The following is a 56,573-nucleotide window of genomic DNA, read 5'->3' on the forward strand; positions in this document are numbered from 1 at the left end:
CCGGCGTGTGTCGCCGCACGTCCGCGACGCCGCTGGTCAGCACCGCTCGGCCGGACCGGGTGCGCAGCGCGACCAGCGCGCCGGGGCCGCCGTCGGTGGCGGTCAGCCGTTGCAGGAGTGCGCGCAGGTGAGGGTATTCGGCAGAGGGCGCGGCGGTGTTCGGCCGCGCGTGAGCGTCGTCCGGCTGCGTGCCCAGGGCGACACCGGCGGTCGTGGCCAGTACGAGCAGGCCGTTCAGCGCTCGCGCGTAGGCGGTTCGCTTGGAGGTGGTCGGCTTGAGCGTGATCATGTATGCGTCCTCGCGGGTGGGAGGCGTGGTGGTCGGGTGAGCGGCGTATCTCCGGCCAAGGCTGCCGTGCGTACCGGTCCCCTTGTCCGCCCCCATGGTGGGCGCGGTGTGCGAGGCGGCGTAATGGGGCGGCCGTCCGGATCGACGGTGGGGACTGCCCCAGGGACGCGCCGGCGGCGCCCGGCGCGCCACGTGCTGGGCTCGGGCGACGGCCGTCCTCGCCCGAGCCGAGATCCCGTGCCGGGCCGACAAGACTGACCGAGGCGCTGGTGGCATCGTCCGGGTCCTGTGACCGAGGCCGATGGTCGAATCTGTCGGCCGACAGGCCGTCAACCGGCCCCTCGCCAAAGTCCGAGCGCTCGGCGAACAGGAAAGGGCCATCTCGACATCGCCTGCTGTGTAAGCGACGATGCCGCACGACGCATTGCTTCTTCGACGTGGTTGGCGGCGTTGCGGCGATGCCGTGCCGCTACGACTCGGCGAGCCGACCTCGCCCGTTCCCGCGCCGCTCGCCGCCCTGCTGCTTGAGCACATCACGAATCGCGACGTCACGAATCGCGACGTCACGAATCGCGACGTCACGAATCGCGACGTCACGAATCGGGACATCACGAATCGGGACATCGTGAACACCGCCACCGACCCGGTCTCCCGCCGCCCCTTTCCCGCCTGCCGGACCGGCATGCCGCTCAGCCCCAACCACCTGTCCGCGCTCCCGAACAAGGTCGGAATCCCGATCGCCGTCGCCCGCGGCGCCGTCATCCGGCAACAACTCCTCGAACTCCCCGCAGCCGTCGTCGCGGAAGCTCTGGGCTACCACCGGTACACCCGAGGAGATCATGCAAAGTCCCAGCAGACTGGCTACCTCGAGGAACCGGCGACAGCTGAGAACGAGCACCAGCATCAGCATCAGACCCCAAGTTGGGTCAGCCGTTGACGAAACATGCCATCGGTCGCACAGAACCCCTCGCGGGTGGCAGCCAGCGGCGCGATGCTGGCACGATGTCTGCAGAGACCGCTTACCACGACGAACTCGGCGACTACTTCGCAAAGAACGCCGACACCAGCCCCTACAACGCACACACCGACCGGCCGGCAATGCTCGCGCTGGCGGGGGATGTCGTCGGGCTGAGGATTCTCGATGTCGGCTGCGGGGCCGGACACTACGCGGCGGAACTCCTGGCACGTGGTGCCGAGGTCGTCGGAGTCGACGGCAGCGCAACTCTGCTGAGTTACGCGCGGAGGCGATTGGGCGACCGGGCCGAACTGCGCGTACACGACGCGGAGAAGCCGCTGGACTTCATCGACGACGCATCGTTCGACGGAGTCGTGTGCGCATTGATGCTCCACCACATCGCCGACCGGCCGCGTTTCCTCGGCGAGCTACGACGTGTCCTGCGTCCTGGTGGATGGCTGCTGGTCTCGACGACCCACCCCACAGCTGACTGGCGGAAATTCGGTGGTTCGTACTACGCCGACGACTGGGTCGACCTCCCGCTCGCCGGGGGCCCGTTGGCAGTCCACTACCAGCGCATGCCGTTGGAAACGTTCCTGAACGAGCTGTTGGCCGCCGGATTCACACTCGAAACACTCATTGAGCCTCGCCCGACGCCCGGCCTGCGAGAACTCGACGAAGCGGCCTACAACAAGCTCCACCAGGTCCCGTGTTTCCTTGCCGTCAGGCTCCTGCGGCCCTGACGGCATGCAATGCCTGATGGTGTCCCTTCTTGTGGTGTAGCCGATCAGGGTGGCGGAATCCCCAGGTCACGGATCGAATCACCCTCCCTGGAGGCGCTGTTGAGGCTCACCAAGCCGTGACCAGCGGCGATCGCCAGGAATCCCGCGGTGGCAGGTACCGGACGGCTCCGAAGCGGAGCCGACGGACCGTGATCGGCTACACCATCGCGAGGGACACGGCCCCGGGTGCGGTCCTGGCCGTCCGCGATGACGGTTGCTTTCATCGTGTTCCGCTTCTTCCTGCCCGACACGAATGCCTGCCTGCCGCCCCGGCCCGCCACCGGCTGTCGGACCTGGATCTCGGTGGCGTCCGACCTCAGCTCGACATTCCTGGCCCGGGCGTAGGCGAACACGTGCTCACGTGTTCGAAGTCGCAGGCCAGACCTGTCGGGAACAGCAATGCCCCGCTCCACCGGCAGCCGGCGCATCTCACCGACGGCCCGGGTGACCGTGGAGCGATCGACGCGGAACAGCACACCCACGACCGCGTGGGGCGGATCGTGTCGCAGGTGGATCAGAGTGACTGCCAGCCGGTCCCCGAACACCAGCCGGTCCCCGAACACCAGCCGGCACTGAGCACCGGCGCCCGGCGCACGCCTTCGCACGCCACCACGCACCCGCACCTGCCCGCCCTCCGCCGCAGCTGCCCACGCACGGGCCAACTCCTCAACCAACGAAGCCAGATGCATCATCGATGCGCCCGTCAACAACGGATACGCCAAGACCGCCCGATCGACCTGTGGTCCGGATCTTGGAGCGCGAAGCGCGGTGCGGGCTGGTCCCCAGCTGGAGCGGGGTCCGCGCCCAGGGGCGCCGGACGCGACCGAAGCAGGTCGCCAGGTCACCGACGCGACGTCGGCCGGGCTGGGGCCAGGTGGCAGCGGCTTTCGCGCGCGTCCACGAGCGTGCGGCCCCGATCAAGACGGCAACCGGTACCTCGTGCAGGTGCCGGAGGACGAGGGAGCGGCAGAGTTCGGCAGGCGCTGGGGCGAGTCCGCGGGGAAGCTTACGACTCCCTTGAACGAGCACGTCAGCCTCGTACGAGGGGGTAGGGCAGGCGCGACAGCGCAACCCACTTGTCTCATCGCGCGGCGAGCCTGGCCGGGGCCCAGGCTGTCGAAGCCGCCGCTGTCCAAGGGCCGCCTGTGGGGCAGGCCGCGTGATGATCTTCGCTGACCTGTTTGAGTGGCGCACCGACAACGCCGTCGGCCCGTGGCTGGGGACGACAGTCACTGCCCTCCACCCGAGTGATCACCCGTCCTGGGCCAGCCGTCGGGCGGGGCGCAGCGCACCGGCACCGTGATGCGGACCCCGTACAGCGCCGGCCCATTGCCCCGGTGGGTGGTGGTGGGCTGGGAGACCGGCCCAGGGTCGTAAGGGGCGGCGTACAGCGGGTGGCCGGATCAGTCACGGTGAGGCGGTGCGCCCCGTGCCGTTTCCGCCGTGCACGGCTGGAGCCAGGCCGACGATCGCCATCGGTGCGTCCGCCGGACCGAATCCGGGCACGGGACGCGCCCAGTACTCTCAGTCCGGGGATGGTCGGCGCTCGACCCGTGCGGTCTCCTCCCGTCGCGCCACCTGGCGCGGGCATGGCCGGAACGTGGCCACCGCCGCGTCCAGTCCGCTCGGTGGGCGCTTCAGGACGCCGTGCGCGTGGAAGACACGGGTGACCGGGCGGGGGACGTCTGCTGATGCCTGCTGGGCCATCGTGCTCCTTGCCGCTACGCCGTAGGACGCAGCCTGACGGGTTCGCATGAGCTGTCCCCGATAAAATGAGGGAGTCGGGAACATTCGCTTCGCCGCAGGACGAAGACGTCCGGCCGCTTGAGGGTCGAAGCAGCGGACCGATCTGGAAAGGCACCGTCATGGCCAAACAGATCACCTGTCGCAGAGTCTACGAGGACACTGCGCCGGAGGACGGCAAGCGCGTGCTGGTCGACCGGATCTGGCCGCGAGGCATGCGCAAGGAAGCCGCACACCTGGACGAGTGGCTGCGTGATGTCGCCCCGTCCGGCGAACTGCGCAAGTGGTACGGCCATGAGCCCAGCCGCTTCCCTGAATTTCGTCGCCGCTACCTGGAAGAACTGCGCGACTCCGGGCACCGCGAGGCGGCCGAACATCTGCGTGACCTGGCAGCACACGACAAGCTCACGCTGCTGACGGCCACCAAGGATGTGGACCACAGTCAGGCCGCCGTCCTCGCCGAGTGGTTGACCAAGAGCCCGTGACCCTCACGCGGGGCTCCAGCGATGACGTCGCCTCATCAGGACCATGCGTCACCCCCGACGACCCCGCAGGCACCAATGTTTCACCACCCGGGTGCGCCCCGACACGCCCACCACCGCAATGGGGCACGTGATTCTCACCGCGCCGGGCCGTCCGAGGCGGTCCGCAGGGCCAGCAGCGCCACGTCATCGTCGAACACCTGCCGACTTCGGCTGATCAGGGCGTCGCACAGGTCCTCCGGCGGCGCCGTGGCCCGTCGGGCGGCCTGCTCGGCCAGGTCATCCAGACCGGTGTCGATGTCCTGGCCGCGGCGCTCGACCAGCCCGTCGGTGAACAGCAGCAGGGTGCTGTCGGGCGGGAGGGGGTGTTCGTGGCTGAACCGGGAGACGGACGCGTCGATGCCCACCGGGATCCCGTGACGGGCGGATGCCAGGTAGCGCGTGCTGCCGTCCGGGCCGATGAGCAGCGGCGGCAGATGCCCGGCGTTCCTCCAGCCGAAGGTGTAGCCCCACCCTGTCCGCGGTCGCGCTCGATGCGGCCGAGCAACAGTGTGGCCGTGGGCGGGTCGGCGAGCATCGTCAACACCTGGTCCAGCCTTGACATGATCAGGCCGGGCGGCCCGCCGCGGTCGAGAGTGATGGCTCGCAGCATGGTGCGGATCTGTCCCATCAGCGGGGCTGCCTCGACGTCATGTCCGGTCACGTCACCGACGACGACCCAGATGGCACCGTCGGGCAGGACCATGGCGTCGTACCAGTCGCCGCCCAGCCTGAGCAGTTCGGAGGCGGGTTCGTACCGGGCCTCCGCCTTGAGCGGCGAAAGGTCGGGAAGCACGGGCAGCACGCGGCGCTGGAAGTGCTCGGCGGCGCGTTTGAGCTGTTCGTACAGGCGGGCGCTTTCAAGGCTGATGCCCGCCGCACTGGCCAGGGCCGTCGGCAGGCCCTCGTCGTCGTCATCGAAGGGCGTACCGTCCTGCTTGTCGGCGAGGTAGAGATCTCCGTAGACCGTGCCGCGCACCATGATCGGAATGCCCAGCAGAGTCCGCATCACCGGATGCCCGGGCGGAAATCCGGCCGAACGAGGGTGCGCGGCCACATCCGCCACCCGCAGCGGCTCCCGGTCGTCCAAGTGTTCTTGGGCGCCGCCGCGATCAGGGCGCTGTCCGGTGCGAGGCTCCCTTGCCTCCCACTCGCAGTCGCACTGAGTGCGGCAGGAGACCGTTTCCTGAAAGCTGGAACCCATGGAACCCATGCAGCAACTCGCCCTCGACGCCCAGGCCCGCGAACACCTGGTGCGCGCTGCCGTCGGCTCCGTGGGGCGCAGCGCCGTGACCGTCTACGGCGGTCACGAACACACCCGGCGTCAGACCCTCCTCGCCCTGACCGCGGGAACGTCACTGGCCGAACACGAGAACCCGGGCGAGGCGACTCCGTTGGTGCTGCGCGGCCGGGTACGGCTCACCAGTGGCGAGGACCGCTGGGACGGCCGGGCCGGCGACCTGATCGCCATCCCGTCGGCCCGGCACAGTCTGCAAGCGGTCGAGGACGCGGCGGTCCTGCTCACCGTCGCCGCCCGCACGTGACCGGTGCACGCGAGGGCGCCAGGTGACCCGCGACGACGGTCCCGCGCCGCTCCTGACCGTCGGTCACGGCACAGCTGACCGGGAGCAACTGACCGCCCTGCTGCGCAGCGCGGGCGTCCAGGCCGTGGTCGATGTCCGCACAGCTCCCGGAAGCCGCCGCAATCCGGACGCGGGCCGCGGCGCTCTGGAACGATGGCTGCCCGAGGAGGGCATCGCCTACCGCTGGGAATCACGGCTCGGCGGCTTCCGCAGAGCCTCGCCGGAATCACCCGACACGTTCTGGGAGAACGCCTCCTTCCGCGGCTACGCCGGCTACACCCGCGACCCGCGGTTCGCTGCGGCGCTGGACGACCTTCTGCGGCAGGCCGCGCAGGAACGGACCGCCGTGATGTGCGCCGAGACCCTGTGGTGGCGCTGCCACCGGCGTATCATCGCCGACTTCGCCGTCCTGGCCCGCCGGACACCGGTGCTGCACCTGGGCCATGACGGGCGACTCACCCCGCACCGGGCCACCCCCGGTGCCAGGCTCCGCGAGGACGGCCTTCTGGTGTACGACAGGCACTGACCGAGGCGGGCCCCGCGGCGCTCGGCTCATCCGGCGGGAACTTCACCAGCCGCAGTGCGACGCAGTGCAGGTGAGCGTCGAGCTGGGCGGCCGGTGCGGCCACGGCGGGCGCGTCGAGTGCGATGACGGTCCTTGACGGGGCTTCGGTGATCAAGGCGCTGAGCACGACAGCGGCGGGGGCGGCCTCGACGCACGTGGTCGCCGGCGGCCGGTACGCCCGCTGCCGGAACTGTGCTACCAGGGCTTCCAGCGCAGCCTGCCCGCCGTGCTCCGCGACGTCCCGGTCCACGGCGCCGTATACCGCCGCCCCTGCCGCCCCTGCCGCCACCGACGACGCCCGCGTGCGCAGCCGGCCTGTGTGACGCCCGGCAGGCGGGTGCCACCGAAGCCCCGTTCCAAGGCAGCCCGGCCGAAGGCCTCGGCGCGACGTGTTTCCGCGACGCCGACCGTCGTGCCCACGGCCTCATGGGGGAGTTCACCGAGGCGCGCGGTGAGGGTTTCCCGCGCGGTCAGTGTCCGTACCGCCCCGTTGGCCACCCCTCCCGGGCACCCTCACCGGCTGGAACCGGCGGAGCACCTGCATGCCGGGTGGCCCGGGTTCGGGTCGCGGGATTCGCTGCGAAGTCGAATGTAGGTACCAGGCTCGGGTCGTTGAACGCCGTGATGCGAGCGATGCGGGTGCCGATCAGGGTGAGGACCTGGATGCCGTAGGGCTCGTACCGCTCGTCGCCCGCGTACCGGTGGACGACGAGGGCGGGCTGGCCGTTGGCGTGGGTGGGCGTCAGCCACCACAGGTGGGGGCGCAGCACCCGGTCGGCCAGGAAGCCGAGGACGGCCCTGCGGCCGGTGAACCAGGTCCGGGTGGGCGGCATCTCCAGCTCCACGTCGACCCGCAGCAGGTTCACCAGCGCGTCGGGGTCGGCCCGGCTGAACGCGTCGACGTAGCCGTCGAGAAGGGTCCGCAGGGTGCCCTCGTCAGGCTCGGCCAGACCCTCTTCGACCGGGCCGATCTCGGCGAGGCGGGTCCGGGCGCGGCGGAGCGCGCTGTCGACGGCCGCGAGCGTGGTGTCCAGCATCTCGGCGACCTCGGCCGTTCGGAACCCGAGCACGTCACGCAAGGTCAGCACGGCTCGCTGCCGGGCGGACAGGTACTGGAGCGCGGCGATGAAGGCGAGCCGCACGCCCGTCCGCCCGACCACGATCGCCGCGGGGTCGGCGGCGCCGAAGAGAGCGTCCGGCGCAGGCTGGAGCCAGGCCACCGACGGCTCGCGAGGAGCGACGACGACCCGGTGGTCGTCCTCGGGCGCCCCGAGTCCCGACGGCAGGGGCCGCCTGGAGCGCGTCTCCAACGCCGTCAGGCAGGCCATGGTGGCGATCTTGTACAGCCACCGCCGTACCGAGGAGCGGCCCTCGAACCCGTCGAACGCGCGCCACGCTCGCAGGTAGGTCTCCTGCACGAGGTCTTCGGCGTCGTGGATCGAGCCGAGGATCCGATAGCAGTGCGCGAGCAGCTCAGGCCTGAACGGCTCGGCCAGGGTGACGAACTGGGCGTCTGACGGCATGGCGGCAACTCCCCGGGTTGCGGTGCGGTCCACCGTAGAAGCCGGCTCAGCCGATCGGCTGCAGTCCGGCACCGGTGCCGCGGTACTCGGGAGCGCTCTGCGGGTCTCCGGCGACCTCCAGGGCGGCCTTGGCGAACTGCTCCGGAGTCAGGATCGGCAGCCGCCCCTCCACGAAGGCGGCCGGGTCTACGCCCTGGCGCTCGGCGTAACCCGCGATCGCGACCGAGCCGATGCCGGTGCCCGGGGTCATCTGCGGAAGCACCGTGACGAACCGGATGCCCCGTCCGGCCCGCTCCGACTCCTCGGCCGCGTACCCGCGCAGGTAGCGGATGGCGGCCTTGGCACTGGCATAGCCACCGCTGAGCGGCGAGCCACCCAGGACCGCTCCACTGGACACGGAGAGGACCACACTGCCCGGCGCCAGCGGGACGCGCAGCGCGGCCGTGGTCCAGGCGAAGACGTGCCGGGTGTCAACGTGCCAGTTGCGGCTGAAGGTCTCCCAGGTCTGCTCCTGCACGGGCGCCATGTGCGGCGGTACCCCGGCGTTCAGGACGAGCAGAGCGGGACGGTGCTCGCGGATCACGTCCTGTGCGAGCGCTTCGTCGGTGGCATCGGCTGCGACGGGTGTGAAGTCGTCGCCGAGCTCGTCGCGTACGGTGCGAAGAGCCTGTTCGTCGCGGGCGATGCCGATGACGCGGGTGCCCGTGGCGACGAGCGCTGCGGCGATCGCGCGCCCGAATCCGCGGCTGGCGCCGGTGACGACGGCGGTCTGGAACTGCTCGGACATCGGATTCTCCTGGGAGGATGGTCGGGTTCGGTCAGCATCAAGACCAGCCACGACAGGGAAAACCGTCGCCACAGCCCACATTGGGAGAGTGATGCAGGTCACACATCCCTGTCCTTGGGTTCGTCGGCCCGGACGACGCCCCTGACGGCCCGATGTCGTCACCGGACGCAACGCGGCCCGCGGCAAGCCGCTGACCGCCGCACAGAGGGTCGATGCAGGGCTTCACCGGATTCCTCTGCCCCAGCGGGCTCTGTTTGAGCGACGGGTGCGTCGACGGCTCAGGCTCGGGCTCCGACTTTGCGGTCCCGGATCGTACTGAGGTGTGCCAGCCGGCCTTCTCATGGATCTGCTGTGCCTTGTGCCGTGTGCCTTGTGCCTTCGCCCTGGCCCCGCGCCGTTGCGAGACGTTCGAGCTGTCCACGGACCCGCTGTTCATCGACAAGGTCCGCGAGGCGGTCGGCTTCTACCTCGCCCCGCTGTAGAAGGCCCTGGTGCGGTGCACGGACGAGAAGTCACAGATCCACGCCCTTGACCGGTCGAGCGCGGAACCCACAGCTCCGTTCAGGCCCTCGAACGCGACATCCGAAGCTGGCGAAGTGGCCGCGCAATTGCCGGCGAATGTCCGACTCAGGTCACCCGCTCCTTCCCGGCATGTTTCGCGGTCACGGCCCTCCGTCGAGCGGGATGCGGTTGTACCCGGCTCAGTCCTGGTCCTGGGCGCGGCGGTACAGCTTGGCGACGTCGTCGTCGAAGTACGCGGCGTAGGAGACGTCGTCCTGGTCGCCGCCGCCCTCGTGGCCGCCCAGGACGCCGATGACCGTGCCGGTGTGACTCTTGGGGTCGTAGTCGGCGAGCCACGGGCTGCCGCTGGTCCCGTCCTCAAGGTCGGTGCACTGGATGCGCAGCTGGTAGTCGCTGAACTTCGTGGTGTGGTTCTGGCACGAGATCGGGGTGTCACGGCTGGTGGGATAGCCGGTGACCTTGACCTTGTTGTCGAAGCCGCGGTTGATGCCGAGGGTGTTGCCGCCCAGGAGGTCCTGGATGTCCTTGCCGTCCTTCTGATTGAGGACGAGGAAGGCGAAGTCGAGATCCTCGTCCTGCGACGTGGTCCAGCGGTCGTCGACGACCACCTTGCTCACTTTCCACAGGCCGCTGGGTTCGTCGCCGTTGCGGTAGCCGGGGGCGAAGACCAGGTCGTTCAGCGGTTGTCCGGAGTCGGCGTCGAAGGCGCAGTGGGCCGCGGTGACCAGCATGTTCCGGCCCGGACTCTGCACCACGCTGGCCGTGCAGAAGTGGGCGCCCTGGTCGTCCTTCTCGAAGACCGCGCCGATCCGGGCGTTCTCCTCGGTCCTGCGGGGGGTGTACGCGGTGCCGTCCTTGGCCGGTGCCGTCGCGGGGATGTCCTGGTCCTGGCCCTGTGAGGGCTGGCCCGGCTCCCCGGACTTGCCGAAACCGCTGCGCCCGCTGCTTTTGGCCGGACGGGTTTCCTCCGCGGCGTCGCCCACCACTGCGGCTGCCCCGAGGATGACCAGGGTCAGGGGCAGTATGGAGTTCCTGACGAGTGAGCGCACAAGGTCATTATCGATGAGGGTCCGGACTCCGGGAGCCGCTTCGCCGGGAGGCTCCGGTCACAATCCACCGTCCGGATCGGTCATCGGCGCCCTGGTCGGGCGGGTCAAACACCAGGTTCTGTCGACACATGTCACGCCCACATCGGCAGGGCTGTCAGGGTGATGGTTGCGTGGTAGGACTCGGTGGTCTTGCCCGACGCAGTCCCGGGCCCGTGCGGGGCGTCCGGATCGCCTCCCTCACGGCGGTGAGCCGGTACAGTCGTTGGTGCCGCCGTCCGTGACGATGAAGGCGAGCGGGCGGCCGGCACTGTCGCAGGCCAGTTGAATCGTGCCGGTCAGGCCGCCTCGGGAGCGTCCGGGAGCCCGGCTGCGGAGCCCCCTTCCAGAGCACCGGCGGCATGCTGGTGGGCGCGGACGATGGTGGAGTCGACCGACACCAGGCAGTCGATGCCGCCGAGGGCATCCGCTCGAACGTGCCGTCCGGCGCCTGCCGGCGAAGACGGGAGTGGCGCGCGGCCCACGGCCCGTACCGCTCAGGTCCCGCCAGGCCGTCCCCTACGGAACTTCCACGCGAGCCCGTTGAGGACCCTGCGGTCGTCCAGCCGGCAGCGCCCACGCAACGACACGGGCAGCAACGGCCGGACGAACTCCCACTCGGTATCGGGTAGTTCATACGGCCATGGGTCGGGCTTCAGTTGCCGGGGGACTGCACTCCGGATTACTTTCGATACGCAACTGGAGCGTATCGAAAGTGGTGACGCAGGCGTGGCAAGCACATCGAGTGGCTCACGAAGTGGCGGCACGGCTCGGCCGCCCGTCATGGGGCGGCCCCGTGACACCAGCCGTGACCTGGCCATTCTCGATGCGACGCTGTCACTGCTGACCGAGGTGGGTTACGAGCAGTTGTCCATGGAGGCGGTCGCGGGCCGTTCCGGGGCGGCGAAGACGACGATCTACCGTCGTTACCGTGACAAGGCCGCGCTGGTCGCGGCCGCGGTCGAGCACCGCTCGCACGCCACGCCTCCCGAGCCGGCTGCGGATGATCTTCGAGGAGACCTCCTGGGGCTCGTCACCTGGCTGGGCCGGCAGATCGCCGAACAGGAGATCGGTCTGCTGGGGGCGCTGTTCGCCGGAATGCGCAGCGACGCGCGGCTCGCGGAGGAGATGCGCCGCATTCTGCGCCGGGACGAAGCGGCGATGACCGACGAGCCGCTTCGCAAGGCGATCCGACACGGGGAACAGCTGACACCCCGGGCGGCCGAGCTCTTCGCCGAGGTCGCCCCGGCCGTGATCGTCCACCGCATCGTGATCGCGGGCGAGCCGTGCGACGAACCGTTCGTCGAGCACCTCGTCGACGACATCCTCCTGCCGCTCCTGCGCCGCCACTGACGCCAGTCCGCATACGCCCAGCTCACCGTGGAAACGAAAGGAACATCCGCATGATCGTCGTCACCGGAGCGACCGGTGCTCTCAACGGCGCCACCGTCGAGCACCTTCTCAAGCGCGTGCCCGCCGAGCAGATCGGTGTCAGCGTTCGCGATGTCGCCAAGGCGCAGCACTTCGCCGACCGCGGCGTGCGGGTACGCCAGGGTTCCTACGAGGACCCGGCCGCGCTGCAGCACTCCTTCGAGGGAGCCGAACAGATCCTGCTCGTCTCCTCCAACGACCCGCACGCCGATGCCGTCGCTCTGCACCGCGTCGGCATCGAGGCGGCCGTCGCAGCTGGAGCCCGGCGCATCCTCTACACCAGCCATCAGGGCACCGGCGCCGACAGCCCTTTCCCTCCAGCGCGTGACCACGCCGCCACCGAGCAGCTCCTGGCCGACTCGGGGATCGCGTGGACCGCGTTGCGTAACGGCTTCTACGCCCACAGCCTCGCCTGGCTGTTGGGCCCGTGGGAGCAGGCCGGCACGATCACGGCCCCGGCGGACGGGCCGGTTTCCTGGACCGACCGGGCGGATGCCGCCGAAGCAGCAGCAGTCATCCTGGCCGGCGACCGCTCCTTCGACGGCCCGGTGACGCTGACCGCCCGTCAAGCCGTGACGTTCGACGACATCGCCGCCACGGCGGCGAAAGCCACTGGTCGCGAGGTCGAACGCGTGGTCATGGACGACGAGGCATGGATCGCGGGCAAGGTCGCCGCCGGTACTCCAGAGGCGATGGCGCGGATGACGCTCACCACCTTCCACGCGGCGCGGGAGGGCCGTTTCGCGGGAGTCGATCCGTTGCTCGCCGAACTACTGGGCCGGGAACCCCGCAGCGTTGCTGACCAGCTCGCGGACAGCAACGCCGCCTGAAAAAGCAGGCCTAGGGGCTTGCTCTTCTGCCCAGGGGCACCAACCGCTGCGGCCGGTGTCGGGACCACCGCCAAGTGATCAACGGAATCATCCACTGGCTGGTCACTGGCTTGCCACCGGCTGTCAGTGGCGTCAGCTGCCCGCTCGCCTCGGCCCGTGGCAGACCATTCACAAACGCAACATGCTGTGGTCGGCCGACCGTACCTGGGAGCGGCTGCTTCAGCACGTCCGGGCCCTGGCCGAGGCCACGGTGACATCGACTGGAACATCAACGTCGACTCCACCTTCGTCCGGGCCCACCAGCACGCCGTCGGCGCCCCGGCGCGGCCGGCGGAGCTATGGGCCGTTCTCGCGGCGGGCTGACCACGAAGATCTGCCTGAGCGCCGACGGCAGACGCCGACCGTTCTCCCTCATCCTCTCGCCCGGGCAACGGGCGGACTGCACACGCTTCGAGTCCGTCATGGACAAGATCCGCGCCCCTGGACTCGGCGCGGGCCGACCACGTCGACTGCCGGACAGCGTCGGCGCCGACGAGGCATACAGCAACTGCCTGATCTCCGAGCCTCATCCTGAGCGGCCCGGCACATGCTGCCTTGCGGGATGTCAGGGTTCCAGCGAGGCGCGGATGAGATCGCGCAGCTCGTTGTCGGTGACATCCACTGCCTCTTCGGAGCGCAGCCGGATGGTTCCCTTCCCGCTGACGAGATCGGGGTGGCGGGAGGTGAAGCCTGCTGCCCGGTCCTTGTCCCACCCGTAGAGGGAGACTCCGTGCTGCCATGCTCCGACATGCAGTTTCCGGATGCCGACCTGGTAGGTCGGCATCCCGTACGACAGCACGAGCCTCGCCTTGGGGAACGCTTCCAGAATCAGCCGGTGCACCCGGTCGAACAGCGGGCGGCGCTCGGACGCCATCTCGTCGATGTAGGCCTGCACTTCAGCGTTCATATGACTCAGTGTGGTCGCGCTCCGCTGCGGAAGGGTGACTCTGTCCTCTGCAACGACGGTCACGTGTGCAACGACGGTCACGCGGGTGCTGCCCTGGGACGCCGGCCTGCAGGAGCGAATCGCTGCCCCGTTCAGCCCTGAATACATGGCTGCAACGAGCACCCCGGGCGAACCTGGCCGTGGGCCTCTGCGGGCCCGGGTAAGCCCGGCTGCGCGTCACGCCGGCTTCGGATGGGAGCGTCGGTGTACAAGGTGCCTGTGAGCAAGCTGCCGACGGTCGGATTGCTCTTCTGGACGATCAAGATCGTGGCGACCACGCTCGGCGAGTCGGTGTCGAACTTCGTGTCGATGGCACCCCTGAACCTCGGCTACGCCACCGGAGCGATCATCTTTCTGGTGGCCTTCGTGCTCACTCTGGCCGTGCAGTTGAGGGTCAGTCGGTTCCGGCCGGTGGTGTTCTGGTCGGTGATCCTGACGACCAGCATCGTGGGCACCGCGATGTCGGACTTCATGAACCGCACCGTCGGCCTGGGCTATGCCGGCGGTGCCACCGTGCTGACGACACTGCTCGTGCTCGTGCTGGTCGGCTGGCGGGCGACCGGCCAGACCATGGACGTGGAACGGATCGCGACCACCAAGGGCGAGATCCTGTACTGGACGGCGACCCTCGTGTCCAACACGCTGGGCACCTCCAGCGGTGACTTCCGCTCCGACGGCCTGGGCATCGGATTCCGCGACAGTGCCCTGGTGCTGGGCGGTGCGATGCTGCTGATCCTCGCCGCCCACTGCTTCTCATCGATCTCGGGCACAGTGCTGTTCTGGGCCGCCTACGTGCTGACCCGGCCGCTTGGGGCGGTCGCGGAGAACGCCGTGGAAAAGCCCGTGGCGCAGGGCGGCCTCGGAGTGGGAACCACCGTCACCTCCGGCGCCCTGCTCGCTGTGCTGGCTGTCCTGGTGGGCTACCAGCAGCTCACTCACCATGAGCAAACGCGCACGACGGATCCCCTTTCCCGAGGCGGAGGCCAAGCCGATCGCCGGCCGGAGGCGGCTCCAAGGCGGTGACGGCACGTCTGATCGCCCAGGTGATGGTCGCAGAGCACCCGGTGACGCGGGGTGGCGTTACTCTGAGCGTTGGCTGTGACTTCTGATCGCAGCGCGGCGGTGGGGCTCGCCGTACCCGAACCGCGGCATCGGTGCCGCCAACAGTCCCTGCTTGCGGTGGAGTGTGCCCGCGTGCGTGCGGGCCCCGGCGAGTAGGAGACTTCCCGTGGACGACGTCGTGGATCAATGCCGTGGGCTGTGCGGTGATCGGTGTGTTCGTGATGCCGATCATGGACGTGGGGGTGGCGCACCCGCTGGTTCGGCCATGCAGAAGCTTGTGGCTGGAGGCCATCCCCGCACCGGGCTCGTGTGTCTGGCCGCGACGCGGTGCGCTGCGTCGGCGGCGGTATGGCGGGCGGCGGTGACAAGGCTGACGGGCAGTGCCCCGAGAGTGACGATCTTCATCGGGGAGAGCGACTGCTGGCACCACACATCGCTGTACGGCGAAGTCATGTACCGGGCCTACAAGGCCGGGCCGGCTCGAGGACCTGCCGGTGGCGATCGTGATCGTGGACAGCCAGGACCGGGTGCGGGAGTTCCTGCGGCCGTGGGACGAACCGGCGGGGGAGGGGTTGGTGATCCTCGACGTGTGCCAGGTCATCTGGTACGTGGGCAGGGAGAAGAAGGCGTGAACTGGCTGCCTGTGATCTGCGGCGCCGTGGTCGGCTGCCTGATCGCCGGTCTGCTGTCCGGGGCCGTGACGGCCGGCGTCGGTTCGTCGCAGGTGCAATTGCTGTCCGGCACCGGGCTGTGCGGGGCGCTGACGACGTACTCGACGGTCTCGTACGAGACACTGCGCCCGGCAGCGGACGGAGCGAGGTTCTACGCCGAGGCCAACGTCGTCGCCGGTGTGGTGGCCGGCTTGGCGGCGGCGTTCGTCGGGGTGTCCTTCGCGCAGGTGATGTGGGCGTGAACCGGTCGGCGCGCAGGGAGGGCGGGGCGAACCGGGCGGCGGTGATGGGGCCGTGGCGGTTCGTGCTGTGGTTCGGCACGGTCAGTCTGCTCGCGGATGTCGTGTACGAGGGGGCCCGCTCGATCACCGGGCCGCTGCTGGCCTCGCTGGGAGCGTCCGCCCTGGTCGTCGGGGTGGTCACCGGTGCCGGGGAGGCGGCGGCGCTGGGGCTGCGGCTGGTCTCCGGCCCGGTGGCGGACCGGACGCGTCGTTTCTGGGGGCTGGCGATCGCCGGGTATGCCCTGACGGTCGTCTCGGTACCGCTGCTCGGCGTGCCCGGGGTGCTGTGGGCCGCCTGCGTCCTCGTGATCGCCGAACGGGTCGGCAAAGCGGTCCGCTCGCCCGCGAAGGACACGCTCCTTTCGCACGCCACCGCGGCCACCGGGCGCGGCCGGGGTTTCGCCGTCCATGAGGCGCTGGACCAGATCGGCGCCATCGCCGGCCCGCTACTGGTGGCGGGCGTGCTCGCGCTGACCGGCAACGACTACGGCCCCGCGCTCGGCGTGCTCGCCGGGCCCGGCATCGCCGTACTACTGCTGCTGTGCTGGCTGCGGGCCCGCGTACCGGACCCGGAAGCCTACGAGCGCGAGGTGAAAGCCCCGGCACCCACGGCAGCGGACACGCGGGGCGGGCGTCTGCCGAGGGCCTTCTGGACGTACGCCGCCTTCACAGCGGCCACCACGACCGGGTTCGCCACGTTCGGCGTGCTCTCCTTCCACTTGGTCCAGCGCCATCTGCTGACCCCTGCCTGGGTGCCGGTGCTCTACGCGGCGGCAATGGCGGTGGACGCCGTCGCGGCGCTGGCCACGGGCTGGCTCTACGACCGGTACGGCCCGCGCGTGCTCAGCGGCCTGCCGCTGCTGACCGCGGGCGTGGTGGCACTGGCCTTCACGAACACGGTCGCGATCGCCGTAGCCGGTTCGCTGTTGTGGGGCGCGGCCATGGGCATCCAGGAATCCACCCTGCGAGCCACGGTCGCCGACCTGGTGCCCAGCGGGCGCCGGGCCACCGCCTACGGCCTGTTCGCCGGCGTCGTCGGCGCGGCGAGCCTGGCCGGCGGCGCGCTGACCGGTGGCCTGTACGGCTACTCGATCCCGGTACTGATCGCGGTCGTCGTCGCCATCCAGGTGCTGGCCGTGGCGCTGCTGGCCGTCATCCGAGTCGATCGGCGCTGAGACACCTTCGGGCCCACGGCCCGTGCCACCCGTGTGACAGGGACGGATCGGCCGCCGCGATCTCGACAAGGCAGTTGTGATGCGCGACGCGTTTGCCGTGGGCAGGGGCGGCGGACTCGATCTGCCCACAGCCGACGCCGACGACGAGGTCGGAGACGAAGGTGTCCTCTGCGCGTAACCGGCCTCGCTGCTGACGCGGATGGCCTCCAGAGTCTCGGTGACGGTGCCGATCTGGCTGGCCTTGATGAGGGAGGCGTTGGCGACCTTCTCCTCGACCGCCTCCGTGCGGTGGCCTAGGCACTCGGCCAGCCGTCCCCAGCCGTCCCCGCCTCGTAAGTCGCTGGCGGCCGCCGGGTCGAGCGCGATGGCGATGCCCTGGTGGACGACCACCTTCTCCACGCCCGGCCCGTTGCCCGGGTCGGCGCGCCGGGTGACGAAGCCGGGACGATCTGCCAGCGGATGCCGCTGACTGCGCCACTCTGCGAACCGCACGATCCCGACGTCCGGTGTTCCGGCCCGCACAGTGGTCGACAGAGCGGTGACCGGCACCACGCCGATGGGGCAGCACCCACCATCCCAGCAGTGCGTTGACCAGTGTGCTCTTACCCCTCTTACCCCTCTTGGCCTCTTCGACCACCAGTACCCTGAACAGGTACTCGCTCATCGCGGCCCGCGAGCCCGTCCCGGCAGGACGCAAAGGCCGGCCCGTCCGTCGGCTGGTTGCCGCCCCGGCCGTGCGGCGGGACACTGCTGGTATCCGGCGATGGGGCTCGCCGCCAGCCGCACCCCAGGTGTGCTGATGGCCGCAGTCCGCTGACCGTGCTCATTCTTCGAGGGGGTCGGGGCCATGCCCCGGATCACCATCGACATCGACGCCACCGCCTCGTCCACGATCCGCACGTCCGAAGGCGGCGCCTCCGATCGGCTCACGTCAACGGGCTGGCCGGTCGGACATGGACGCGTCCCCGGCACTCTCGACGCCGAAGGGGCGCCCCTGAACGCCTTGGTGCTGATGCCCGAACCGGCGCTGGCCGGCAGCACCGTGCCTGCCTGGCCGGTGGGAGTGCTGCACCGTATCCGTGCCGAATCTGCTTGCGCTGCCCCTGTACTGCTGTGCGTGGCCGAGGATCCCTCCTTCATCGATCTCGTCGACATCGACGACCTGCCCCGCTGGCACGCCGAGGGCGACGCCTGGGCCGCCGTTCTGGCGCGTCTGCAACACCAGGACGTCGGCACGGCCACCGACTGCGGCACCCGTGCCGAGGCTGAGCATCTGGTCAGTGAGTGCCATCACGCCTTCGAGCGGCTCACCGGGTGCCTCGAATGAGGCGCTACGCCGGTTTCCCCACGAATGTTTCCAGGTGGCGCTCTCGCGAGGTCCACTGGGCCTCGACGATCTGCGAGCCGGAGCAGGACGAGGAGGCCGATGCAGCGGATCCTGCCCTGATTCACCAGGTCGGAGTGTGTGCCGTGAGCTGCCCCGCTGGTGAGGGGTCGTCCTGGGCATCAGTCGCTCGCGGTCGGGACGACGGTTCCGGTGCTTGCCGAACTGGCGAGGAGGCTCAGGGCCTCGCTCGCCGGGGAGTCCGGTTCGGGGGGTAGCAGTTGAGGCGCAGGCCGAACCCGTAACCGGGCGATGGCCGCCTACAGCGCCGTGGCCGGGCTCGGCGCGGCTCTCGGCCTGGTGGTGGGTGGCCTGGCCGCCGACCTGATCTCGTGGCGGGCCGGGTTCTTCCTCAACGTCCCGGTCGGCCTCGCGATGGTGGCGCTGGCCGTGTGCTTTCTGCCCGAGACCGAGCACCAGGGTGGTCGCTTCGGCCTCGCGGGGGCGCTCCCGGCGACTGCGGGCTCCACCGCCCTGGTCGTCGGCATCGTGGACGCTTCCGACATCGGCTGGACCGCTCCGGCGGCCACGATTCCGCTGGTGGCGGGCGGCGTGATGCTGGCCCTGTTCGTGGCGGCGGAGCGGCGGGCCGCGCAACCGATCGTGCCGTGGCGGCTGTTGTCCGGCCGGGAGCGCAGCGGGGCCTACGCCACCCGGATGCTCTACATGGGCGCGATGATGGGGTTCTTCCTCTTCACCGCGCAGTTCGTGCAGAGCGGCTACCACTGGACGCCGCTGCAGGCCGGTCTCGCCTTCCTGCCGATGACGCTGGTCAACTTCGCCATCGCCGTCCAGGTGCCGCGGCTGCTGGAGCGGGCGGGCAGGCCCGGATGCGGCCCTCACCGGTTCCGCCGTCCCGCTCGCCCTGGCCCTCGCGGCCACCCTCGCCCTCATCGTCCCCGCACATATCCGCCCGCACGCAAGGTCCCTGTGATGCAGACCCTCACCCTCAACAACGGCGTCGAGATGCCCGCCTTCGGAATCGGTGTCTTCCAGATGCCGTGGGACGAGACCCGGGCCGCTGTCACGGCCGCACTCGACCTCGGCTACCGGCACATCGACACCGACGCCGCGTACGGCAACGAACGCGAGGTCGGCCAGGCCATCCGCGCCTCCGCCGTACCCCGCGACGACATCTTCGTCGAGACGAAGATCTGGATCAGCGACTACGGCTACGACGAGACCCTGCACGGCTTCGACAAGAGCGCCGCCAAGCTCGGCGTGGACCGGATCGACCTGCTGATCCTGCACCAGGCACTGCCGTCGGACGTCGACAAGACCCTCGCGGCCTACCGCGCCCTGGAACAGCTCCTGGCCGACGGCAAGGTCCGGGCGATCGGCGTCAGCAACTTCATGGTCGACCACCTGACCGCGTTGCTCGACGCGACCTTCGTCGTCCCGGCCGTCAACCAGCTGGAGATCCACCCCCTACTTCCAGCAGCGTCCCGTACTCGACTTCGACAACGACCACGGCATCCTCAACCAGGCGTGGTCCCCCATCGGCGGCATCACCTTCTACCCGGGATACGGCGAGCACCGCAGGAGTGCCCTTGAAGACCCGGTCGTCACCACGATCGCCGAGGCACACGGCAAGAGCCCCGCCCAGGTGCTGCTGCGCTGAGGTATCCAGCAGGGCCGATCGGTGATCCCCAAGTCGACCAAGCGCCACCGCATCGCGCAGAACATCGACGTCTTCGACTTCGCTCTCTCCACGGACGAGTTGAAGGCCCTCGACGCTCTGATGACCGGCCGGCGTGGCGGCCCCGAGCCCACGAACGTCACCCTCGCGTCCTACGGCCGTGCCGTCCCCGAAGCCTGACAGCACCCCGTACCTGCGCAAAGGAACCACCATGCCCACCACCGTCAACCCGTTCGGCATCACGAAGCAGGGCAGCCGCTCGTTCCCGTCACCATCGAGCGCCGCGACGTCGGTCCGCACGACGTCAAGCTCGACATCCTGTACTTCGGGATCTGCCATTCCGACATGAACTATGCCGACGGCTCGTCCGGCCCGCTGCCGGTCGGCCCGCTCGTCCCCGGCCACGAGATCGTCGGCCGGGTCACCGCGACCGGCCCCGAGGTCACCCGTCATCAGGTCGGCGACCTGGTCGGCATCGGCTGCATGGTCAACTCCTGCCGCACATGCGAGAACTGCCGGGCAGGCCAGGAGCAGTACTGCCTGGAGGGCAACACTCTCGTCTTCGGGGCCCCCGATCCTGCCGAGCCCGGCGCCCACACCCGGGGCGGCTACTCCGAGGCGATCGTCGCACCGGAGGCTTCGCCGTCCGCGTCCCCGAGGCGCTCGACCCTGCCGCCGCCGCTCCGCTGCTGAGATGACGGACCTCAGTCGCGTTGTTGACGATCCGGCGGTCTGGGCCCCGATCCATCGGATCGCCGGGACGCTGGACAAAGCGCTCTCTGAGCTGTTCGCGCCTGACTACGACCAGGCTGGAGGCCGCTCGTCAGCGACTTCGGCCGGAGGACTGACCTGGATCAGGATGCGGCCTCCGGTCCTGACGCCGACTCCCGGCATCGACATCAGGACCTGCGCGAGAGGGCGTGCCTCCAGGAGTTCCTCGATCCGTCCGGCCAGACGTTTCCGTGGGCCAAGGACGGCCGTCGGGGAGGCTGCCAGGCTCAGGACGATCAGCGCGGCAGCCTCGGTGCCCGGAACGGTGACGGTCTGCTCGTCCAGAGCGTCGAAGCTGCCCTCGACCAGGCACCCTGCCAGCCGCGGTGCCTTCGGCCGCAGCAGGGCGACCAGCCGACGTCTGCCTGCTTTGCTGCGGATCTGGGCCGGGGATCCGATTCGTTCCAGCAGCGTGAGGACGGCCGGGTGCCGCGACCAGGACCCCAGTACTCGTTCCAGTGACGGGTGGATCTGCGTGAGCAGTCCGTGGAGGCGGTTGGCGGCCGGACAGCCCATGTCCCTGGCGATCGTCAGCGGCAGGACGCCGATCGAGTCCGGCTGGTCGACCACGACCAGCACTGTTCCGTGCTTGGCCTGGAGTCTCGCGAACAACTCGCGGAGCATGGGCTCGGTGTTGGGCAGGAGCTTGTCGAAGGACTGTTCCCGGCCGGGGTCAGGGCGGTGGCGTGGTGTTCGCTCTTGCCGACGTCCAGGCCGAGGCAGACGTCGATGGCGTCGGTGCCGATCACGTGCAGGCCCCTCCCTCACGCTTGCGTCCGGCCTTACCTGGGCACCGAGCTGCCACATCCACGTTACGGAGCGCTTTTGCGGCTCGTGTGAAGCTGGTGCTCAAGTGCGGAGCCACGAAGACGGCAGCGACCAACTACGCGGGTCGGCCCAGGCGTAGTTGGCCACGGTCGAAGATGCCGTCGTGGGGCAGGCCCGCGAGACCGACCGACCGCCCCGGCCCGTAGATGTCACCCGCAGCTGTCCACGGGTGGCTCGCCTGCCTGGAGCACCAAGCGCCCCGGCCTTTGTGGGCAGCAGCAGGGGCGAGTCCGGGCGTCGTCGGGCGCTGCCCGCTCAGATCAGCGGGGTGATCTGGTCCTCGATACCGAGCAGGGCCCGGCCGTACATCTCGGTCGCGATGGCGGGGTTGACCATGGCATGCCGCGTACCCGTCTCCAGATCCCGCCAGATGCGCTGCAGCGGACTGTCGTCGGCGAAACTCCGGGCCCCCTGGACGCTCAGCAGCAGGTCCACCGCATCTCGTGAGCAGCGGGCGACTGTGCCGATATCCATGCGCGCCCGGGTCCGGTTGACCAGGGGCATGCACTGGCCGCTCGCCGCCCAGCTGTCGACATCGTCCGCGGCACGCATCAGGTGCAGGGTGGCAGTGTCGATCAATGATGCTGCCTCGGCGAGCTGCATCTGGGTGGAGGGTGCCTCGCGTGCCTGTGCGTAGTGCGTGTGCGAAATGCCCCGGCCCGTGGCGAGGGAGGCCAGCACCAGCTCCATCGCGCCGCGGGCCAGGCCCAGCAGCGGGCCGGCGAGTGACAGGGCGAGCGTGGGGACGAACGCCGTGCGGTACAGGGTCTCGTCCTCGGACTCGGTCGGACAAGTGCCCTGGAGCGCCTGCGTCACCGACAGAATGCGGTGGGCCGGGACAAAGACGCCGTCTGCGACGAGGGTGTTGCTGCCGGTACCGCGCATCCCGGCAACGTGCCAGGTGTCCTCGATCGTCAGCTGGTCCACCGGGACCAGGGCCAGTGCTTGGTCCAGGCGGTCGCCGTGTTCGTCCGTGAGCGTCATGCCGAGCAGTGCCCATCGGGCGTGGAGACAGCCGGAGGCGAAGCCCCACCGTCCGGTGACGATGCTGCCCGCGTCGGCCGGCCTGCCGGTCCCATGAGGTGGCAGGACCGAACAGGCACGGGTGCCGTGATCCTGTGCGTAGACCTCACGCTGCGCGCGTCGGGGATAGAGGCCGATGAGCCAGCCCGAGATGTTGATCAAGCTGGTGGTCCAGGCAGTCGATCCGCAGCCGCGGCCGAGTTCGGAGGTCACTTCGACCAGTGTGCGGATGCGTTCCTGGTGGCCGCCGAGCCGCTGGGGAACGGTGAGGCTGAACAGGCCGGCCTCATCGAGTGCCGCGATGTTCTCCGCAGCAACACGGCGGTCCTGTTCGGTGCGGGCGGCGTTGCGCCGAAGTAACTCGACCAAGGCTGCGGCCCGTTCGGGCAGCGTGGCTTGCTCGAAGTCGGGGGCAGGAACCGCGGTGCCCATCGTCATGAGAGGTCCTCCTTCGCACGTGAACCGGCCGGGCAAGAGGCCGGCGGCCAGTCCCGGCACCGTACCCGTAGGCCTGCCCGTGCGCCCTGGTGCGGGCGGGCACCAGCGGCACGGAATCGAAGGACCACGCCTGCGGCCTCGTCAACGACGACGATCCCACGCGTTCGCGCTTCGCGGTCTCCGCTCATGACTGCCGGCTCTGGCTCGACTGCCGTGGCGCGCCGTACTGCGCGGAGAGGACCGCGACACGCGGCTCGAAGGCCCCGGAGACGCCCGGAAGGCCTGTGCGGGCGTTTCTGCTCCGGCGGGAGCGGTACGACGCCGAGGGGGGCTGGCAGCTCACGCTGCCTGGCCGGCAGGCCCCGCCACACGGTGTGTCGGCGTTGCCGGGCCAGCCACTCCCCGATGTCCATGGCGTGGACGGTGACGCCGGGCAGGACATCGGCCTGGCCGTCTTCCTTGCCGACGACCTCGCGCGGTGTGGTGTCGTGCCTCTGTCAGACGGCCGGCCCGGGATTCCGTACTCATCGACCTCTTCCAGCGCGGCCCTCCATGCCGGGTGGCCGTCGAGCGCGCCGGGCCGGCGCAGGTTGGGCAGCCTGAACCTGCCCGACGCCGGAAGCGGCGGACGGCCGCGCGTGTGCGTCACACCAGGTCAGCCCGATCTCCCGCCGGTGCCGGACACGCTCCGGAGCGACGAGCTGTGTCGCGCGAGCCGCGTCCGGTCTCCGTGGTGGGTGGTCGTCCCGTCCATCCGGTGTGGTGCAGCCAGTCCGCGGAGGTCATCAAGTCGGGGTGCAGGCGGCGTAGAAGGGTGATGTCCCGGTGTCGGGCGTAGAGATCACGGGCGGCGAAGAACCGGAACATCGCCGCGTAGTCGTGGCCGAAGTCGGGGACGGCGGCGTGCAGATCGTCGTGCGGCATCGGGATGTAGGTGCTCGGGGTGCCCGTGACCTGAGTGAAGGTGGCGGCGATCTCGTTGCCGGTGAGGCTGTCGCCGATCACCGCGAGGTCACGGGCGCCCCAGGACTGCCAGTTGTCGAACATGTGGCGGGCGAACCAGGCGATGTCGTCGAGGGCGACGAGCGGGTAGCGGGCGGCGCCGAGGGGAAGTCTGAAGGCCAGGCCGCCCCGACCGTCCGGCCGTGGGGCGAGCCGGTCCCGGAGGTTCTCGAAGTACGGTGCCGTGGTCAGGACCGAGACGTGGTCGGTGTACCAGCCGTCGGTCTCCTTGCGGAGCATTTCCTCCGACCGCATCAGGTTGATGTGGGCGGCGACGGCGGCTTTGCTGTCGAAGTGCGGCACGGGGCGGCCGGTCAGGGACACCGCGCTGTCCAACGAGGACCAGATGAAACGCTCCACGCCGGCCCGTTCAGCGGCGGTCAGCAGGTCCAGCCCTTGCCGGTACTCGCCCACGGCGCTGCCCGTCGCGAAGAAGTCGGTGTTGGCGAACACGTGATCGGCCTTCCCGAAGCGGGCGTCGAGAGCCGACGAGTCGGAGCGGACCAGCTGTACGCGGCCGGTCGCGGTGGCGGCGAGTCCGGTGGCATGGGCGGATTCCGGGTGGCGGGTGGGGACGGTGATGGTGGCGTCGGTGGTGGCAAGCAGGTGTTGGATCACGTGCCTGCCCATGGCTCCGGTGCCGCCGACGACGAGGACGTGGGTCATGGTGTCGATCCCGTGTGTGTGAGGACGTGTTCAGCCACCTGGGCGTGGGTGGCGACCCAGACGTCGCCGCACGCACGGATCTGGTCGAGGATCTGGCCGATCATGCCCGCGAGGAGCGGTCGGCCTCCGACGTGGGCGTGGACGGTGAAGTGGAAGAGGCCTGGGCCGGGGGCGGCGAGCAGCTGCTCCAGGAGCGCGCGATGCAGGTCTCGGTAGGCGTTCGGGCCTGCCGCCGCGCTGCGGACATCGGAGTGGTCGCCGTGCATGAGGGAGACCAGGGGGCCGCGGCCAGTGGTCAGGACCTGCGGGAGATCGTGGCCGCTGTGATCGGCGGTCCAGCGGTAGCCGGCCTCGGTGAGCAGATCGCAGGTGTGCTTCGAGCCGGTGGCGCGAGGGCTCATCCATCCGGTCGGGTGAACCCCGGTGACTCGCTTCAGGACGTCCGTGCAGCGGCGGATGTTGTCCCGCTCGGTGTCCACGTCGAGCAGTGCGGGTACGACGTCCTGCGCCCAGGAGTGCGCGGCGATCTCGTGCCCCGCATCGTGTACGGCTGCCACGGTGTCGGGGTGTCGCTCGGCGACGAGGCCGTTGACGCCGACGGTGGCGGGAAGGTCACCGAGGATGTCGAGCAGCCGCCAGATGCCGGTCGTGACGCCGTAGTCCACCCAGGAGGTGCTGTGCGTGTCGTCGACACCGGGCAGCGGCCACGCCGCGGCCATCGGCGCGTAGGCGGGCCAGTGCCCGGGTGACCACAGTTCCAACGCGACGGTGACCAGCGCGGCGACCTTCCGCCCGCCCGGCCAGTCGATCACTGTCCCCATACGCTCCCCCTGTTCGGTGGCTTCCGCAGCGGACGCTAACGAGGCGTCAGGTACCTCCAGGTTCCTGGCAGCGGGCTAGCATCGGGGCGTGCCCGAGTACTCCGGAAGCGTCTTCCTCGCCGACTGCCCGGCTCGGCTGGCGATCGAGATCATCGCCGACAAGTGGGCGGTGGTCGTGTTGTTCGCACTGAGCCGGAAACCGTGCCGGCACGGCGAGTTGGTCGGTCTGATCGGCGGGATCTCCCGGAAGGTGCTGACCCAGACGCTGCGGCGACTGCAGGGATACGGCCTGGTCGACCGTCACGCCGAGGCCGGCAAGGTCGAGTACGTGCTGACGGACCTGGGCCGGACACTGGTGAAGCCGATCGCTGTGTTGACCGAGTGGGCCCACGAGCACGGCCGGGCCGTGGTGGAATTCCAGGAGTCCACAATGGACAGTGAACCTCTTTCATCCCGGGTTTCCGCAGATGAGGAAGGTCCGAACGGCGTCGACGACGTGACAGACGCGGTTGGTTGAGCAACGGGCGCGGGCAGGAGGGCCCGTACCTCCCAGCCCCGGCCCGGACGCGGCCCCGCCATCAGCTGTCGGCTCGGCGCGGGGAAGCGCTCGTGTGCCCCCTGCCGTCATCGCTCACCGTCACCTCCAGACGTCGGCCGCCGGTCGTGCGGCCGTCGTACCGGACCGCACGACTACCTCGGTGGCATTCACCGCGTGCCGTCGAACGTCCGGCAACGCCGCCTGCACCATGCGAAGGTGGCAGCCTGCACCTCGTCCGGCTGGTCGTCCGGTACGGCGGTGTCCCGGTACGGCGTGGCTTTCTGGTCAGGGGAAAGCGGGTCACCGGCTTCTCGTGGCCCGAAGAGGAACTGACGAACCGGGCGAGGCGGTCCCCTGCAACGTCCAGGGCGAAGCTGAAGAGGCTCGGTGCCGACTACAGCACGGCTGCCCGGTCGTTCGCCCCGTATGTCGTCGAGGAAGGGCGCCCGAGCCTGGTTCCCGCTCGTGACAGCATCCGTCAGGGCTCGTCCACGGCTTCCAGCGGCATGTCACCGAGTGTGCGCAGCATGTCCACCAGTCGCTGCAGCTCCTCCTCGCCGAACATCGATTGCAGTCGCTCGTGCAGTCGCGCGGCCTCGGTAACCGCTGTCTCAAGGTGTCGGCGGCCCGCCTCGGTGAGGGTGATGATGCGGCGTCTGCGGTTGGCCGGGTCGGCCTCCTTGGTCACCAGCTCGCGGGCCTCCAGGCGGTCGAGGAGCTGAGTGATCGTCGTGCGGTCGACGGCGGTCAGGGTGCCCAGGGCTGTCTGGTCCATGCTGCCGTGGTCGCGCAGCACCAGCAGTACCGCGAATTGCGGGGAGGTCAGGTCCGGTACGCGGTGGTGCCAGTTGATCGTCCATGCCTGGGCGGCCCGGCGCAGCTGATGGGGCAGTGACTCGTCGAGCTGCAGCCAGTTGCGGGAGTTTGCGTTCGTCACGAAGAAGAGTATATTCAGTACCCTGATATTCAGGGTACTGAATGTGGATGGTGTCGACATGCGACTGATCGTGGGGATGACCGGAGCCACGGGCGCGGTGCTCGGTGTCCGACTGCTCACCGAGCTGCGCCACCACGACGACGTGGAGACCCACCTCGTGCTCAGCCGGTGGGCGCGCGCCACGCTGGAGACGGAGACCGGGCTCGGCGCACGCGACGTGGCTGCGCTCGCCGACGTCGCGTACGCCCCCGAAGACCAGGGTGCCGCGATCTCCTCCGGCTCGTTCCGCGCCGACGGCATGGTGATCGTCCCGTGCAGCATGAAGACCCTGGCCGGGATCCGCGCCGGTTACGCCGAAGGCCTGGTGGCCCGCGCCGCCGACGTCACACTCAAGGAACGGCGCAGGCTCGTCCTCGTACCGCGGGAGACGCCGCTGAACGAGATCCACCTGGAGAACATGCTCGCGCTGGCGCGGATGGGAGCCTCGATCGTTCCCCCCATGCCCGCCTTCTACAACCACCCCGCCACGGTGGACGACATCGTCGACCACATCGTGACCCGGGTGCTGGACCAGTTCGGCGTCGAATCCGGCGCGGCCCGGCGCTGGCAGGGCATGCGGCATGCCGCCGCCACCCGCCCCACCGCCCCGACCGGCGACGGTGCGGGTCCAGACCTCATCCCGGCCGATCAAACCCTTTCCGTAAGCAACGCAAGGGAGTTGAAGCATGACCCATCTCTCCGACCTGCGTGAGTACCTCGACGCGCTGGACGCCCTGGGCGATCTCAGGCACATCGACCGCGAGGTGAGCGCCGACCTGGAGGCAGCCGCCATCACCCGGCTCTCCTACGAACGCCGTTCGCCCGCCCCGCTGTTCGAGAACGTCGCCGGCGCCGAGCCCGGATTCCGCCTGCTGGGCGCGCCCGCCGGGCTCAGCTCGCTGCCGGACAAGCCGCTGGCCCGTGTGGCCCTCTCTGTCGGCCTGCCCGCCGACACCACGGCCGCCGAACTGGTCGAGCACCTGGCCCGCACCCGGCACGCCACCCCCGTACCCCCCAAGCGTGTCTCGCGCGAGGAGGCGCCCGTCAAGCAGAACGTGCTGCTCGGCGACGCCGCCACCCTCGACCGCTTCCCGGTGCCGCGTGTGCACCAGGCCGACGGCGAGCGCTACACCAACACCTGGGGGATCATCGTCGCCCGCACCCCCGACGGCCGGTGGACCAACTGGTCCATCGCCCGGATCATGATGCTCGACGGCCGGCGCATGACCGGCCTCGTGGTGCCGCCGCAACACATCGGCCTGATCTGGAAGGAATGGGCGAAGATCGGCAAGCCCATGCCGTACGCCCTGGTCCAGGGCGGCGCCCCGGCCGTCCCGTTCGTCGGCGGCATCCCGCTGCCCGAAGGCATGGACGAGGCCGGCTACATCGGCGCCCTGCACGGCGAACCGCTGCCCGTGGTCCGGTGCGAGACGAACGACCTCGACGTCCCCGCCGGTGCCGAGATCGTCATCGAGGGACACCTGTCCGTGGGCCGGGATGCGCTGGAGGGGCCCTTCGGAGAGTTCGCCGGGTACGCATCCGACGAGACCTCGATGCAGCCCGTCTACAGCATCGAGGCCGTCACCTACCGCGACGATCCCATATGGCCCCTGGTCGCCGAAGGCCGGCCGGTGGACGAGTACCACACCGTCACCGGCGTCGGCGAGGCCGCCGAGATGCTGGCCGACCTGCGCGCCGTCGGCCTGCCCGTCAGCACCGTCTGGCTGCCGCTGCGGGCCGCGGCCCACTGGTCCGTGGTGACGGTGCCCGCCGACTGGCGCGACCGGCTGCCGGACACGGACGCGGACGCCTTCGTCCACCGGATCGGCGAGGTCCTTGCCGCCTCCCGCGCGGGCCGTGTGACCTCCAACGTCTTCGTCCTGGACGACGACATCGACCCGGCCGACGACGACGACCTGCTGTGGGCCCTGGCCACCCGCGTCCACCCTGTCCGGCGCGCAGAGGCGTGGGACGGCCGTATCCACCCGCTCCTGGGCTGCTACACCCCGGAGGAGAAGGAGGCCCGCCGCGGCCCGGTGGTCGTCCACAACGCCCTCCAGCCCGCACCGGGCTCAGGCCGACTTCCCCACAGCTCATTCGCCCAGGCATACCCCGCAGAGGTCCGCCGGAAGGTCCTGGCCCACTGGACCGACTGACCACCCGACCCGGACCCGTCCGCCCTGCCCGCCTCATGGCCCGATGGAGGTTCCCGGCGTACACCTGCCGTGAGCCGGTCCTGGGCCGGACACCAGCGGCGAGCGGCTGCCAGGTGCCTCTGTGCCCCGCACGCCGCCTGCCGGACAGGACGGCCCGCCCTCTCACCACGCTTCTCGCTCTGCCCGCTGTGCAGGTGTGCCGCTCCGACGAACTGGGGGGCGGTGAGCGCGGGCAGATGCTCGCCGGGTACGGCACACGGCAGTGGTCCGCCGTGGAGGCGGCCGTGTGGACGGTGGTTGAGCGCCATGTCCACGACCCCACCGGCCGCCGCTGGCCGCGCCCGGCCCTCAGCGACCGTTCGTCGGTGAGGGCGGCCTCGCGCTACGAGCAACTGCCCGAGGCCAACCGGGACCTGGCCGTCGGACGCGTTCTCCCGTCGAACGCGGCTTGCTCACCTGGAGAACTGGCGGATCCTCACCAAGCTCCGTACTCACCACGCCTGCGCCACTCGCCTGTCCCGCACGCCCTCGACGAACCCACCGCGGCTCTCGACGCCGAGCCCGCCCGAGACATCATCAAGCCGCTCCGCCGGCGACTGCCCTTACCCTCGACGCGCGAGGGTGAGCCACGTGCCGCAGACCACCGCGGCGCCGTCGGGGGCGGCGGCGGAGGCCTTGCTGTCGCGGAGGTCCACCTGCCGTTGCTCGACGTCCGCATGCGGTTTCGTCATGGGTTGGTTCGCTCCTTGCCTCGGGAAAATCAGTCGGTGTTCTGGAGATATCCGTCGGTGCGGACGATCGCACCCGGGCCGGCCGCAGTCGTGTCGTTGTCCTGCCGGCTCGTCGGGCCCGCGTCAGCGCGCCGAGTCGAGAACCGGATCGTGCCGTCGTCGACGCGACCGTGGCGCAGCGTGACCACGCCGTGGACGCAGCCCATGTCCAGCCGCCGCGGTGCCCGCGATCCGGCCGTCGGGAACTGGCCGAGTGCACGCAGCACGTGCACCGGTCGTAGCCGCCTGCGCCCATGGTGTCGGGCAGCGATACCTCGCGGCCGTCGACGGTGAGGGGCATGCCGCCGAACACGAGCGACTGCAGGCCGGTCGCGGTGACCACGATGTCGGCAGGGAGTTCCGTACCCGATTCCAGGCGCCGCCCGGTGGGAGTGAAGGTTTCGACGCGGTACGTCACCACTTCGGCCTCCGCCGGCTGAACTGGTAGATCGGCGTCGAGACCAGCACGTTCTTCCAACGGGTCACGGTGTAGGCCCGGCGGGCGCCGAGCAGCCGTGGCGCCGCTGCCGTCACGACGACTGCTCGGCCGCCGCAGTCGTGGAGATCCGCGAAGTGGGGCGTGACCCGGCGTCGTAGCGGTAGCAGTGACTGCATGTCAGGAGGAACCGGCGTGTGATGGCGGTGACGGCTGCGGTGGTGGCGCGTCTCGGGCATGTCGAGGACACCCTCGGTCTGCTCGAAGTCGGCGGGAAGAAGGCGATGTTGCCCGCGACCAGGGCCCTGGTCGCCTCCCTGAACGAGCGGGCCCACGTTTGGTGGCGTTGGCCCCGGGAGCGTGTCTCCTGGGGTGCGTGCCGGATCGGGGTCAGGCCGGGGCAGGACTGCGGGCTCCGTAGGTATAGGCCAGAGGGCCCCTGAACTCACCGCAGTAGTAGCAGCAATCAGTTGCGGTCGGGGGCAGCTGCGTCGTTCAGTGGCCCGGGGGCGGAAATCGGGATTTACGGCCGAGAGCAGTTTCGCGTTCTTCCCCCGCGCAACCGACTGAATGGGAGTCAGCAATGGCAAAGCATCGCAAGCCGTCACATTCGCCTGTGCCGCGGCGAGTGAGTATGGGCGCCGCCACCGTGACCCTCGGGCTCGCCGGCCTCGGCCTCAGCGCCACCACCGCACAGGCGGCGACAGGCGACGGGACAGATCAGTCTGCCGGGCAGTCGAAATCGACCTTCGAGGACAACGCAGATCAGTACAAGGACTTTCACGCCGGTCGTCTTGACGAGGGCCCAGGGGCGCCTGACGCGTCGCATCCTGGCGCAAATTTCGACGAGGGCATGTACAAGGCCGTCGCAGGGATGGACAACCAATCGTTCATCACACTCAGGAACGCCCTGTTGAGTCAGAATCCGGACGCCGAAACGAATCCGGAGCTGCGGCAGAAAGATGAGGAGCTGCAGCGAAGCTTCTACTCCAACGGCTGCACCGGCGTTCCCGGCTCAGTCCTCACGCAGCAGGAAACGAACGCCTGCATTCAGCACGACTTCCGCTATACGGTTGGCCCGAACGTCTACGCTCGGAACCCTGAGGCGGGGAAGGCTGACAAGGCGGATGCCGACCGTCAGCTCGGGGACAACATCGGCGGTGTGGAAGGAAAGGGCGCACAAGCTCTCACCGGGGCCGTGGGCACCGTCTTTTACCAGCCCACCCCCACGGCGTCCTAGCTTCGTTCTCGTCTGCACAACGACGAGTACCGCAAGAAAGTCGGTGGAGGAGACCGCGTCATCGCCGGACGCCTCCACGAAGCGCGTCGGCACCCACTCCGCCCGCGTTCACGTCGTCCCCAGCACGTGAGCATCACCGAGTCAGATGCCCGCGCACGGCCCCGGCATCGCCCCCCGTGGGGCGCCGCCGGGGCCGATTCGTACGCTCCGGTGCCGGGATCGTGACGAGCCCGCGTCAGCGCCCAGTCCTGATGCCCTGCGCATTCTCTCCCAGCCCTTCTCCAGCAGCCGGTGGACGCTCTCCGCGATGTGCTGGTGACCTGCTGCTTCAAGCCAGCCGAGGCTCAAGGCCTGTGGGAACGTCTCGATCTGCCGTCGTGCCGTGGGAACCGCCTGTGAGCCGACGACGCGTACCGAGGTGGGCAGGCGCGGCGGTCAGTGTGGTAGCCAGTTCGGCTCTGCCTTCGATGGCAAGCTTGCGGTAGACGTGGGTGAGGTGGAACTCCACCGTTCGCCGGCTGATGAACAGGGCAGAAGCGATCGCTTGGTTGTCCATGCCGGTGGCGGCGAGGGAGGCGATCCGGTGTTCGCGTCCGGTGAGCGCGCCGACCCCGGACTGGCGTCGTCGGCGAGGACGCGCGCCGGTGGCCAGGAGAGCGCGGTAGGCGCGTTCGGACAAGGGGGCGGCACCCGAGGCGTCGGCGAGGTCGAGTGCCTGGCGCAGGGGTGTCCGTGCCTCACTGGGGCGCCCGATCGCGTGCAGCGCTTCGCCGAGGTCGGTGAGGGTGTGGGCGAGAGCGCGCCGTGCGGGCGTGCCTTCAAGGAGGGAGGCCGCCTCGGACAGGACGGTGACGGCGTCGACACCGCTCTGCAGGCGGCCGAGGATACGCAGGCTGGTGGCGATCGTGTGCGGGGCACCCCAGCGGCGGGCTCGTACCAGCTCTTCGTCGGCCAGTTCCAGGGCGGCGTCGTGGTTGCCGAGGCGCTGGTGGACGAGGGCGGTGTGGGAGCGCCACGGGACGAGTGCAGGGTTGTCGTACCCGCCGGTCCGCATCAGCCGTGCACAGGCGTCGAGTTCGTCGAGGGCGGCGTGATGGTTGCCTTGGGTGTGGTGGTTCCGGGCACGTGCGGCGTGCAGGGTTGCCCAGCTCCAGTGGTTTCCGGCAGGGCTCTGGCGGGAGGCGCGGCACAGCTGCTCCGCTTCGTCGCCGGCACCGAGGTCGAGCAGGGCATGGACGGCCTGGGCGGTGGCGTAGGGCTGGTATCGCTGTCCTGGAGGCGCCAGGGCGAGTGCTCGGCGACCGAGTGACAGGGCGGACGTGATGTCGCCCGTCCGGTGGGCGATTTTGGCGCGCATGGCCATGAGGAGCGACTGCAGTGGAGCGGGTTGGCGGTGTATGCCGTCGGTGAGGAGATGATCGCAGCAGCGGGCGGCGTCGGTGAGGCGGCCCGCGTGCAGCAGTGCGGCTGCCGCGAACACGGTCGTGAGCGCGGGTTCCTCCGCCGGCCCGGGCCGGGTGAGCGCCCGGTCCGCGAAGTCGGCCGCGGTGTGGGCGCACTGCCCGGTCAGAGTGGTCTTCAGGGCGAGGGCCGCCAGCAGCAGACGCTGTCCCGGGCTCGCACCGGTCAACTTGTCGGCGATGTTGCCTCGGGCGATCCAGGCATCGGCCACGTGCGGGGTCTCCTCCAGGAGGACCAGGATGCCCTGGGCCCACAGCCGGTACAGCGTCTCGCAGTCGTCCTCGCCGATCTGGCCGGCGAGATCGTCCAGCAGGGTCACCGCCGCTTCGGCACGGCCGGTGCTCACCAGCACCTCGGCCAGGTGCGGCACCAGGGCAGCCCGCACGCGGACGTTCTCCTCTCCTGCCAGGACAGCACGCAGGTGGGAAGCCGCCGACTGGGGGTCGTGGCGCACCTCGGCAATACCCAGCCGAGCCAGGAGAGCCGAACGTTCGGCATCCTCGGGTGGCTCCGCCAGGGCTCGGCGCAGATACGCGCCGGCGGCAACCATGTCGGAGCGCTCCTCAGCGATGCGGGCCGCCTCCCGCAGCACCGGCACCCGCCATGTCTGCCCATCCGGTGTGGTGAGCAGCAGCATGTCCGCGATCTCGGGGGTGCCGGCGCCAAGGTCCCGTAGCACCTCGGCCGCCCGGGATCGCAGGGCGCTGAGCGTATGCTCGCCCGCTTGCGCGGTGAGAACCTGCTCGATGGCGGTGGAACGCAGTTGCCAGGGTGGGCCGGCGCCCACCCATCCGGCGTCCTCGAGCGCGGTGATCGCCTCTTCCGTAGCCGACAGGGCGACACCGGCCGTCCGTGCCAGCAGCGGCAGGCCGGCCACTCGGCCGAGGGCCGAGACGGCTGTGGCTACGGTGGTCACCGCTGGTCCGTGACGGCCGAGCAGCTGGGGCAGGGCTCGCAGTATGGCGCGGGAGCAGGCGTCGGCCGCTTGCTTCCGCGTGACCTGCGGGGCCGGCGTACCGGTGCGGATGAGGGCATCGGCCACCGCGTCGAGCAGCCCTGGGCTGCCACCGGTGGCGGCATGACACGCCGCGGCCGTGCCGGCCTCAAGAGCCTGACCGAGCCTTTCTGCCAGGTTGTCGGACGTGCCCTGCTCGGCGAGCGGCCGCGGCCGCAGGCGGGAGAATTCCGGGCACGCCGCCAGCGCCGTTTCAAGCGCCCCGGGGGCGGCTCCGGAGGCGGAGCGGGTGGCAATGGCCAGGCCGATCGGCGCACTCTCCAGGCGGCGAGCAAGATAGGCCAGCCACTGCTGGGAGGGGTCATCGGCGTGGTGCGCGTCGTCCACCAGCAGGACCAGCGGAGTGTGACGTGCCAGGCGCAGCAGCGCCAGATACAGTCCGTGGAAACACTCGACGGGCAGGGCCTGATCGCCGTCCCCGTGGGGGAGTGGAGCGTGGCCGGGTTCCAGCAGAGCGAGGTCCTCGTCGCTCAGCCTGGCATCGAGCAGTTGGCGAACGGCTCCCCACGGCGCGGACGCTTCCTGCGGACAGCAGCGCGCACCCAGGACGTGGATCTTCTGCCGACGGGCACGTGTCGTGAGCTCCACCAGGAGTGCACTCTTGCCGGTTCCGGCTGGTGCGTCGAGCAGCACGGCCGTGCCGTGGCCCTCAAGAACGTGGCTGAGCAGGGCGTCCAGTACCTGCAGGTCGGCGGCGCGCTCCACGAGAGGCGTCATGGATTCTCCGTACGGTGTCGGGCCGGAACCGGCTCGTGGGTCATCGGAGCAGGTACTCCGCCACGGTCGTGTTGGTGACGATGCCGTTGAACAGGCCGGTCTTCAGCGCCGCCGAGGTCGCGGCTGCCCGTTCCGCACCGTCGGCGAGGAGGATCACGTCAGGCACACGGCGCAGTTCGGCGAAGCTGATCGCGATGGTCCGCTCGGTGAGCTGCGGGGCGACGGGCTGTCCGTCCGCGTCCAGCAGTTGGCCGACGACCTCGGCGCAGGTTCCTTCGCGGCGATACTGCTCGCGCTCGTTCTCGTCGAGTGCGTCGTAGACGGTGGACAGCCCCGGCTCCCATGCGCCGACGGTGATAATGGCCTTGGTGACGTGTGGAAACTGGTTGACCGCTTCGGCGATGCCTGGCTGCCGGCGCAGCGTCTGGGCTGTCTCGCCGTCAGGAAGGAGCAGTGGCGCGTGGATCGGGTACACGGGGCCTCGCGCGATGGAGGCGGCGCGGCGTACGGCTTCCACCGCGCTGTGGTTCACGGGCCGCAGTGAGGTCACCCCGCTCAATTGCACCACCTTGCAGCGGGCCAGTACGGTCAGTTCGCGGCCGAGCGCCTCGATCTCGGGGCCCCACACAAGTCCGAGGACGTCGGTTTCCGTGACGATCTCGGTGAGCAGCTCCGCGGCGACCGCGCCGAGGCGCTGGGTGGCCAGCACCGCGCCGCCCCGATCCTGCTCCGTCGAGGCGAACACGACGCAGTGACGGAGGCCGTACTGGGTGCGCAGCGCGTCGGAGCACTCGGCGTCCAGCTCCGCGGGCAGCCGGACTTCAAGTCGGATCAGACCACCCTGCAGGGCGGCCTCCAGCATGCGGGCGACCTTGAAACGGCTGACGCCGAACTCGTCGGCGATTTCGGTCTTCGACTTGCCTTCGAGGTAGAAGCGACGTGCCATGGCGGCGGTTTGGACCAACTCCTCCGGCCCCGTATGGTGCGGAGGCCTGCCGACTCGTGGGCTGCGCTGTGTGCTCATGCCGTCCACCACCTGTGTTCCAAGAACGCTCTTCGACGTGTCAGCCGGTGACGGGAGCGGGCACCCGCGGCAGGCAGGCCCGGACCCACTTGCCGCCTCCCGGGGCCCACCCGGATGTCCAGGACCCGGCGAGCGCGCCGACGATCGCGAGCCCGCGCCCGTCGGCGTCGTCATCCTCTGCCGCGCGTGGGACCGGCAGTTCCGGGGACTGGTCACGCACTTCGGCGTGGAGTTCGGCGGGTCTCAGACCCAGTGTCAGTGTGATCGACCATTCCGGTCCGCGCTCGTCGGCAGGCGCGACATGCCGGAGCTTGTCCGCAGGCGCCGGCGAGCCGTGGCAGACCGCGTTCGTGACCAGTTCACACACGACCAGGACGGCTGCCTCGACGAGGTCCTCCGCTGCTCCCCAACGGTACAGAGACCTTCTGGTGAAGGCTCGGGCCTCTCTGGGCGCGGTCAGAAGGGCCGGCAATTCGATGGAGGCGGAGGCGACTTCGGCATCAGCGCGCGGAACGTCGCGTTCAGCGACAGCATTCATGGCGTCTTCCGATCTTTCAGAAGTCTGGAACAGCCCCTGTGGAGCCGCCCTGATTTCACCGCGGGCCTGGCTGGTGCTGCAGTGCGGAGACTGAGAGCCATGGACCCTGGGCAGTCGCCTCTGCAGGTTTCCGCTCAATCGAGCATATAGACCTCATGTGATTCAGGTACTTCCATTAAAGACCGTGTCAGGTCGACGTCAATGGGAAAAGCCGAGCCGATTTAAATCCGAGCGAATAGCGCTCAGGTGAGCATAAACAAGCGTGAGCGCAAACGGGTGCGAGCACAGAAAGGCGCCGGTAACGCCAGGCGGTCCGGCGCGGTTCCGCAGGTCTTCGTGGCACCCTCCGCAGGGCGCAGGAGGGTGAACCGGAACTCTCGCCGCAGTGGATTGGCGAACCACTTGCCGGGCGTACAGGGCAATCAATGGCTGACGGACCTTCACGCACAAGGGGAAGCCTCGCCGCCCGTGTCGCGCACATACCTGGACGTACTCATAGGCCTACAGTCGGTGACACTCATGCGATCAGGCCGACAGTCGGCTGAAGCTGCGCTGGGCGCTCTTCGATCCGACGATGGTGATCTCGTCGTTGTACATCCGAACAGCGAGGAGCAGTCCACGATGGGGTTCCTGAAGGGCCGACGGCGCACCGGCGCGGCTGTCGCGGCGTCCCTGATCGGACTGCTGCCGGTGGCCGGCTGTGCGGGGGCAGGGGCCATCGGCGGCGGCGCCGGCTCGGGCACCACGATCACGGTGGCCATTGTCGCCAACCCGCAGATGCAGGACGTACAGAAGCTCACCCCGTACTTCGAGCACACCCGCCCGGGCATCCACGTCAGGTACGTCACGCTCCCGGAGAACGTGGCCCGCCAGAAGATCACCGAGTCGGTGGCCACCGGCGGCAACGAGTTCGACGTGGTGATGATCAGCAACTACGAGACCCCGATGTGGGCGAGGAACGGCTGGCTGGTGGACCTCCAGCCGCACGTCGATCACACCCGGGGATACGACCCGGGCGACTTCATCAGCCCGGTCCGGCAGTCCCTGTCCTACCGGGGCGACCTGTATTCGGTGCCGTTCTACGGCGAGTCGTCGTACCTGATGTACCGCACGGACCTCCTCGCCGCCCACCACCTGACCATGCCGGCCCACCCCACCTGGCAGCAGGTCGCCGAGCTGGCACGGAGGCTGAACGACCCGGCGCACCGCGTCGCCGGCATCTGCCTGCGAGGTGCCCCCGGCTGGGGCGAGAACCTGGCACCGCTGGACACGGTGATCAACACCTTCGGCGGACGCTGGTACGACCCGGGATGGAACGCGCAGCTGACCTCGCCCGAGGTGACGAAGGCGGTCGGTTTCTACACCGGCCTGCTTCGCACGGTCGGGGAACCGGGCGCGGCGACCGCCGGATACACCGAGTGCGGTACGGACATGGCCCAGGGCAACGCCGCCATGTGGTACGACGCGACCGTAGCGGCCGGTTCGCTGGAGGACCCGAGCAGCAGCAAGGTCGTCGGCAGAATCGGCTACGCCCCCGCCCCCGTCGAGCGGACCGTGTCCTCAGGGTGGCTGTACTCCTGGTCGCTGGCGATCCCCAGGACCAGCCGGCATCGGGATGCCGCCTGGCAGTTCATGTCGTGGGCGACCTCCAAGGAATACATCCGGTTCGTCGGCAGCAGGCTCGGCTGGTCCCACGTCCCTCCCGGAAGCCGTACCTCGACCTACCGGATCCCGCAGTACGCCAAGGCGGCCGCCGCCTTCGCCCGGCCGACACTGCACGCCATCGGCGGAGCCGATCCCGGACACCCCACTGTTGCCCCCGTGCCCTACACCGGCGTGCAGTTCCTCGGCATCCCCGAATTCCAGGACCTCGGGACCCGAGTCAGCCAGCAGATCACGGCAGTCATCGCCGGACGGAAGTCGGTGCGGGCGGCCCTGTCCCAGTCCCAGCAGTACGCACAGACCGTCGGCCGCACCTACCAGCGCCGATGACGGCTCGCACCAGCACCCGTGACCGCTCCCACCCCCTCCACCCGAGGAGGCGCCATGACGACCTTGGCCCCGTCCTGCCCGGTTCCCCTGACACCCGGCCGACCGTCATCACGGCTGCCGCGCCGTAAGACATGGCGGCGCCGGCTGCCGCTGAGCCCGGCACTGCTCCTCGTGATCGTCGTCACCCAGATCCCGTTCGTCTTCACTGTGATCTTCTCGTTCCAGTCCTGGAATCTGGTCCGGCCCCACTCCCGCCACTGGGTCGGCCTGAGCAACTACGCCGCTGTCCTCACCGACAGTGCCTTCCGCGACGCACTCCTCACCGAGGTCGAGATGACCGTCCTGGCCGTGGCGGTCTCGATGCTGCTCGGCGTCGGCCTCGCTGTCCTGCTGGACCGCGGGTTCCCTGGCCGCGCAGTGGTCAGAACACTGCTGATCGCCCCCTTCCTGATCATGCCGACGGTCGCGGGACTGCTGTGGAAGACCACGATGCTCGACCCGGTCTACGGCATCGTCAACTTCCTTCTGCGCCTGGTCGGCATCGCGCCCGTCGACTTCGTCAGCCGGTTTCCGATGGCGTCCATCGTCACCGTGCTGGTGTGGCAGTGGACGCCTTTCATGACGCTGATCGTCCTCGCCGGACTGCAGAGCCAGTCAGGCGACGTGCTGGAGGCCGCGCAGATCGACGGCGCCGGGCCGTGGCGGACCTTTCGGGCCATCACCATGCCGCATCTGCGGCCCTACACCGAACTGGGCGTGCTGCTCGGCGCTATCTACCTGGTCAACACCTTCGATGTGATCTTCATGATGACCCAGGGCGGGCCGGGAACGGCAACCACCAACCTGCCGTTCTACCTCTACCAACGGGCCTTTCTCGGCTTCGACGTCGGACAGGCGTCGGCACTCGGTGTCGTCACCGTGGCCGGGACCATCGTGATCGCCTCGATCGCGCTGCGCATGCTCTTCACCGTCTTCCGCGCCACCGAGGGGAGGGCGTGATGTGTGCCGACTCGCCCTCCGCCCGCCGCGTCAAGCGGCTACTGGGAAAGAGTGCCTGGACGGCCGGCGCCTGGCTGGCCGGACTGGTGTTCTTCTTCCCCGTGCTCTGGATGGCGCTGACTGCCTTCAAACGGGAGTCCGACGCCTACACCACCACACCGCAGCTCGTCTTCGCTCCGACTCTCGACCAGTTCCGGACGGTGTTCTCCAGCGGCATCGGCCCGTACCTCGCCAACTCGGCACTGGCAACGGTGCTTTCCACCCTCCTGGTGCTCGTGATCGGTGTTCCGGCCGCCTACGCCCTGTCGATCCGATCGGTCCGAAGGTGGCGTGACGCGCTGTTCTTCTTCATCTCCACCAAGATGCTCCCCGTGGTCGCCGCCATCCTCCCGATCTACCTCGCCGTACGGGACATCGGCGCCCTGGACGACATCGCCACCCTCATCGTGCTCTACACCGCGATGAACCTGCCGATCGCGGTGTGGATGCTGCGCTCGTTCTTCCTGGAAGTCCCCGGCGAAGTCCTGGAGGCAGCCCGCGTCGACGGCGCGACACAGCGTCAGGAGATCACCCGGGTCATGCTGCCGATGGTCGCTCCCGGCATCGCGGCGACCGCGCTGATCTGCGTGATCTTCTCCTGGAACGAGTTCTTCTTCGCGCTCAACCTCACCTCGGTCCGAGCGGCCACGATGCCCGTCTTCCTGATCGGCTTCATGACCAGCGAAGGCCTCTACTGGGCCAGGCTTGCCGCGGCGGCGACACTGGCCTGCCTTCCCGTACTGCTCGCGGGTTGGATCGCCCAGAAGCAGCTCGTCCGCGGGCTGTCCATGGGAGCGGTGAAGTGAACCGCATGCCTCACCCCGAACGCCGCCGTCCCACCGCAATGGAATCCGCGCCGAAGCTGCTGTGAGCCCGGCAGCGGTCACCTGCGCTCGGACAGCGGTCCGGCCACCAGCTTGCAACCGAAGCCGCGCACCGTCTCGATCCGTTCACTGCCGATCCTCCCACGCAGCCGCTGCACATGGGCGTCGACCACTCGGCTGTCCCCGTCCCGCGTGCAGTCCCACACCCGTTCCAGCAGGGCGGTCCGGGACAGGACCACACCGGGCCGGGCCGCGAACTCCAGCACCAGCCTGCGCTCGGTGGGCGTGAGGTCCAGCAGCCTTCCTGCCCGGCGGACCTCCATGGAGGGCGCATGCACCGTGAGGTCGCCGAACCGCATCAGTGGCTCCTCGTTCAGAGTCTCCGAGCCGGTCCAGGAGAAATGGCCGGCCCGGCGCAGGGCCGCGCGGATGCGGGCGACGAGCACCGGTATGTCGTAGGGCTTGGTGACGTAGTCGTCGGCTCCGGCCTCCAGTCCGAGGACGACATCGACCGGGTCGGTCCGGGCGGAGATCAGCAGCACCGGTATCCGGCTGACCTCCCGGATACGGCGTGCCAGGCTGATCCCGTCGAGGCGGGGCAGCATGACGTCCAGCAGAGCGACATCAGGTGCCCTGTCCCTGAAACGCGCCAGTCCGGCCAGGCCGTCGCAGGCGGTGCGCACCTGGTATCCGTACAGCTCCAGCGACAGCCGGGTGGCCTCACGCAGCAGCGGGTCGTCATCAACGAGCAGCACATCGTTCATCGTTCGGCTGGTCTCTTGCTCCGGGGGTCGGGACCGTACAGGTCCGGGACTCGGGGACGGACGGACGAGCCCAGCGTGGGATCCCCTGCGGTCTCGTGGCGGCGACGCAATGGACACCATGGCTCCGCGGACCGTCGTGAGACGGCCGGTACGGTTCCGAGGGGCCGCCGAAATCTCGCTGGGGTGCTCGCTATTTCCGTGTGTGGTGGCAGGTGCCGGGGAAGCCTGCCCTGCGGTCCGGAACAGCGTGGCCTTTGTCGTCGGAAGGCGTCGAGCCGTGTCCCGTCGCATGCGATGTGTCGGATGGCGTGGTGCGGGCCGGGGCGCTCGGGTGAGGGTCTGTGCGCCGGGGCACGGTCACGTGAGGGACGGTCTGGGTGGGGCGCCCGGCCACAGGACCGGACGGGCCGGTGTCGTCGCCGGCCTTGTACAGACAGGCCGTGGCGGCCCCCGCCGCGAAGAGTCCCGCAGCCGCCATCACGGTCAGTGCCGGGCACTTGTCGGCAACGTGGCGGAGCCATGGCAGACGCGGCGCCGCCTCCTTGGGTGGCAGCGTGCGGCGGACAGCGTTCCGCGTCGGCTGGGACGGGGCGGCCGACGAAGCCTTGGCGAGCCGTCGTCGGCGCCTGACGGCCGCGAAAGCGGCACCGCCCCAGGGGAGCACGGCCTCGGCCAGCAGTGTGCCCGGCCGTTCGTTCATGCCGGTCAGTACGGAGTGAGCCTGGGAGCAGGCGGCGCAAGCGGCCATGTGCTGGTCGAGCTCGACACTGGGGTAGGGCCTCCTGCGGCGGGTCGCAGCCTCCAGGAGGGACATGAAACAACGGCAATAGCCGTCGCACTGCTCGGCGTAGAGGCGCAAAGTGGCCTGGCGGAAGTCTTCGAGGGCGCTGCGCCCGAGGCGGGGCACCGTGTCGGGGTGCACACCGAGAGACCGGCCGACCACGAAGGCGTCGTCCCACTGCGCAACCGCATGCCACAGCACGGCCTGGGTGCGTCGGGGCAGTTGCTGATAAGTCCGCAGGATGCGGCAGGCGTCCACCCTGACGGGCTCGGCGGCGAACGGGCCGGGAGCAGTGCGCGTCGTACCGTCCAGCCAGGCGAGGAACTCGGTGGTGAGTTCGGTTCGGCGTGCGGTGCCCGACCACATTCTGGCGGTCAGCTCGACGAGGAGGAGCGGGTGGTGGACGGGCGGCTGGTCGGAGTCCGGCGCCATACGCATGTCGCGCACCGCACGCTGGAGCGCGTCCAGCGCCAGAGCCGCCGCGGATGTCCTGACCACGAAGAGCGCCGCGTAGTCGAGCATGGCGGGAAGGCGACGCCTGCGCAGTTCGACCGCCGCTGCTGCGATCAGTTTCCTACGGGCCCTGCGGTCATCTGGCGCCTGATCAGCGGGCCTTGGCGTGGCACGGGTGCGTAGATCCGCGACGAGTGCCGCATCGGGCAGATGGACGCGGAGCGGCGCTGTCTCGTGGGCCATGGGCTGCGGTGCACCGGAGCGGTGACGCCGGGACATTCTCGTCACCCGCCCGTCCGACGTCCTTGAGGTGAGACTGCAGACAGATGTGACGTGCTCGCACGTGACTCGTGAAATCGAGCGACAGGATGTCGCATGGGAGTATCCGTTCTGTCGGTCGGGCGTTGTCGAACGACCGCGCAGGGGATCACCCGTGGTTGATCCCCGGGGGCGAGGCCTCGGCGGGGGAGATGTCGGATCGGCGTTGCACGAAGCCAACAACGGACGCCGCAGGAACGGCAATGTGTTGCCAGTACTGCTGTGGCTGCTTCCGGTGGTCACGGGCGAGGCATACACCGAGGACGGCACCAATACCTACGGACCACGGACCGGTTCGCCACCGCTACCAGCGAGCGCGCGCGGAAGGTCCGCTCGCGGGGTGACCCCGAGGTGAGGCTGGTCGATCCTTCGTCGGCGAGGGCGGGCTCAGTGCCGCTCCGCATTCCGCCTCTCACCTTCGGCGGCGGCACCAGCGCGACAGGGCGAGCAGGACGGCGACACCGGCTCCGGTCAGTGCGATGGCAGCGTAGTGCCAGCCTGTGGGGCCGTACTGCCCGCCCGTTGCCAACGAAATGACGGGGATGGCCGCAAAATTATAGGCCCCATGAATTCCGATGACTCCCCAGATGCTCTGCCGACGGTGCACATAGAGTCCGGCGAATGCGCCGAAAATGAGCGCATGAAGGACCGCGAGGGTGGTATTCGCGTCCACCAGAAGATGCAGGCAGGCGAACAGCACAGCCTGTACCAGTATCGCCGTGCACAGCTGATGGCGTCGTACCAGCAGCGGCAACAACCAACCTCGGAAAATGACTTCTTCCACACCGGCCTGGAACGCGTTCACCACCATCCACAAGGGGGCGAAGGCGAGAAGCGTCGACAGGCGGACGCTTCCGTTCACGGCGGTCCACCCTGCGGCGACCGCGACGGCGAGGGCGCAGACCGCCCAGGCCAAGCCCAGCGCATAGCCCCGGGCGAACTCGCGAAATTGCCCTGGCCCGCGCAGTCCCACATCGACGAAACGTCGGCGCTCGGCATGGACCACCCGGAAGGCGACCAGCGCCGACAACCCGCCGAACACGACAATGTCACTCAACGCCGACGCCGATGCGCCGCGCAGGCTCCACAACGGATACTCCAGCCCGTGCGTGATCGGCAGAGCCATGATCCACGCCAGCCAGCCGAGCAACACGTCGGCGCCGAAAAGGACGAGATAGAAGCGGAAGAACCGCACCTGCCCGGACAGTTCGGAAGCGCCGCGGCGATCCCGTGCCCGGGAGCGGCTCGCGTGGTCACTCCGAGAGACGGGGACGGCAGGTCGGTTCATCATGCTTCTCCCGGTGACGGACGTGGACGAGGTGCCCGGCCCGATCGATATCCGGCCGGGCCGGGCACTCGGCGCACGTCGTCATGCCAGGGGGAGCAGCGTCCGTGCGTCGTCGGGCTGCTCAGCGGGCCCGGTCAACGGCGGTCAGGGACTGATCACTCGCCGTCCAGGACGTACACGGGGTCCGGGCGCGCGGGTGCGCCTCCATCGGAATCCGGGGAACTTTGGTTGTCGTAGTAGTCGGCTTGATTGGCTGCGCCCTTGGTGATTCCTCCGCCGAGGCTGTGCGTCGGGGTATTGAGAGGGGGTTCGTCGTCCACGCCGAAGATCTGCTTGCCGAGCCATATGGCCCCGTCGATGAGATCCTTGCCCGCCTTGCCGCTGCCCTTGAGCTGGTGACCGTCGACCGCGTTCCCCGAATCCGGGGATCCGGCCGATGCGGCGTGAGCTGTCGGGCTCTCGTAGCGCGCGGCTGCCGCCTGGGAGGCGACGGCCCCGAGCGCCGTAACGCCGAGAGCTGCCGTGGCAATCCCCATACCCATCCGTCGCCGTGCCGGCGAGGTTGAAGCTTTGCGATGTCCGCCCATAACACGTGATCCCTTTCTCATGCCCGCCGCTGATGCCGATTCCTGCCGATCTGTCGGATAGTGACGATCACCCTTCGGTGCAGCCATTTCCTGGTCGAGTCGACTATCGGCGTTTCCTTGGGCAATAGAGAATTCGGCCTCTTGTGTAACCAGATCTGCCGACGGCTGCGGCATAAACCAGTGATCGCCTGGGCCGTATCTTCGGAGGCCGGATCAAATTCCTACGGAGGTGTAGACGACCAACTGCCTGGAAATATCCGTCGGGTAAGCAGGGGTTGATGCTCTCCTGTACAGCTTTGGGTCCCGTCGCCGATGACCGTTCCGGTCACGATGTTGGCCATCGGCCGGCACGACGCAAGCGAGAAAGGGCGCTGCCTCTATGCGCGAAGGCGGATTCCGTCGACCGCGGTGTCGAAGGCCGGCCGGTACTGGTTCCACTGTTCGTTCGGTGCGGAGAGGTAGACCACGTACTGGGTGCCGTCGGTGCCGCTGAAGGCCAGCTCCACTGCGCGGTACTCGCGGGCCCTGCCCTGGAAGGTGAACTCCCAGTAGCCTGCCGGCCGTCCCCGGAACGTGGTGTGTTCCATCCTGACCCGTTCGTAGCCTGGGTTGTCTCGGCGGGTCTGGGCCTCTTCGGTCTCCCGCCAGTGCCGGACGGCATCGCCGCCCGCGAACTGGACGACGCTGATCCGCAGGCCGGCCAGCCCGGAGATGTAGCCGACCTCGTCGCCGGGCAGGTCCTTGGAGGTCCAGCCGTCGCGTACGGGGACGGAGACACCCTGGGCGGCCTGCTCAAGGTGGTATCCGAGGGGAACGGGTGGCAGCGACGGCGATGAGGAGGCACTCGGGCTTGGGCTCGATGTACCGGGTGCCGTCCGATGGGTGCGCGAAGCGGCGTCACCGTTCACGTGCCAGAGCATGCCGCCCGCCACAGCGGCGGCCGTCACCACCGTCGAGACGATCCACAGCACCGTGCGGCGGCCGCGCTTGCCCCCTGGCGCAGGAGCCGCAGGATTCGCGGAGCTCCCCGTACATGTCTCAGCCTGCTCCACGTTGGTCGGCGCGTGCACACGCCCCTCCGCCTGCGCGGGCGAGTGCAGGAGGTCGGTGCCCGCTTCCGCTGCGCGGCTCAGGAGGCGTTCGGCCTCGTGGGCGTCCATGCGCTGCTCTGGTTCCTTGACCAGCAGGCCCTCGATCACGGAGGTGAGGTGTCCGGCCTTGCTCGGGGGAGGACACTCCTCGGTGGCGATGGCGTACGCCGTCTCCATCGGGGTGCCGCGTTGAAACGGGGAAGAGCCCTGGACCGCTTGGTACAGGGTCGCGCCGAGGGCCCACAGGTCGCAGGCGGGGCCAGGCTCGGCGATCCCGGCCCGGAGGCGTTCCGGTGCCATGTAGTGGATGGAGCCGACCAGCTCGCCGGTCCTGGTCAGGGACGGTGTTCCGGGCTCGACGGCGATGCCGAAGTCGGTGAGGACGATCCGTCCGTCGTGCCCGAGCAGAACGTTGGCGGGCTTGATGTCCCGGTGCAGGACTCCGGCGTCGTGTGCGGCGCGCAACGCGGCGGCCATGGCACGGCCGATCCGGGCCGCCTCGGCGGGTGGCAGCGTGCCCTGTCGCTTGAGGAGATCACTCACTGTGACGGATGGTATGTACTCCATGACAATGCACGGCAGCCCCTCGTCATCGACGACATCGTGCACCACGATCACGTTGGGGTGGGTGATCCGGGCGGCGCTGCGTGCTTCCCGGCGGGTGCGCTCGTGGAGTCGCTGGACTTCGTCGTCGTGCAGGTGCGGCGGGACGTGTAGTTTCTTGACGGCGACATACCTGCCGAGCAGTTCGTCCTCGGCCCGCCACACGGTTCCCATACCGCCACGGCCCACACGCTCCACCAACCGGTATCGGCCGGCTACGAGCCGCCCCAGATCCGACACCGTGGGACCTCCGTGCTTCTCGCATGCTTGAGCATGCCCTGACATTTGCGGAAGCACTCTAACCCGTACTGATTAGCACGGGTGGGACAGCGGACTGTCCCGTCGGTACAGCATCCGAGCTGGGCGGTCCCTTTCCGTCCCGTCAAGATCATGTACGCCAGATGCCGGGGTCAGGCGTGTGACGGTCCCGTCCAGCTCGCCCGTGCCCGCGTCATGCGCCGGGCGTGCGCCGGGCTCGCCGCGACGGATGCCGGTTCGCACCCGCGTACCGTGCCTGTACCGTGCCCGTCAGGGATGCCTGGCACGGCCGTCGCACATGCGCGTACGTCGTGCCGCAGCCGTCTTCGGCCACACACTTCGGGCCCTCATCACCCGCACGCCCTGCGACCTGACCGCTGACGAGCGGCAAGCCCTGCGCCGCGCCGACCCGCGTGGCGCCATCGGGACCGCCGACGACCACACCGAAGACCAGTTGCAGTACTCGTTCGACTCAACCGGCTGGAGGGGGACCGCTGGCGCTGGGTCATGGTGCTGAGGGCACGGCCGGGCCGTGACAAGGGCGAGCAAGCGGTGGTCGTGGTCGGAAGATGGTGCGCCGCAGGCTGCACCGCTGCAAACCGATACGGTCCGGGGGAGCCCGGCTCAACGACCGCGAGGAACTGCGAGGTTCGCCGATGGCCTCTGCTTGCTGCCGCTCCGGCTGGTGGCGGTGAGTCCGTCCCGCAAGGCCGGTACCTGCGCCAGTTGCTCGTCGGGTGCGTCCAGTTCCGCGCGCCGCGCGGCAATCCGTTCCAGCAGTTCGGGATCCGGTATCAAGCGTGGACTCGGTCGCGGAGCTCAGTCAGCAAGTACCTGTTCGCGCAGGATGTCGGCATGGCCGCAATGGTGGGCCAGCTCCCGCAGAACCTGCAGATAGACCCAGCGGAGCGTGCGCGGTCCGGCCCGGTGGCCGGTCACGACGGCGTCCAGTGGCAGATCTGCGACCGCCGTCCGGGCCGTGGCGCAGGCTTCCCGGTGGACTGCCATGACTGAGGCGACAGTGTCGTCGTCGGAGAGCCGGAAGGATTCGTCCGGACTCCGTACCAGGCCGAGCTCACGGCGGGACGTGCCGCCGACGCACTCCTCGAACCACACCCGCTGCATCCATGTGACGTGCTTGAGCAGCCCGAGCAACGTCGTCTCCGACGAGACGAGGCGGCGGCGTGCCTGTTCCTCGGTGAGACGGTCGAGAGTCACCTCAATGGCACTGCGGTATTCCTCGACGAACGCGTCGAGCTGGACGCGTTCATCGTCCAGCGGCACATCGAACGAACCCATCAGAGACTCCCATCACGCCGCGGGCCGAGCCCACGGCACATCGTGCGAGCGGCGGCCCACGGTAATCGTCGACATTCCTGGTCTCACGACTCGTGCTGCACGAGTCGGCGCAAGTCAATCAGTACGCAGCCGAAGGCGCGGAGCGTCTTGTCCCAGCTGTGCAGCGGACTGGCGGCGGCGAGGTAACGGGCGCTTCACGCGTGGGCGGTGACGCGCTGGCTGAGATCGGCGGCGGGGCCGTCGGGGACGGATGGTACTCGGGCTGCGATGTCGGATGTGCGTCATGGATGCGTACGGACCGTACGCCGGCGGCGCAGTTGAGGAACTCGCTCCAGGCGGACGAGGGCGGTCTCGGTACTGCGGGGCGGGCCTCTGGACATGTTTGGAGGGGCGGTCCTGGGCGAACCGCCCCTGACAGGGCATCAGCCCACCGTACTCACCAGCACGCTGGAGCAGGCGGATCGTTGACGTCCTGGTGGTGTGTCAGAGCTGGTAGAAGTCGGAGTAGTGGTCGGGGGAGTACCAGACCGTGCCGGTGTCGGAGTCGACGACGATCCGGTAGGCGTCGCGGTGGGCGCCGCAGGTGCGCGGGTAGACGTCGTACTCATAGAAGGTGTCACCGGAGGGCAGCTGCCCGTCGTCGTTGTAGTACTCGCCGCCCGCGTAGCTGCACTGGCCGTTAGGCCAGTCGACCCAGCCTCGGGTGGTCGGATAGCCGAGGTTGGACCAGGTCGAGTTGGCCGAGGCTGCGTCGGAGCATCCGTCGATGTCGCAGGAGCTGTAAACCGCCGCGTTCGCGGCCGGGCTGTTGACGGCGGACACGCTGAGCACGGATGCGATGGCGGCGATCAGCACCGCGAACCGCTTGGCCCAGGGCAGCTGGGGACGTCGCAGAGTCAGCAAGATACCCTCCGAGGTTGTTGGGGCATGGGCATGACAGTTTTGCATGCAACGATTGGATGCGCCATCAGTGGCGACCGATGGACAACTACCTTGTAATTCAGGCCTGTTAAGGGAGCCTCCGCTTTGAGGGAACCGTGGGTGTCCTTTGGGTTTTACGTCCGCCAATGCCTTCGGCCTCACGGCCCCCGCCGCATCTTCCGCTGGATCATGACCGATCCCGGAAACCTGAAAGCCTACGAGGCCGCCGACCTCAAGGAGAACCGAACCACCCACCACGTCCGAGACTTGGCCACCATGATGCGCGGCCTGGGGGGGGGCGACCAACTACCCGCGTGAACGAACCGCGTCCTGGCCGATGACCTGCTCGCTCAGCGATCACTGGTCAACGGCCCTGAAGCGGGACCTGGATGCGGTGACCGCCGAGCTCTCGACCCGATGGAGCTCAGGCCGGGTCGAAGGCCAGGTCGCCGGGGTCCGGCTCCTCCAGCGCAGGGGCTACGGCCGCGCTCACCTCGCTTCCCTTCGGCAGCGCGGTGTCAGCAGCCCGTGCACGCCCGCTTCCGAACAGCAGGAAACCGAGTCAGTACCAGCGGCTGAACGCAGCGGCGCGCCGGATCCGCTGTCTGCGGCGTGTCGAACAGCCCACAGCGGAGCCTCGAACCTGAGGCTGCGCCGTCCGCCACCGGCTCGTCGGGCTCGGGACATCGACGGCCGTGCCACATGGACGGAGGCCGGACACCTCAGGGTCAGCCGCGTCCGCGGCTGACCCTGAGGATGCTCGGACCACTATGCGCAGGGTGCCGGCCTGGCTGGTCAACGGACTGCCCGGCGGTGTCAGCATGCGACGGTGTGGACCCCACCTACCGACGTCCAGGGGTGACCGCGAGAATGCACGCATGACCGAGACCATGCAGGTACCCGCAGAGGGGGAGGATGACCTGGCCTGTCTCCTGGCGGCCATGCCCGGGCTGGCCTCGTTCGCTCGCACGGTTGTCCGGCTCCGCCCGCGTCGTGGTGAACCCGGCGTCCGAGACAGTCATGTCGGAGGGCCGATGCTCTGGCCTGCGGAAGAGTCCTGGCCGTACTGCGCGAGCGAGGATCACGCGAGCGCGGGCGATCGGGTGCCGATGGTGTCCGTGGCGCAGCTGTACGCCGCCGACGTGCCCGAGATCGCCTTCCCCGAGGGCACTGACCTGGTGCAGATCGTGTGGTGCCCCGAGCCGCACGACGTGCCGAAGCCGTCGTTCCAGGGCAAGGACTGCCGGGTGTTCTGGCGGCGTCCAGGTGACATCAGGTACGGGCCGGACGTGCAGCCTGACCCCTGGGAACACTGGGATCCCGAATGGGACGAAGTCCCTCTGCCGTGCACGGTGCACCCCGAGCGGGTCGTCGAGTACCCCTGGTGGCAGGAGCTGCCGGTCGGGATCCGCAAGCAGCTGAAGAGCTCGGATGAACTGTTCGACCGCTACTGGCAGGTGAGCCTCACGGGCGGTTGGAAGGCCGGCGGCAGCAAGTCCTGGGCCTCCAGTGACATGCCCGAGAGCCTGGACTGCCCCGAGTGCACAGCACCTCTCGTACTGCTCCTGCAGGTGGACTCCTACGACAGCCTGCCACTCATATCGAAGAACCCCCATACGTACCTGTGCAACCGTGACCGGCCGGCATCTCGTATGGGGCACGGAGGAGTTCGCGCTCGCCGCGGAGGCGACCGGTTTCCTTGTGGACGATGCGGCGGATGCCGGGATCTACGTCTGCTCCGCCGATCAGCGGCATCAGGCCTTGTACTTCACGCAATAACGGTGCAGAGGTGATCGCGCACCCACTCGGGATCGGGGTTGGTGTGTGGCCGGCCCGCCACGACGACGGTCGGCACGGTCTCGTTGCCGTCGTTGGCTGCCCTCACCGCTGCAGCTGCTGCCGGGTCACGCCAGATGTTGACCCAGTGCAACTGGCGGGCGCTGCGGCCCAGCCGGATGCGCAGTCGCATGCAGTACTTGCAGCCCGGGCGCCAGAAGACGACTGGCCGACCGTCGACCACGCTGCGGCGTTGCGCCTCCTGCGCACTGATCGATCTCGGAAAGACCAGGGGCGAGTTCACACCTGCGAGCGCGAGGAACGCCAGCAGGAGTGCTGCGGCTGCGCCGGGATTCCCCTCGAAGGCCAGCACAGTCGCAACGGCTGAGCCGCAGAGCACAAGCAGCGTCGGCAGGATCCAGGCGCGCACCATGATGAAGCAGGCTATCGCTGAATCGAAATGCTCCTCGAACCAGGCCGCTCGCCTGGGCGTTCGCCGGACGCTGAGGCAGTCTTCATCTGATCTTGTGCGCCTGCCAGGGGCACACGTGTCCACGGCGATGGCCGTAAGGGCGAGTCTGCTGCCTCATCATGTTCCGGGGGGAAGCTTCACCAGCACTCTTCGCCCTGCCGTCGTTAAGCGCAGGACGCGCTCCTGGGCATCGGTGAGTTGCTGGACACGGTGCAGGGTCAGTGACCGTGTAGGACACGGTGTCAGGTGTCGCTATGTCCCGGTTTTTATCCTGGAAACTGCTGTTTGGGGTGTGGTGTCGGGTCGTGCCAGGAGATGGTGTTCTCGCTGGTGAGGCGGCGGGCCCTGAGGTTGGTCATGGCGAGGTGGATCATGGCTTCGGAGCGGGCGGACAGGGTCTCGTAGTCACGGGCGAGACGTCGGTGGAGGTAACTGCCGTACCTGAGCTTGGGGATGGCGAGTTCGACGGTGCCCGCCCGGGTGTCCCGCCGGCGTGGGCGATATCCGTTGCGGTGGTTGACTCTCTCGTCGCTGACCTCCTGGCCGTTCTCGGTGTTGCGGAGGGCGTCCGCCTCGGCGGACATGAGCGCGTCGGCGAACGTCTTGACGATCGCGCGCAGCAGATCGGGACTCGCCGCAGCGAGGTTGTCCTCGGCGAGGACACGCAGGGGCGAACTGTCGGGTGCGGTCATCGTGCTGATCTCCTTCGGGCTTCGACACCTCGAAGATCAGCCGGTGGCCGCTTCACTGTGCGGGCCTCATCCCAACGCCGGAGCAAACCCCCGGATCAGGTCGAACCCGTACACCATCTCCCTGGACGCAACCAGCCACCGTACCCCCAGCGTTCGGACGGGTGTCTGCGGACATCCGACCCCCGGAGCCACTACTCCGGCCAACCTTCCCGGTCGGATCGCTGGCCGTCGTTAAACCCATGCCCAGGAATCCGGGCCGCCCCCCTCCCAGTGAATGTCGTTCCATGTCGCTATATCCAACTCGTCCCTGTTCCCGAATCCTGCGTTCTGCATGATTGCAGGCAAGTCGTGAAGAGAGTGAGCAGTGGCGATCATTTGACCCTTCACCCATACTTTGCGCGAGCCCTCCGGTGACGGCGGGCCTATCACCACAGGTTTCATAGCATTCCGCACACTGGTCAACGCTGTTGGTGCCGCCCAGTGAGTCCACAGCAGGGGATAAGTCGATGCATCTCGCTCTATGACCCATGCGGCGGCTACGTGCCGTCAGCCGAATCGTGCCGACGCGCCGCTCTTGATGGGCCTGATCTCGTAAGTACCCAACATTCTAGTTCTGAATGCATGGGTTGCCAGCCGGAGAGCGTCGATGTCACGCCTGCGATCTGGTGCCGAGCGAGACGACAGCGCTTCCGGTCGACGTGCGGATGCGCCAGCAGCGGGCCACCAGCTTGGTCAAGCATGATCGCCTTGTGTGCGGCATAGGAGCGAGGCACTATGACGTCATTGGCCGGTGGCCGCCAACTGCCGCCTCGCGGAGACGCTCATTCTTCCACTGCGCTCACTACGGACACGGAACCGACGGTTGAGTGGAGGCGATGATGGAGCATTTGCACGACATCGATGCCGTAGTCGCAGGAGTCTGCTGCAGCTCCGTTCCTCGATTGCTGCCGAAGTGTTTACGGCCCGGTGGTCGCGTCACACAAGTAGCTCGAAATCCGATCTCAGTCCGGCCGGGCACCACACTGCAGAATTGCTGCGAGATGTGCCGATAGGACAGGTCGATCGGAAATCGGCCATGATGGCTGGCCGGCGTGAATGTCTGTTTCTCCCTCCTCATTCCGGCATGGCGCAGCATCGCCGTTCCCTTGGGCGAGTCACTCACTACCCGAGCCCGGACCCGGCAGCAGCCAGGTGTTCGGCAATCGCAGAGTCGACGGCCTCAGCCCGACGGCGGCTGAGAACCACTCACCCGACTCAAGGGGAGACTGTGACCAGAGAACTCTCCCGTTCCGCAGCCTGTGCTGACCACATCCAGGTCCAGGGGTGCCTGCCCGCCATGTTGCGCCGGCAAGCGGCATCGCAGGCCACTGCTGTCGCTGTCACCAGCGGCGCGGGCAGCCTGACCTACCGGGAACTGGAGGCAGCCGCCACGCATCTGGCGGGTCGTCTGAACGCACTGGGCATCGCCCGGGACGACTGCGTCGGGCTGTACACCGCACCGTCGCTCGACCTGATGACCGGCGTGTGGGGCGTCCTCTTCGCCGGCGCGGCCTACCTGCCGCTGTCCGCGGACTACCCTGAGGAGAGGCTGCGCCTCATGATCGAGGACAGCGGGGTGCGCGTCGTCGTCGCCCAGCAGCATCTCGCCAGCCGCCTCCGCGACTTCGCCCCGCGCGGCATCCGCGTCGTGGACCTCACCGGCACGGAACCGCACTCGCCCCCGCCGTGCCCGGCGTGGGATCCCTCGCCCGGTGACCTCGCCTATGTCATCTACACCTCCGGCAGCACCGGCCGGCCCATGGGCGTGATGATCGAGCACGGCAGCATCCTGTCCCAGATGCGGTGGATGCAGTCGTCCGGGCATCTCGGCCCGCACACCACAGTGCTGCAGAAGACCCCGATCAGTTTCGACGCGGCACAGTGGGAGGTCCTGGCCCCGGCCGTCGGCGCCCGCGTGGTGATGGCCGCCCCGGGCAGCTATCGCGACCCGGAGGCGGTGATCGCAGCCGTCACGACGAACAGGGTCACGACCCTGCAGTGCGTACCGACGTTACTGCACGCGCTGCTGGACACCGAGCAGATGGGCACGTGCACCAGCCTCCAGCGGGTGTTCTGTGGCGGAGAGGCGCTTTCCCGGCAGCTGTCCCGGTCCTTCTTCGATGCGGTCCCCTGGTCCTGCCTGATCAACTTGTACGGTCCGACCGAGTGCACCATCAATGCCACAGCCCACTTGGTCAGTCCGAACACGCTCAGCGAGGCGCTCGGCTCCGTCCCCATCGGCACGCCCGTCGACAACACCCAGTGCTACGTCCTGAACGAGAATCTGGATCCCGTGGACATCGGTGAGAAGGGCGAGCTCTACATCGGGGGCGTCCAACTGGCGCGTGGCTATCTGAACCGGCCCGAGCAGACCCGCGACAAGTTCGTCCGCTCGCCGTTCATCCCCACCGTGAGGCTGTACCGTACGGGAGATCTGGCCTCCTGGAACCCCGACGGCACCCTCCAGTTCGCCGGCCGCATCGACAACCAGATCAAGCTGCGCGGATACCGCGTCGAACTGGACGAGATCGCGCTGGCCGTCGAGGAGCACACCTGGGTACGCCGTGCCGCCGCGATCACCGCAGACGACCCGCGCACCGGTTCCACCAACCTGCTGGCCTGCGTCGAGCTGAACCCGAAGGAAGCCGCCCTGATGGATCAGGGCGACGCGGGAACGCACCACCAGTCCAAGGCGAACAAGCTCCAGGTGAAGGTCCAGCTGTCGGATCCGGGCCTGCGCGACGCGCATGAACTAGAGGGCAGACCGGTGGTGCGGCTGCCCGGACGGCGGGAGACGGCGCGGCAGCGCCAGGAGGCCTTCGCCCGCAAGACGTACCGCTTCTTCGACGGCGGAGAGGTCACCCGAGAGGACATCGTCGCTCTGCTCTCCCCGGCCCCACGGGCCGGGCAGGCGCCTGGCCCGACCGATGTGACCTGGCGTCAGTTCGGTGGACTGTTGCGCTGGTTCGGTCCGTTTCGCAGCGCGGAACGGCTTCTGCCGAAGTACTTCTACGCCTCACCCGGCGCGCTGTACGCCACGCAGCTCTATCTGGAGACCGGGGGGCTCGACGGTCTGGGCGCGGGTGTGTACTACTACCATCCCGCCCATCACACGCTGGTGCGTATCGCGGATGCCCCGCAGCGCCCGGACGCGCGACTGACGTTTCACTTCCTGGGCAAGAAGCGCGCCATCGAACCCGTCTACACACACAACATCCGCGAGGTGCTCGAACTGGAAGCCGGGCACATGCTCGGTGTCTTCGAGGAGATCCTCCCTGAGTACGGGCTCGCCATCCGCCCCGACTCCTTCCGGCCGACGGCGAAGGAATACCTCGACGTCGCCGCCGAGGACCACTACCTGGGCACCTTCACCGTCGATCGCCAAGACGGTGCGCCCGCCGACGCCCCCATCGACATCTATGTCCAGGCTCATCCGGGCCGCGTGCGGGGTCTGCCGGCCGGCCAGTACCGGTGGACCGGCCACGATCTGGAACGCATCACGGACGCGGTCGTCCTGCCGCGGCACGTGATCGCCATCAACCAGCAGGTCTACGAGCGATCGAGCTTCGGTATCACCGCCGTGAGCCGGGTGGCGGACCCGTGGCTGCAGTACATCGCGTTGGGAGCAAAGCTGCACCATCTGCAGCGCAATGCCTGGCGCATCGGCCTCATGTCCTCCGGCTACAGTTCCAAGACGGGCCACCCGCTGCCCGCCGCGCGGCGCGTCGAGGACATCCTCGCCTCCTGCGCGCTGCCCACGGGCCCCTCGTACTTCTTCCTCGGCGGCAAGGTCAGCGAGGCGCAGATCCGCAGCGAGGGCATGCACGAGGACACGGTGCACATGAACGGTCCTTCCGAGATGATCCGTGACGACCTGGCCAAGCGGCTGCCCGACTACATGGTCCCCAACCGCGTCCTCGTGCTGGACGAGCTGCCGCTCACCGCCAACGGCAAGGTCGACGTCCCCGCCGTGGCAGCCCTGGAGCAGGTGCGCTCCGCCGACACCAGCAGGCCCTACATCGCGCCCGCCACCCCGGCGGAGCGGTGGCTGGCCGACGCGTGGGCGGAAGCGCTGAAGTACGAAAACGTCTCCGTGGAGGACGACTTCTTCGCTTCCGGAGGCAACTCGCTGATCGCGGTCGCACTCGTCAACCGCATCAACCGAGTGTTCGGCCTGAGCCTGCCGCTCCAGGTCCTCTTCGAATCCCCGCGGCTCGCCGATCTCGCGGCCCGCATCGAGAACCAGCACACCGCGCCCGCCTCACGGCTCGTCCCGCTCACCGCCGAAGGCACGAGCCGTCCGGTGTTCTGCTGGCCGGGGCTGGGCGGCTACCCGATGAACCTGCGCCTGCTGGCCCGCGGGGCCGGCGCCGGTCGGCCGTTCTACGGCATCCAGGCACACGGGATCAACGCGGGGGAGACGCCGTATCCGACGATCGGCGAGATGGCGGCCGCCGACGTCGCCGCCATCCTGCGCGTCCAGCCGGACGGGCCGTACAGCCTCTGGGGATACTCTTTCGGCGCCCGCCTGGCCTTCGAGGCCGCATGGCAGCTGGAACAGGCCGGATACCCCGTCGATCACCTGCTCCTGATCTGCCCCGGCAATCCCCGGGTCAGGGCGGCGGGTGCCGGCCGTTTCGCCCGGGAGGCGTCCTACCGCAATCCCGTGTACGTCGCGATCCTGTGCTCCGTGTTCACCAGTAGCGTCAGCGGCCCCCAGGTGGACGCGTGTCTCGCGGCGGCACGGGACGAGGACACCTTCACGAGCTTCATCCACCATCAGATGCCGACCCTCGACGACGCATTGATCCGCCGCATCATCCGGATCGTCGCGGCCACCTACGAGTTCGACTACACGTTCCGTGAACTCACCGAACACCAGATCCGGGCACGGGTGACCCTCTTCAAGGCCGCCGGGGACGACTACTCCTCCCTCGAGAGCCACTCCGGCTGGTCCACGACCCCACCGACCGTCGTGCAACTCACCGGTGACCACTACAGCGTCCTGCGCGAGCACGGCATCTCGGAACTGGCCACGGCCATTCAGTCCCGAATCAGCCATGCGGCGACTGGAGACCTTTAGAGGTTCTGACGAAGGCGTCGGACGTGTCAGTAGGTGATGAGACATGGAGCGAGTAGCGGGC

General features: G+C 69.0%; 48 protein-coding genes and 7 pseudogenes (1 of these 55 only partly in view). 24 read left to right on the forward strand and 31 right to left on the reverse strand.

Annotation, left to right across the window (positions count from 1 at the left end; all coding sequences use genetic code 11):
- Positions 1-289, reverse strand: partial view of a serine hydrolase gene (locus BIV25_RS21225; RefSeq protein ID WP_071373945.1) — the 5' end (the start) only. Its footprint begins 917 nt before the window's first position; 289 of the gene's 1,206 nt are visible here — the first part of the coding sequence; the start codon lies at positions 287-289; its stop codon lies off the left edge, out of view.
- A 469-nt stretch (positions 290-758) separates the two neighbouring features.
- Complete coding sequence (locus BIV25_RS51185) at positions 759-1,199, reverse strand: hypothetical protein (protein WP_177235360.1); 441 nt, start codon at positions 1,197-1,199, stop codon at positions 759-761.
- A gap of 92 nt (positions 1,200-1,291) precedes the next feature.
- Between BIV25_RS51185 and BIV25_RS21235 the strand changes: the two genes are divergently transcribed.
- Complete coding sequence (locus tag BIV25_RS21235; RefSeq protein ID WP_071373947.1) at positions 1,292-1,987, forward strand: class I SAM-dependent methyltransferase; 696 nt, start codon at positions 1,292-1,294, stop codon at positions 1,985-1,987.
- A gap of 224 nt (positions 1,988-2,211) precedes the next feature.
- Here the strand turns inward: BIV25_RS21235 and BIV25_RS21240 are convergent.
- Positions 2,212-2,718, reverse strand: a pseudogene (locus BIV25_RS21240) (transposase family protein); the annotation flags it as partial.
- Between the two features lie 832 nt (positions 2,719-3,550).
- Complete coding sequence (locus BIV25_RS54470; RefSeq protein ID WP_143076673.1) at positions 3,551-3,733, reverse strand: hypothetical protein; 183 nt, start codon at positions 3,731-3,733, stop codon at positions 3,551-3,553.
- Between the two features lie 158 nt (positions 3,734-3,891).
- On the opposite strand from BIV25_RS54470, the gene BIV25_RS21245 reads away from it, so the two are divergent.
- Positions 3,892-4,254: a DUF488 domain-containing protein gene (locus BIV25_RS21245; protein WP_071373949.1), complete on the forward strand. Its 363-nt coding sequence runs from the start codon at positions 3,892-3,894 to the stop codon at positions 4,252-4,254.
- Positions 4,255-4,388: 134 nt separating this feature from the next.
- Here BIV25_RS21245 and BIV25_RS52970 read toward each other — a convergent pair whose 3' ends face one another.
- The gene (locus tag BIV25_RS52970) at positions 4,389-4,658 is read right to left on the reverse strand and encodes a SpoIIE family protein phosphatase (protein ID WP_071373950.1); all 270 of its coding nucleotides are present in this window, start codon (positions 4,656-4,658) and stop codon (positions 4,389-4,391) included.
- Positions 4,659-4,777: 119 nt separating this feature from the next.
- Positions 4,778-5,503: pseudogene (locus BIV25_RS54090) on the reverse strand (PP2C family protein-serine/threonine phosphatase); the annotation flags it as partial.
- On the opposite strand from BIV25_RS54090, the gene BIV25_RS21255 reads away from it, so the two are divergent.
- Entirely contained in the window at positions 5,502-5,834 is a 333-nt protein-coding gene (locus BIV25_RS21255) for a cupin domain-containing protein (protein ID WP_071373992.1), read from the forward strand. The pseudogene BIV25_RS54090 and the gene BIV25_RS21255 overlap by 2 nt on opposite strands.
- A gap of 22 nt (positions 5,835-5,856) precedes the next feature.
- Positions 5,857-6,399 (forward strand): DUF488 family protein, encoded by a 543-nt coding sequence (locus tag BIV25_RS21260; RefSeq protein ID WP_071373951.1) that lies wholly within the window; start codon positions 5,857-5,859, stop codon positions 6,397-6,399.
- A 509-nt stretch (positions 6,400-6,908) separates the two neighbouring features.
- Here BIV25_RS21260 and BIV25_RS21265 read toward each other — a convergent pair.
- The 3 genes from BIV25_RS21265 to BIV25_RS21275 form a co-directional block, all read right to left on the reverse strand.
- Positions 6,909-8,033 (reverse strand): RNA polymerase subunit sigma-70, encoded by a 1,125-nt coding sequence (locus BIV25_RS21265; RefSeq protein ID WP_371273050.1) that lies wholly within the window; start codon positions 8,031-8,033, stop codon positions 6,909-6,911.
- A complete protein-coding gene (locus BIV25_RS21270; protein ID WP_071373953.1) occupies positions 8,008-8,748 on the reverse strand; it encodes an SDR family oxidoreductase in 741 nt (246 codons plus the stop codon). The genes BIV25_RS21265 and BIV25_RS21270 overlap by 26 nt, the downstream gene beginning before the upstream one ends.
- A gap of 701 nt (positions 8,749-9,449) precedes the next feature.
- Positions 9,450-10,319: a serine protease gene (locus BIV25_RS21275; RefSeq protein WP_071373954.1), complete on the reverse strand. Its 870-nt coding sequence runs from the start codon at positions 10,317-10,319 to the stop codon at positions 9,450-9,452.
- A gap of 819 nt (positions 10,320-11,138) precedes the next feature.
- On the opposite strand from BIV25_RS21275, the gene BIV25_RS21280 reads away from it, so the two are divergent.
- The 3 genes from BIV25_RS21280 to BIV25_RS54475 are packed head-to-tail and all read left to right on the forward strand — an operon-like array spanning position 11,139 to position 13,190.
- Entirely contained in the window at positions 11,139-11,708 is a 570-nt protein-coding gene (locus BIV25_RS21280; protein WP_071373955.1) for a TetR/AcrR family transcriptional regulator, read from the forward strand.
- A gap of 50 nt (positions 11,709-11,758) precedes the next feature.
- On the forward strand, positions 11,759-12,616 hold the full coding sequence (locus BIV25_RS21285; protein ID WP_071373956.1) for an SDR family oxidoreductase: 858 nt from the start codon (positions 11,759-11,761) through the stop codon (positions 12,614-12,616).
- Positions 12,617-12,671: 55 nt separating this feature from the next.
- The gene (locus BIV25_RS54475; protein WP_177235362.1) at positions 12,672-13,190 is read left to right on the forward strand and encodes a transposase; all 519 of its coding nucleotides are present in this window, start codon (positions 12,672-12,674) and stop codon (positions 13,188-13,190) included.
- 30 nt (positions 13,191-13,220) lie between these two features.
- On the opposite strand, the gene BIV25_RS21290 is transcribed toward BIV25_RS54475, so the two are convergent.
- A complete protein-coding gene (locus BIV25_RS21290) occupies positions 13,221-13,562 on the reverse strand; it encodes an iron chaperone (RefSeq protein WP_071373957.1) in 342 nt (113 codons plus the stop codon).
- A gap of 258 nt (positions 13,563-13,820) precedes the next feature.
- Between BIV25_RS21290 and BIV25_RS21295 the strand changes: the two genes are divergently transcribed.
- From BIV25_RS21295 to BIV25_RS21310, 4 genes and pseudogenes are all read left to right on the forward strand, one after another.
- Complete coding sequence (locus tag BIV25_RS21295) at positions 13,821-14,624, forward strand: hypothetical protein (protein WP_071373993.1); 804 nt, start codon at positions 13,821-13,823, stop codon at positions 14,622-14,624.
- A 400-nt stretch (positions 14,625-15,024) separates the two neighbouring features.
- Positions 15,025-15,295: pseudogene (locus tag BIV25_RS52995) on the forward strand (DUF190 domain-containing protein).
- Positions 15,292-15,576, forward strand: coding sequence for a CrcB family protein (locus tag BIV25_RS47310; protein ID WP_371273051.1), 285 nt, complete (start codon positions 15,292-15,294; stop codon positions 15,574-15,576). Before BIV25_RS52995 ends, BIV25_RS47310 begins: the two are co-directional and overlap by 4 nt.
- A complete protein-coding gene (locus BIV25_RS21310; protein ID WP_256255963.1) occupies positions 15,573-16,790 on the forward strand; it encodes an MFS transporter in 1,218 nt (405 codons plus the stop codon). The genes BIV25_RS47310 and BIV25_RS21310 overlap by 4 nt, the downstream gene beginning before the upstream one ends.
- On the opposite strand, the pseudogene BIV25_RS47315 reads toward BIV25_RS21310, so the two are convergent.
- Positions 16,768-17,342, reverse strand: a pseudogene (locus BIV25_RS47315) (hypothetical protein). The gene BIV25_RS21310 and the pseudogene BIV25_RS47315 sit on opposite strands and share 23 nt — an antisense overlap.
- Positions 17,343-17,637: 295 nt before the next feature.
- Here BIV25_RS47315 and BIV25_RS21315 point away from each other — a divergent pair.
- From BIV25_RS21315 to BIV25_RS21330, 4 genes and pseudogenes are all read left to right on the forward strand, one after another.
- A complete protein-coding gene (locus BIV25_RS21315) occupies positions 17,638-18,117 on the forward strand; it encodes an inorganic diphosphatase (protein ID WP_071373958.1) in 480 nt (159 codons plus the stop codon).
- Between the two features lie 309 nt (positions 18,118-18,426).
- Positions 18,427-18,939 (forward strand): annotated as a pseudogene (locus BIV25_RS21320) (MFS transporter); the annotation flags it as partial.
- 168 nt (positions 18,940-19,107) lie between these two features.
- A pseudogene (locus BIV25_RS21325) lies at positions 19,108-19,993 on the forward strand (aldo/keto reductase).
- A gap of 165 nt (positions 19,994-20,158) precedes the next feature.
- Positions 20,159-20,506 carry an alcohol dehydrogenase catalytic domain-containing protein gene (locus tag BIV25_RS21330; protein WP_256255964.1) on the forward strand — a complete coding sequence of 116 codons (348 nt, stop codon included), beginning with the start codon at positions 20,159-20,161 and terminating at the stop codon, positions 20,504-20,506.
- A 153-nt stretch (positions 20,507-20,659) separates the two neighbouring features.
- Here BIV25_RS21330 and BIV25_RS21335 read toward each other — a convergent pair.
- From BIV25_RS21335 to BIV25_RS21350, 4 genes and pseudogenes are all read right to left on the reverse strand, one after another.
- Positions 20,660-21,333: pseudogene (locus tag BIV25_RS21335) on the reverse strand (transposase); the annotation flags it as partial.
- Between the two features lie 334 nt (positions 21,334-21,667).
- A complete protein-coding gene (locus tag BIV25_RS21340; protein WP_079176786.1) occupies positions 21,668-22,873 on the reverse strand; it encodes an acyl-CoA dehydrogenase family protein in 1,206 nt (401 codons plus the stop codon).
- Between the two features lie 645 nt (positions 22,874-23,518).
- On the reverse strand, positions 23,519-24,541 hold the full coding sequence (locus tag BIV25_RS21345; protein WP_079176787.1) for an NmrA family NAD(P)-binding protein: 1,023 nt from the start codon (positions 24,539-24,541) through the stop codon (positions 23,519-23,521).
- The gene (locus tag BIV25_RS21350; RefSeq protein WP_071373960.1) at positions 24,538-25,362 is read right to left on the reverse strand and encodes a polysaccharide deacetylase family protein; all 825 of its coding nucleotides are present in this window, start codon (positions 25,360-25,362) and stop codon (positions 24,538-24,540) included. Before BIV25_RS21350 ends, BIV25_RS21345 begins: the two co-directional genes overlap by 4 nt.
- Before the next feature lie 88 nt (positions 25,363-25,450).
- Between BIV25_RS21350 and BIV25_RS21355 the strand changes: the two genes are divergently transcribed.
- Positions 25,451-25,879: a helix-turn-helix domain-containing protein gene (locus tag BIV25_RS21355; RefSeq protein ID WP_071373961.1), complete on the forward strand. Its 429-nt coding sequence runs from the start codon at positions 25,451-25,453 to the stop codon at positions 25,877-25,879.
- Positions 25,880-26,378: 499 nt separating this feature from the next.
- On the opposite strand, the gene BIV25_RS21360 is transcribed toward BIV25_RS21355, so the two are convergent.
- The gene (locus BIV25_RS21360) at positions 26,379-26,837 is read right to left on the reverse strand and encodes a MarR family transcriptional regulator (RefSeq protein WP_071373962.1); all 459 of its coding nucleotides are present in this window, start codon (positions 26,835-26,837) and stop codon (positions 26,379-26,381) included.
- A gap of 58 nt (positions 26,838-26,895) precedes the next feature.
- Here BIV25_RS21360 and BIV25_RS21365 point away from each other — a divergent pair, with 58 nt between their 5' ends.
- Positions 26,896-27,588 carry a non-oxidative hydroxyarylic acid decarboxylases subunit B gene (locus BIV25_RS21365; RefSeq protein ID WP_079176789.1) on the forward strand — a complete coding sequence of 231 codons (693 nt, stop codon included), beginning with the start codon at positions 26,896-26,898 and terminating at the stop codon, positions 27,586-27,588.
- Complete coding sequence (locus tag BIV25_RS21370; protein WP_071373963.1) at positions 27,563-29,032, forward strand: UbiD family decarboxylase; 1,470 nt, start codon at positions 27,563-27,565, stop codon at positions 29,030-29,032. Before BIV25_RS21365 ends, BIV25_RS21370 begins: the two co-directional genes overlap by 26 nt.
- A gap of 602 nt (positions 29,033-29,634) precedes the next feature.
- On the opposite strand, the gene BIV25_RS53000 is transcribed toward BIV25_RS21370, so the two are convergent.
- The 3 genes from BIV25_RS53000 to BIV25_RS50410 all read right to left on the reverse strand — a co-directional run bounded on the left by BIV25_RS53000 (position 29,635) and on the right by BIV25_RS50410 (position 30,417).
- Entirely contained in the window at positions 29,635-29,763 is a 129-nt protein-coding gene (locus BIV25_RS53000; RefSeq protein WP_256255965.1) for a hypothetical protein, read from the reverse strand.
- A gap of 29 nt (positions 29,764-29,792) precedes the next feature.
- A complete protein-coding gene (locus BIV25_RS21375) occupies positions 29,793-30,029 on the reverse strand; it encodes a hypothetical protein (RefSeq protein ID WP_143076674.1) in 237 nt (78 codons plus the stop codon).
- 187 nt (positions 30,030-30,216) lie between these two features.
- On the reverse strand, positions 30,217-30,417 hold the full coding sequence (locus BIV25_RS50410; RefSeq protein WP_143076675.1) for a hypothetical protein: 201 nt from the start codon (positions 30,415-30,417) through the stop codon (positions 30,217-30,219).
- 455 nt (positions 30,418-30,872) lie between these two features.
- Here BIV25_RS50410 and BIV25_RS21385 point away from each other — a divergent pair, with 455 nt between their 5' ends.
- Positions 30,873-31,478, forward strand: a complete 606-nt coding sequence (locus BIV25_RS21385; protein WP_071373966.1) for a hypothetical protein — start codon at positions 30,873-30,875, stop codon at positions 31,476-31,478.
- 328 nt (positions 31,479-31,806) lie between these two features.
- Here BIV25_RS21385 and BIV25_RS21390 read toward each other — a convergent pair whose 3' ends face one another.
- The 3 genes from BIV25_RS21390 to BIV25_RS21400 form a co-directional block, all read right to left on the reverse strand.
- On the reverse strand, positions 31,807-34,671 hold the full coding sequence (locus tag BIV25_RS21390) for an AAA family ATPase (protein WP_071373967.1): 2,865 nt from the start codon (positions 34,669-34,671) through the stop codon (positions 31,807-31,809).
- Positions 34,672-34,711: 40 nt separating this feature from the next.
- On the reverse strand, positions 34,712-35,617 hold the full coding sequence (locus tag BIV25_RS21395; protein ID WP_256255966.1) for a sugar-binding transcriptional regulator: 906 nt from the start codon (positions 35,615-35,617) through the stop codon (positions 34,712-34,714).
- Between the two features lie 118 nt (positions 35,618-35,735).
- Positions 35,736-36,371, reverse strand: coding sequence for an ATP-binding protein (locus tag BIV25_RS21400; protein ID WP_143076677.1), 636 nt, complete (start codon positions 36,369-36,371; stop codon positions 35,736-35,738).
- Between the two features lie 483 nt (positions 36,372-36,854).
- Between BIV25_RS21400 and BIV25_RS21405 the strand changes: the two genes are divergently transcribed.
- The 3 genes from BIV25_RS21405 to BIV25_RS21415 are packed head-to-tail and all read left to right on the forward strand — an operon-like array spanning position 36,855 to position 40,069.
- Positions 36,855-38,225, forward strand: a complete 1,371-nt coding sequence (locus BIV25_RS21405) for a sugar ABC transporter substrate-binding protein (protein ID WP_107486224.1) — start codon at positions 36,855-36,857, stop codon at positions 38,223-38,225.
- Between the two features lie 54 nt (positions 38,226-38,279).
- Positions 38,280-39,224 carry a carbohydrate ABC transporter permease gene (locus BIV25_RS21410; RefSeq protein ID WP_071373968.1) on the forward strand — a complete coding sequence of 315 codons (945 nt, stop codon included), beginning with the start codon at positions 38,280-38,282 and terminating at the stop codon, positions 39,222-39,224.
- The gene (locus BIV25_RS21415; protein WP_071373969.1) at positions 39,224-40,069 is read left to right on the forward strand and encodes a carbohydrate ABC transporter permease; all 846 of its coding nucleotides are present in this window, start codon (positions 39,224-39,226) and stop codon (positions 40,067-40,069) included. The genes BIV25_RS21410 and BIV25_RS21415 overlap by 1 nt, the downstream gene beginning before the upstream one ends.
- A 77-nt stretch (positions 40,070-40,146) precedes the next feature.
- Here the strand turns inward: BIV25_RS21415 and BIV25_RS21420 are convergent, their stop codons facing one another.
- From BIV25_RS21420 to BIV25_RS21455, 7 genes are all read right to left on the reverse strand, one after another.
- The gene (locus BIV25_RS21420; protein ID WP_071373970.1) at positions 40,147-40,851 is read right to left on the reverse strand and encodes a response regulator transcription factor; all 705 of its coding nucleotides are present in this window, start codon (positions 40,849-40,851) and stop codon (positions 40,147-40,149) included.
- A 190-nt stretch (positions 40,852-41,041) separates the two neighbouring features.
- A complete protein-coding gene (locus BIV25_RS21425; RefSeq protein WP_071373971.1) occupies positions 41,042-42,154 on the reverse strand; it encodes a hypothetical protein in 1,113 nt (370 codons plus the stop codon).
- Between the two features lie 661 nt (positions 42,155-42,815).
- Positions 42,816-43,598, reverse strand: coding sequence for a CPBP family intramembrane glutamic endopeptidase (locus BIV25_RS21430; protein WP_071373972.1), 783 nt, complete (start codon positions 43,596-43,598; stop codon positions 42,816-42,818).
- A gap of 248 nt (positions 43,599-43,846) precedes the next feature.
- On the reverse strand, positions 43,847-44,452 hold the full coding sequence (locus BIV25_RS50415; RefSeq protein ID WP_143076678.1) for a hypothetical protein: 606 nt from the start codon (positions 44,450-44,452) through the stop codon (positions 43,847-43,849).
- A 203-nt stretch (positions 44,453-44,655) separates the two neighbouring features.
- Positions 44,656-46,146, reverse strand: coding sequence for a serine/threonine-protein kinase (locus BIV25_RS21440; protein ID WP_371273052.1), 1,491 nt, complete (start codon positions 46,144-46,146; stop codon positions 44,656-44,658).
- 903 nt (positions 46,147-47,049) lie between these two features.
- On the reverse strand, positions 47,050-47,529 hold the full coding sequence (locus tag BIV25_RS21450; protein WP_071373976.1) for a DinB family protein: 480 nt from the start codon (positions 47,527-47,529) through the stop codon (positions 47,050-47,052).
- Between the two features lie 483 nt (positions 47,530-48,012).
- Positions 48,013-48,432 carry a ribonuclease domain-containing protein gene (locus BIV25_RS21455; RefSeq protein ID WP_218158474.1) on the reverse strand — a complete coding sequence of 140 codons (420 nt, stop codon included), beginning with the start codon at positions 48,430-48,432 and terminating at the stop codon, positions 48,013-48,015.
- A gap of 1,052 nt (positions 48,433-49,484) precedes the next feature.
- On the opposite strand from BIV25_RS21455, the gene BIV25_RS21465 reads away from it, so the two are divergent.
- Positions 49,485-50,243 carry a hypothetical protein gene (locus tag BIV25_RS21465; protein ID WP_143076680.1) on the forward strand — a complete coding sequence of 253 codons (759 nt, stop codon included), beginning with the start codon at positions 49,485-49,487 and terminating at the stop codon, positions 50,241-50,243.
- Here BIV25_RS21465 and BIV25_RS21470 read toward each other — a convergent pair.
- Both BIV25_RS21470 and BIV25_RS53005 read right to left on the reverse strand, forming a co-directional pair.
- Positions 50,219-50,659 carry a glutaredoxin domain-containing protein gene (locus BIV25_RS21470; RefSeq protein ID WP_071373979.1) on the reverse strand — a complete coding sequence of 147 codons (441 nt, stop codon included), beginning with the start codon at positions 50,657-50,659 and terminating at the stop codon, positions 50,219-50,221. The genes BIV25_RS21465 and BIV25_RS21470 overlap by 25 nt on opposite strands.
- A 305-nt stretch (positions 50,660-50,964) precedes the next feature.
- The gene (locus BIV25_RS53005; RefSeq protein ID WP_071373980.1) at positions 50,965-51,390 is read right to left on the reverse strand and encodes a transposase; all 426 of its coding nucleotides are present in this window, start codon (positions 51,388-51,390) and stop codon (positions 50,965-50,967) included.
- Between the two features lie 1,336 nt (positions 51,391-52,726).
- On the opposite strand from BIV25_RS53005, the gene BIV25_RS21480 reads away from it, so the two are divergent.
- Positions 52,727-56,512, forward strand: coding sequence for an amino acid adenylation domain-containing protein (locus BIV25_RS21480; protein WP_079176794.1), 3,786 nt, complete (start codon positions 52,727-52,729; stop codon positions 56,510-56,512).
- Positions 56,513-56,573 lie beyond the last annotated feature (61 nt).

Source organism: Streptomyces sp. MUSC 14, from assembly GCF_001866675.1.
Lineage (GTDB): Bacteria > Actinomycetota > Actinomycetes > Streptomycetales > Streptomycetaceae > Streptomyces.

Coding starts and splice junctions, on each gene's coding strand:
- BIV25_RS51185 (WP_177235360.1), bottom strand. CDS start 1,199: ATGCTGATGCTGGTGCTCGTTCTCAGCTGTCGCCGGTTCCTCGAGGTA.
- BIV25_RS21235 (WP_071373947.1), top strand. CDS start 1,292: ATGTCTGCAGAGACCGCTTACCACGACGAACTCGGCGACTACTTCGCA.
- BIV25_RS54470 (WP_143076673.1), bottom strand. CDS start 3,733: ATGGCCCAGCAGGCATCAGCAGACGTCCCCCGCCCGGTCACCCGTGTC.
- BIV25_RS21245 (WP_071373949.1), top strand. CDS start 3,892: ATGGCCAAACAGATCACCTGTCGCAGAGTCTACGAGGACACTGCGCCG.
- BIV25_RS21255 (WP_071373992.1), top strand. CDS start 5,502: ATGCAGCAACTCGCCCTCGACGCCCAGGCCCGCGAACACCTGGTGCGC.
- BIV25_RS21270 (WP_071373953.1), bottom strand. CDS start 8,748: ATGTCCGAGCAGTTCCAGACCGCCGTCGTCACCGGCGCCAGCCGCGGA.
- BIV25_RS21280 (WP_071373955.1), top strand. CDS start 11,139: ATGGGGCGGCCCCGTGACACCAGCCGTGACCTGGCCATTCTCGATGCG.
- BIV25_RS21285 (WP_071373956.1), top strand. CDS start 11,759: ATGATCGTCGTCACCGGAGCGACCGGTGCTCTCAACGGCGCCACCGTC.
- BIV25_RS21290 (WP_071373957.1), bottom strand. CDS start 13,562: ATGAACGCTGAAGTGCAGGCCTACATCGACGAGATGGCGTCCGAGCGC.
- BIV25_RS21315 (WP_071373958.1), top strand. CDS start 17,638: ATGCCCCGGATCACCATCGACATCGACGCCACCGCCTCGTCCACGATC.
- BIV25_RS21330 (WP_256255964.1), top strand. CDS start 20,159: ATGAACTATGCCGACGGCTCGTCCGGCCCGCTGCCGGTCGGCCCGCTC.
- BIV25_RS21340 (WP_079176786.1), bottom strand. CDS start 22,873: ATGACGATGGGCACCGCGGTTCCTGCCCCCGACTTCGAGCAAGCCACG.
- BIV25_RS21345 (WP_079176787.1), bottom strand. CDS start 24,541: ATGACCCACGTCCTCGTCGTCGGCGGCACCGGAGCCATGGGCAGGCAC.
- BIV25_RS21350 (WP_071373960.1), bottom strand. CDS start 25,362: ATGGGGACAGTGATCGACTGGCCGGGCGGGCGGAAGGTCGCCGCGCTG.
- BIV25_RS21365 (WP_079176789.1), top strand. CDS start 26,896: ATGCGACTGATCGTGGGGATGACCGGAGCCACGGGCGCGGTGCTCGGT.
- BIV25_RS21370 (WP_071373963.1), top strand. CDS start 27,563: ATGACCCATCTCTCCGACCTGCGTGAGTACCTCGACGCGCTGGACGCC.
- BIV25_RS53000 (WP_256255965.1), bottom strand. CDS start 29,763: ATGACGAAACCGCATGCGGACGTCGAGCAACGGCAGGTGGACCTCCGC.
- BIV25_RS50410 (WP_143076675.1), bottom strand. CDS start 30,417: ATGCAGTCACTGCTACCGCTACGACGCCGGGTCACGCCCCACTTCGCG.
- BIV25_RS21385 (WP_071373966.1), top strand. CDS start 30,873: ATGGGCGCCGCCACCGTGACCCTCGGGCTCGCCGGCCTCGGCCTCAGC.
- BIV25_RS21390 (WP_071373967.1), bottom strand. CDS start 34,671: ATGACGCCTCTCGTGGAGCGCGCCGCCGACCTGCAGGTACTGGACGCC.
- BIV25_RS21395 (WP_256255966.1), bottom strand. CDS start 35,617: ATGGCACGTCGCTTCTACCTCGAAGGCAAGTCGAAGACCGAAATCGCC.
- BIV25_RS21405 (WP_107486224.1), top strand. CDS start 36,855: ATGGGGTTCCTGAAGGGCCGACGGCGCACCGGCGCGGCTGTCGCGGCG.
- BIV25_RS21410 (WP_071373968.1), top strand. CDS start 38,280: ATGACGACCTTGGCCCCGTCCTGCCCGGTTCCCCTGACACCCGGCCGA.
- BIV25_RS21415 (WP_071373969.1), top strand. CDS start 39,224: ATGTGTGCCGACTCGCCCTCCGCCCGCCGCGTCAAGCGGCTACTGGGA.
- BIV25_RS21420 (WP_071373970.1), bottom strand. CDS start 40,851: ATGAACGATGTGCTGCTCGTTGATGACGACCCGCTGCTGCGTGAGGCC.
- BIV25_RS21425 (WP_071373971.1), bottom strand. CDS start 42,154: ATGCTCGACTACGCGGCGCTCTTCGTGGTCAGGACATCCGCGGCGGCT.
- BIV25_RS50415 (WP_143076678.1), bottom strand. CDS start 44,452: ATGCCGCAGCCGTCGGCAGATCTGGTTACACAAGAGGCCGAATTCTCT.
- BIV25_RS21440 (WP_371273052.1), bottom strand. CDS start 46,146: ATGGGAACCGTGTGGCGGGCCGAGGACGAACTGCTCGGCAGGTATGTC.
- BIV25_RS21450 (WP_071373976.1), bottom strand. CDS start 47,529: ATGGGTTCGTTCGATGTGCCGCTGGACGATGAACGCGTCCAGCTCGAC.
- BIV25_RS21465 (WP_143076680.1), top strand. CDS start 49,485: ATGCTCTGGCCTGCGGAAGAGTCCTGGCCGTACTGCGCGAGCGAGGAT.
- BIV25_RS21470 (WP_071373979.1), bottom strand. CDS start 50,659: ATGGTGCGCGCCTGGATCCTGCCGACGCTGCTTGTGCTCTGCGGCTCA.
- BIV25_RS53005 (WP_071373980.1), bottom strand. CDS start 51,390: ATGACCGCACCCGACAGTTCGCCCCTGCGTGTCCTCGCCGAGGACAAC.
- BIV25_RS21480 (WP_079176794.1), top strand. CDS start 52,727: ATGTTGCGCCGGCAAGCGGCATCGCAGGCCACTGCTGTCGCTGTCACC.